This is a genomic window from Mesorhizobium sp. BH1-1-4 (assembly GCF_020165665.1).
GTDB lineage: Bacteria > Pseudomonadota > Alphaproteobacteria > Rhizobiales > Rhizobiaceae > Mesorhizobium.
This window is the reverse complement of record NZ_JAIUIN010000031.1, coordinates 1-56,183: the sequence shown is the minus strand read 5'-3', so window position 1 is coordinate 56,183 and position 56,183 is coordinate 1. Positions and strand designations below refer to the sequence as shown.

At 63.4% G+C, this 56,183-nt stretch carries 52 protein-coding genes and 2 tRNA genes; 31 read left to right on the top strand and 23 right to left on the bottom strand.

The window, feature by feature from the left end:
• Positions 1-63: 63 nt before the first annotated feature.
• The 3 genes from LB569_RS29590 to LB569_RS29580 form a co-directional block, all read right to left on the bottom strand.
• Positions 64-798, bottom strand: a complete 735-nt coding sequence (locus tag LB569_RS29590; RefSeq protein WP_224695092.1) for a hypothetical protein — start codon at positions 796-798, stop codon at positions 64-66.
• Between the two features lie 91 nt (positions 799-889).
• Positions 890-1,327, bottom strand: coding sequence for a hypothetical protein (locus LB569_RS29585; protein WP_224695091.1), 438 nt, complete (start codon positions 1,325-1,327; stop codon positions 890-892).
• A gap of 6 nt (positions 1,328-1,333) precedes the next feature.
• Entirely contained in the window at positions 1,334-3,523 is a 2,190-nt protein-coding gene (locus tag LB569_RS29580) for a TonB-dependent hemoglobin/transferrin/lactoferrin family receptor (RefSeq protein WP_224695090.1), read from the bottom strand.
• Positions 3,524-3,721: 198 nt separating this feature from the next.
• Here LB569_RS29580 and hemP point away from each other — a divergent pair, with 198 nt between their 5' ends.
• From hemP to LB569_RS29555, 5 genes are read left to right on the top strand one after another with little or no spacing between them, the layout of a single operon-like run.
• Positions 3,722-3,928 carry a hemin uptake protein HemP gene (gene hemP / locus LB569_RS29575; protein ID WP_140701659.1) on the top strand — a complete coding sequence of 69 codons (207 nt, stop codon included), beginning with the start codon at positions 3,722-3,724 and terminating at the stop codon, positions 3,926-3,928.
• A gap of 22 nt (positions 3,929-3,950) precedes the next feature.
• Positions 3,951-5,012 (top strand): hemin-degrading factor, encoded by a 1,062-nt coding sequence (locus LB569_RS29570; RefSeq protein WP_224695089.1) that lies wholly within the window; start codon positions 3,951-3,953, stop codon positions 5,010-5,012.
• A gap of 11 nt (positions 5,013-5,023) precedes the next feature.
• Positions 5,024-5,917, top strand: a complete 894-nt coding sequence (locus LB569_RS29565; RefSeq protein WP_224695088.1) for a hemin ABC transporter substrate-binding protein — start codon at positions 5,024-5,026, stop codon at positions 5,915-5,917.
• 5 nt (positions 5,918-5,922) lie between these two features.
• The gene (locus LB569_RS29560; RefSeq protein ID WP_224695087.1) at positions 5,923-7,023 is read left to right on the top strand and encodes a FecCD family ABC transporter permease; all 1,101 of its coding nucleotides are present in this window, start codon (positions 5,923-5,925) and stop codon (positions 7,021-7,023) included.
• Between the two features lie 39 nt (positions 7,024-7,062).
• The gene (locus LB569_RS29555) at positions 7,063-7,854 is read left to right on the top strand and encodes a heme ABC transporter ATP-binding protein (protein WP_224695086.1); all 792 of its coding nucleotides are present in this window, start codon (positions 7,063-7,065) and stop codon (positions 7,852-7,854) included.
• A gap of 21 nt (positions 7,855-7,875) precedes the next feature.
• Here LB569_RS29555 and rirA read toward each other — a convergent pair whose 3' ends face one another.
• Positions 7,876-8,340 (bottom strand): iron-responsive transcriptional regulator RirA, encoded by a 465-nt coding sequence (gene rirA, locus LB569_RS29550; protein ID WP_140701654.1) that lies wholly within the window; start codon positions 8,338-8,340, stop codon positions 7,876-7,878.
• A gap of 268 nt (positions 8,341-8,608) precedes the next feature.
• Here rirA and LB569_RS29545 point away from each other — a divergent pair, with 268 nt between their 5' ends.
• The 3 genes from LB569_RS29545 to LB569_RS29535 all read left to right on the top strand — a co-directional run bounded on the left by LB569_RS29545 (position 8,609) and on the right by LB569_RS29535 (position 11,193).
• A complete protein-coding gene (locus LB569_RS29545) occupies positions 8,609-9,904 on the top strand; it encodes a DUF445 domain-containing protein (protein ID WP_224695085.1) in 1,296 nt (431 codons plus the stop codon).
• A gap of 106 nt (positions 9,905-10,010) precedes the next feature.
• Positions 10,011-10,439: a phasin family protein gene (locus LB569_RS29540; protein ID WP_224695084.1), complete on the top strand. Its 429-nt coding sequence runs from the start codon at positions 10,011-10,013 to the stop codon at positions 10,437-10,439.
• Positions 10,440-10,695: 256 nt separating this feature from the next.
• Entirely contained in the window at positions 10,696-11,193 is a 498-nt protein-coding gene (locus LB569_RS29535) for a MaoC family dehydratase (RefSeq protein WP_140701651.1), read from the top strand.
• 35 nt (positions 11,194-11,228) lie between these two features.
• On the opposite strand, the gene cml is transcribed toward LB569_RS29535, so the two are convergent.
• Together cml and LB569_RS29525 are read right to left on the bottom strand one after the other, a co-directional pair.
• Positions 11,229-12,446, bottom strand: coding sequence for a CmlA/FloR family chloramphenicol efflux MFS transporter (gene cml, locus LB569_RS29530; protein WP_224695083.1), 1,218 nt, complete (start codon positions 12,444-12,446; stop codon positions 11,229-11,231).
• 244 nt (positions 12,447-12,690) lie between these two features.
• Positions 12,691-14,142: an MFS transporter gene (locus tag LB569_RS29525; RefSeq protein ID WP_224695082.1), complete on the bottom strand. Its 1,452-nt coding sequence runs from the start codon at positions 14,140-14,142 to the stop codon at positions 12,691-12,693.
• A 131-nt stretch (positions 14,143-14,273) separates the two neighbouring features.
• On the opposite strand from LB569_RS29525, the gene LB569_RS29520 reads away from it, so the two are divergent.
• Positions 14,274-15,164: a LysR family transcriptional regulator gene (locus tag LB569_RS29520; RefSeq protein ID WP_224695081.1), complete on the top strand. Its 891-nt coding sequence runs from the start codon at positions 14,274-14,276 to the stop codon at positions 15,162-15,164.
• 4 nt (positions 15,165-15,168) lie between these two features.
• On the opposite strand, the gene LB569_RS29515 is transcribed toward LB569_RS29520, so the two are convergent.
• Complete coding sequence (locus tag LB569_RS29515) at positions 15,169-16,518, bottom strand: PLP-dependent aminotransferase family protein (protein WP_411970262.1); 1,350 nt, start codon at positions 16,516-16,518, stop codon at positions 15,169-15,171.
• Between the two features lie 150 nt (positions 16,519-16,668).
• On the opposite strand from LB569_RS29515, the gene LB569_RS29510 reads away from it, so the two are divergent.
• Positions 16,669-17,559, top strand: coding sequence for a DMT family transporter (locus tag LB569_RS29510; RefSeq protein ID WP_224695079.1), 891 nt, complete (start codon positions 16,669-16,671; stop codon positions 17,557-17,559).
• A 6-nt stretch (positions 17,560-17,565) separates the two neighbouring features.
• On the opposite strand, the gene LB569_RS29505 is transcribed toward LB569_RS29510, so the two are convergent.
• The 3 genes from LB569_RS29505 to LB569_RS29495 form a co-directional block, all read right to left on the bottom strand.
• Positions 17,566-18,606, bottom strand: coding sequence for a zinc-dependent alcohol dehydrogenase family protein (locus LB569_RS29505; protein WP_224695078.1), 1,041 nt, complete (start codon positions 18,604-18,606; stop codon positions 17,566-17,568).
• Between the two features lie 201 nt (positions 18,607-18,807).
• Positions 18,808-19,458: a maleylacetoacetate isomerase gene (gene maiA / locus LB569_RS29500; RefSeq protein WP_224695077.1), complete on the bottom strand. Its 651-nt coding sequence runs from the start codon at positions 19,456-19,458 to the stop codon at positions 18,808-18,810.
• Positions 19,458-20,153 (bottom strand): fumarylacetoacetate hydrolase family protein, encoded by a 696-nt coding sequence (locus LB569_RS29495; protein ID WP_224695076.1) that lies wholly within the window; start codon positions 20,151-20,153, stop codon positions 19,458-19,460. Before LB569_RS29495 ends, maiA begins: the two co-directional genes overlap by 1 nt.
• 227 nt (positions 20,154-20,380) lie before the next feature.
• Here LB569_RS29495 and LB569_RS29490 point away from each other — a divergent pair, with 227 nt between their 5' ends.
• Positions 20,381-21,064, top strand: coding sequence for a response regulator (locus LB569_RS29490; RefSeq protein WP_140701642.1), 684 nt, complete (start codon positions 20,381-20,383; stop codon positions 21,062-21,064).
• Positions 21,065-21,088: 24 nt separating this feature from the next.
• On the opposite strand, the gene LB569_RS29485 is transcribed toward LB569_RS29490, so the two are convergent.
• Positions 21,089-22,429: a hybrid sensor histidine kinase/response regulator gene (locus tag LB569_RS29485; RefSeq protein ID WP_224535185.1), complete on the bottom strand. Its 1,341-nt coding sequence runs from the start codon at positions 22,427-22,429 to the stop codon at positions 21,089-21,091.
• Between the two features lie 13 nt (positions 22,430-22,442).
• The gene (locus tag LB569_RS29480; RefSeq protein WP_224535183.1) at positions 22,443-23,579 is read right to left on the bottom strand and encodes an FIST signal transduction protein; all 1,137 of its coding nucleotides are present in this window, start codon (positions 23,577-23,579) and stop codon (positions 22,443-22,445) included.
• Between the two features lie 297 nt (positions 23,580-23,876).
• Here LB569_RS29480 and LB569_RS29475 point away from each other — a divergent pair, with 297 nt between their 5' ends.
• The 4 genes from LB569_RS29475 (at position 23,877) to LB569_RS29460 (ending at position 29,016) form a co-directional block, all read left to right on the top strand.
• Positions 23,877-24,377 (top strand): (2Fe-2S)-binding protein, encoded by a 501-nt coding sequence (locus LB569_RS29475; RefSeq protein WP_224535181.1) that lies wholly within the window; start codon positions 23,877-23,879, stop codon positions 24,375-24,377.
• A 113-nt stretch (positions 24,378-24,490) separates the two neighbouring features.
• Complete coding sequence (locus LB569_RS29470; RefSeq protein WP_224695075.1) at positions 24,491-26,836, top strand: xanthine dehydrogenase family protein molybdopterin-binding subunit; 2,346 nt, start codon at positions 24,491-24,493, stop codon at positions 26,834-26,836.
• Positions 26,837-26,952: 116 nt separating this feature from the next.
• Positions 26,953-27,750 (top strand): FAD binding domain-containing protein, encoded by a 798-nt coding sequence (locus tag LB569_RS29465; protein WP_224535176.1) that lies wholly within the window; start codon positions 26,953-26,955, stop codon positions 27,748-27,750.
• 243 nt (positions 27,751-27,993) lie between these two features.
• The gene (locus LB569_RS29460; RefSeq protein WP_224695074.1) at positions 27,994-29,016 is read left to right on the top strand and encodes an acyltransferase family protein; all 1,023 of its coding nucleotides are present in this window, start codon (positions 27,994-27,996) and stop codon (positions 29,014-29,016) included.
• A 31-nt stretch (positions 29,017-29,047) separates the two neighbouring features.
• Here the strand turns inward: LB569_RS29460 and LB569_RS29455 are convergent, their stop codons facing one another.
• The 3 genes from LB569_RS29455 to LB569_RS29445 form a co-directional block, all read right to left on the bottom strand.
• The gene (locus LB569_RS29455; RefSeq protein WP_224695073.1) at positions 29,048-29,536 is read right to left on the bottom strand and encodes a GNAT family N-acetyltransferase; all 489 of its coding nucleotides are present in this window, start codon (positions 29,534-29,536) and stop codon (positions 29,048-29,050) included.
• Positions 29,533-30,291: a copper homeostasis protein CutC gene (locus LB569_RS29450; protein ID WP_224695072.1), complete on the bottom strand. Its 759-nt coding sequence runs from the start codon at positions 30,289-30,291 to the stop codon at positions 29,533-29,535. The genes LB569_RS29455 and LB569_RS29450 overlap by 4 nt, the downstream gene beginning before the upstream one ends.
• 176 nt (positions 30,292-30,467) lie before the next feature.
• Positions 30,468-30,899 carry a cupin domain-containing protein gene (locus LB569_RS29445; RefSeq protein ID WP_140701633.1) on the bottom strand — a complete coding sequence of 144 codons (432 nt, stop codon included), beginning with the start codon at positions 30,897-30,899 and terminating at the stop codon, positions 30,468-30,470.
• A gap of 253 nt (positions 30,900-31,152) precedes the next feature.
• Between LB569_RS29445 and LB569_RS29440 the strand changes: the two genes are divergently transcribed.
• The 3 genes from LB569_RS29440 (at position 31,153) to LB569_RS29430 (ending at position 32,500) form a co-directional block, all read left to right on the top strand.
• A complete protein-coding gene (locus LB569_RS29440; protein ID WP_224695071.1) occupies positions 31,153-31,635 on the top strand; it encodes an Hsp20 family protein in 483 nt (160 codons plus the stop codon).
• 66 nt (positions 31,636-31,701) lie between these two features.
• Complete coding sequence (locus LB569_RS29435) at positions 31,702-32,154, top strand: hypothetical protein (protein WP_224535158.1); 453 nt, start codon at positions 31,702-31,704, stop codon at positions 32,152-32,154.
• A gap of 46 nt (positions 32,155-32,200) precedes the next feature.
• Positions 32,201-32,500 carry a DUF982 domain-containing protein gene (locus LB569_RS29430; RefSeq protein WP_224695094.1) on the top strand — a complete coding sequence of 100 codons (300 nt, stop codon included), beginning with the start codon at positions 32,201-32,203 and terminating at the stop codon, positions 32,498-32,500.
• A gap of 122 nt (positions 32,501-32,622) precedes the next feature.
• Here the strand turns inward: LB569_RS29430 and LB569_RS29425 are convergent, their stop codons facing one another.
• The 3 genes from LB569_RS29425 to LB569_RS29415 all read right to left on the bottom strand — a co-directional run bounded on the left by LB569_RS29425 (position 32,623) and on the right by LB569_RS29415 (position 33,759).
• A complete protein-coding gene (locus tag LB569_RS29425) occupies positions 32,623-33,033 on the bottom strand; it encodes a DUF427 domain-containing protein (protein ID WP_224695093.1) in 411 nt (136 codons plus the stop codon).
• Between the two features lie 313 nt (positions 33,034-33,346).
• Positions 33,347-33,421: transfer RNA gene (locus LB569_RS29420), tRNA-Asn, on the bottom strand.
• A 29-nt stretch (positions 33,422-33,450) separates the two neighbouring features.
• Positions 33,451-33,759: a hypothetical protein gene (locus tag LB569_RS29415; protein ID WP_224695095.1), complete on the bottom strand. Its 309-nt coding sequence runs from the start codon at positions 33,757-33,759 to the stop codon at positions 33,451-33,453.
• On the opposite strand from LB569_RS29415, the gene LB569_RS29410 reads away from it, so the two are divergent.
• The 5 genes from LB569_RS29410 (at position 33,644) to LB569_RS29390 (ending at position 37,626) form a co-directional block, all read left to right on the top strand.
• The gene (locus LB569_RS29410) at positions 33,644-33,904 is read left to right on the top strand and encodes a hypothetical protein (protein WP_140701630.1); all 261 of its coding nucleotides are present in this window, start codon (positions 33,644-33,646) and stop codon (positions 33,902-33,904) included. The two genes, LB569_RS29415 and LB569_RS29410, sit on opposite strands and share 116 nt — an antisense overlap.
• A gap of 211 nt (positions 33,905-34,115) precedes the next feature.
• Positions 34,116-34,189, top strand: a tRNA-Cys gene (locus tag LB569_RS29405).
• A gap of 88 nt (positions 34,190-34,277) precedes the next feature.
• The gene (locus LB569_RS29400; RefSeq protein ID WP_224695070.1) at positions 34,278-34,946 is read left to right on the top strand and encodes a protein-L-isoaspartate O-methyltransferase family protein; all 669 of its coding nucleotides are present in this window, start codon (positions 34,278-34,280) and stop codon (positions 34,944-34,946) included.
• 181 nt (positions 34,947-35,127) lie between these two features.
• The gene (locus tag LB569_RS29395; protein ID WP_224695069.1) at positions 35,128-36,513 is read left to right on the top strand and encodes a TolC family outer membrane protein; all 1,386 of its coding nucleotides are present in this window, start codon (positions 35,128-35,130) and stop codon (positions 36,511-36,513) included.
• A 258-nt stretch (positions 36,514-36,771) separates the two neighbouring features.
• Positions 36,772-37,626, top strand: a complete 855-nt coding sequence (locus LB569_RS29390) for a PopZ family protein (RefSeq protein ID WP_224695068.1) — start codon at positions 36,772-36,774, stop codon at positions 37,624-37,626.
• A gap of 59 nt (positions 37,627-37,685) precedes the next feature.
• On the opposite strand, the gene LB569_RS29385 is transcribed toward LB569_RS29390, so the two are convergent.
• A complete protein-coding gene (locus tag LB569_RS29385; RefSeq protein WP_224695067.1) occupies positions 37,686-38,318 on the bottom strand; it encodes a bleomycin resistance protein in 633 nt (210 codons plus the stop codon).
• Between the two features lie 265 nt (positions 38,319-38,583).
• Between LB569_RS29385 and LB569_RS29380 the strand changes: the two genes are divergently transcribed.
• From LB569_RS29380 to LB569_RS29360, 5 genes are all read left to right on the top strand, one after another.
• Positions 38,584-41,367, top strand: coding sequence for a valine--tRNA ligase (locus LB569_RS29380; RefSeq protein WP_224695066.1), 2,784 nt, complete (start codon positions 38,584-38,586; stop codon positions 41,365-41,367).
• Positions 41,368-41,725: 358 nt separating this feature from the next.
• The gene (locus tag LB569_RS29375; protein WP_224695065.1) at positions 41,726-43,015 is read left to right on the top strand and encodes an outer membrane protein transport protein; all 1,290 of its coding nucleotides are present in this window, start codon (positions 41,726-41,728) and stop codon (positions 43,013-43,015) included.
• Between the two features lie 399 nt (positions 43,016-43,414).
• Positions 43,415-44,629 carry an OmpP1/FadL family transporter gene (locus LB569_RS29370; RefSeq protein WP_224695064.1) on the top strand — a complete coding sequence of 405 codons (1,215 nt, stop codon included), beginning with the start codon at positions 43,415-43,417 and terminating at the stop codon, positions 44,627-44,629.
• A gap of 291 nt (positions 44,630-44,920) precedes the next feature.
• Positions 44,921-46,645 carry a dihydroxy-acid dehydratase gene (gene ilvD, locus LB569_RS29365; protein ID WP_224695063.1) on the top strand — a complete coding sequence of 575 codons (1,725 nt, stop codon included), beginning with the start codon at positions 44,921-44,923 and terminating at the stop codon, positions 46,643-46,645.
• Positions 46,632-47,480: a tetratricopeptide repeat protein gene (locus LB569_RS29360; RefSeq protein WP_140701621.1), complete on the top strand. Its 849-nt coding sequence runs from the start codon at positions 46,632-46,634 to the stop codon at positions 47,478-47,480. The genes ilvD and LB569_RS29360 overlap by 14 nt, the downstream gene beginning before the upstream one ends.
• An 87-nt stretch (positions 47,481-47,567) precedes the next feature.
• On the opposite strand, the gene LB569_RS29355 is transcribed toward LB569_RS29360, so the two are convergent.
• The 4 genes from LB569_RS29355 to erpA form a co-directional block, all read right to left on the bottom strand.
• Positions 47,568-47,867 carry a hypothetical protein gene (locus LB569_RS29355; protein WP_224695062.1) on the bottom strand — a complete coding sequence of 100 codons (300 nt, stop codon included), beginning with the start codon at positions 47,865-47,867 and terminating at the stop codon, positions 47,568-47,570.
• A 91-nt stretch (positions 47,868-47,958) separates the two neighbouring features.
• Positions 47,959-48,753 carry an exodeoxyribonuclease III gene (gene xth, locus LB569_RS29350; protein WP_224695061.1) on the bottom strand — a complete coding sequence of 265 codons (795 nt, stop codon included), beginning with the start codon at positions 48,751-48,753 and terminating at the stop codon, positions 47,959-47,961.
• 10 nt (positions 48,754-48,763) lie between these two features.
• Positions 48,764-49,153 (bottom strand): VOC family protein, encoded by a 390-nt coding sequence (locus tag LB569_RS29345; protein ID WP_224695060.1) that lies wholly within the window; start codon positions 49,151-49,153, stop codon positions 48,764-48,766.
• Between the two features lie 10 nt (positions 49,154-49,163).
• Positions 49,164-49,511: an iron-sulfur cluster insertion protein ErpA gene (gene erpA / locus LB569_RS29340; protein WP_140701617.1), complete on the bottom strand. Its 348-nt coding sequence runs from the start codon at positions 49,509-49,511 to the stop codon at positions 49,164-49,166.
• Positions 49,512-49,587: 76 nt separating this feature from the next.
• Between erpA and LB569_RS29335 the strand changes: the two genes are divergently transcribed.
• The 3 genes from LB569_RS29335 to LB569_RS29325 all read left to right on the top strand — a co-directional run bounded on the left by LB569_RS29335 (position 49,588) and on the right by LB569_RS29325 (position 56,144).
• Entirely contained in the window at positions 49,588-50,802 is a 1,215-nt protein-coding gene (locus LB569_RS29335; protein ID WP_224695059.1) for a deoxyguanosinetriphosphate triphosphohydrolase, read from the top strand.
• A gap of 61 nt (positions 50,803-50,863) precedes the next feature.
• Positions 50,864-52,621, top strand: a complete 1,758-nt coding sequence (argS, locus tag LB569_RS29330) for an arginine--tRNA ligase (RefSeq protein ID WP_140701615.1) — start codon at positions 50,864-50,866, stop codon at positions 52,619-52,621.
• Positions 52,622-52,724: 103 nt separating this feature from the next.
• The gene (locus LB569_RS29325) at positions 52,725-56,144 is read left to right on the top strand and encodes an SPOR domain-containing protein (RefSeq protein ID WP_224695058.1); all 3,420 of its coding nucleotides are present in this window, start codon (positions 52,725-52,727) and stop codon (positions 56,142-56,144) included.
• Positions 56,145-56,183: the final 39 nt, after the last annotated feature.

The following is a 56,183-nucleotide window of genomic DNA, read 5'->3' as shown; positions in this document are numbered from 1 at the left end:
CCAGCAACAAGGTTGAATCAGATTTGCTCGCCTAAGGGAATCCGTCTTCGATTCAGCCTCAACTCATCCCGCTCTAGCCGTCCGCGCGGAACGGACTTGGCCGTCGGCCGTGCCGCGCTTGTCGTCCACTTCGCTTGCCGCGACGGCTGGCGGACTTGGCCTGGGGCTAGGCACAGGAGGTTGCGCGATGGCGGCGACTGTGTCCGGGGTTTCGGGTTGAACCTCCGGCTGTGCCGGCTCTTCGATTTTTGCCGCAACGCTCTGATTGTCATCGCGAGGGACGTCGGTCACCAGTATATCGGGCGTTGACGAGGCCTGCCTTGCCGGCTCGGGTGACGGTGGCCTGGCCGCTTCACGGACAGGTTGAGACGGCTCGAGCGGCTTCTCGGGCGAGGTCGTGGCTTGCCGGGCCGGTGGTGGTTGGGGCGACGAAGCGGGACGAGACGGTGCCGGTTTGGCCGGTTCTGGGTTGGGCACCAGTGTGACGTTCATCGCCTGCGATTCGCGGTCCAGCGCGCTGCCCGCCACCTTGTCGCCGGCCTGGTCGCTGCCTTGCGACTGCGCCGTATCCGGCAAGTCGGCAGCGCCTTTGGGCGAGATCAGGAAAGCCGCCACCACGCCGGCGTGAAGCAGGCAGGACGCGACGATCGCCGCCGGCCATCTGCCTTTGGCTGCGGGTGGCATCCAGCCGATCGGCTCTGCGGGCACGATGGCCAACTCGTCGCCGGCGTCGGGGAGGGGACTGATTTCCTGCATGTCGCGCGGCGGAAATTGCAGCGGCCGGCGCAGACTTGTCAAATCAAGATCGATTGCCCCGCTCCGAGACATCGAGACGCCGCCCAGCGGGCGGGCCGAGGTCTTTCTCAGGGATGCTGGATGCAGCCCCACCTCAGACGCCGAAAGCGATGCCGGTCTTGGTGTCCGTCTTCAGCTTGCGCATGCAGGCGGCCGGCTCGACGCCTGAGCCCACGCATTCGGTCGCGCTGTTGATCAGCACGCGGCTGACCTTGGCGCAGTCGGCGCCGGCAAGGTCAAAGCGCGTCACCTTTGTCTTGCCGGAAGGCAGATCCTTGAAGTCGAGCACGGTCAGCCGGTCGACGACCCCGGCCTCGTTGAACAACGCGATCTCGAACGCCGCCTTGGTGAGGTCGGCGCCGAGATTGTTGTTGACCAGGAAGGTCAGCCGGCAGCCCTTTTCGGAAGGCTGTGCGGCATTGAGTTCGAGGGTCAGGACCGGCGCGGACTGCTCAGCCCACGCCGGAACCGTCGCAAGCGACATCGCCAGCGTCGAGGTCAGCAGACGAAGGGATGTCGTCAAGCTCATCATGGCAGATCAGCCTCCAAAGCGCATGGTTGCCGCCAGTTTCAGCGTGATGCCGGGTTCATAGACCGCAACTGTCGTGCTGCCGTTGAGCGGGTTGGCGTATTTGACGTCGAACAGATTGTCGGCGCGGAAATCGACCTTCAGATTGTCGGTCGCCTGATAGCTGGCGAAGGCGTTGACCAGCGTGTAGTCCGTGGCCACCGCATTGCCCTTCGGCTTGCCATTGTACTGCACTTCACCGCCAACGGTCAGCTTGTCCTCGAGGAAGCGCAGGCCCAACTGAGCGGTGACCTGAGAGGAGGGGATGGTGGCGAGGTCGGCTTCCACGCCCTTGTAGGAAACGGTGTGACCGTTGGTGATCGAGGCGGAAAGCCCGGCATAGCCCCATGCCGCGTCGTAGACGCCTTCCAACTCGAAGCCGTCGATCTTGGCCTTGGCGAAATTCTGATATTGGAAGCAGATCGGGATGCCAGGGCCGAACGGGCAGCCGCTGCCTGGAGCGAACGGTGACAGGGTCACGCCGTCGATATAGTCGTCGACATCGTTGCTGAAATAGGCTGCCTTCAGGCGCAGGGCGTCGCCCGGCTCGAAAATATCGTTCTGCCTGTAATTGACGCCGAATTCGGTTGTCTTGCCCGTTTCAGGCCGCAGATTTGGATTGGGCAGGAACGGGAAGCTGACGCCGGCGGGATGATTGCCGCTGATCAGCGTCTCCGTGATCGACGGCGAGCGGTAACCTTCCGCGTAGGTGCCGTAGAATTGCAGGCCCGCAAGCCCGGCGCTCTCGAACGGCGAGACGCCGACCGTGACGCGCGGCGATAGCCTGTCGCCGGAAATATCGTGCGTGTCGTCCTTCAGGCTGTAGCTGTCGTAACGCAGGCCGGCGATGACCTCGAGCCATTCCCAGGTGAGTTTGTCCTGGACGTAGGCGCCGGAGACGTTCCGCTTGCCCGATGGGGTGTAGAAACTGTCGCCGCCGGCCGCGCCGCCGGTCTCGACGTTGTCGCCGACCCAGTCGCCGCCATAGGTCAGTTCATGCGCGACGCCGCTCGTTTCGAACCGTGACGTGTTCCAGATGTCGATGCCGGTCGTGCCGACATCGAATGTCGACCGCGACCCTGCCGGCAGCACCACGGGAAGACCGGTCACCGGATCGAAGCGGTTCTGCGGGACAAGACTGGTCAGATCGAGATTGGTCTTGTTGTAGGAGGTGTTGATGTGGAGATCGAGCCAGCTCTTGTCATCGTCCGTGATGTTGTAGCGGGCCGTGAAGGTGTTCGACTTCAGGTCGACATCATTCACAGGCACGCCGCCGCTGGTCTCGTCCCAGCCGTCGCTCGAGCCGACCCAGCCAAGCTTCAGCTCACTGTTCTCGGTCGGCCGGATGGTGGTCTTGAGCAGGCCGCTCAGCACGTCGAAACCAGTGCCGTTGACAGTGTCGCCGTCGCCATCCTTGTAGTTGTCGTAGTCGCGGTAGACGATGTTGCCCAACACGTCCCAGTTCTCATTGATGCGGTAGGCACCGGTGGCACTGGTGGTCCAACCCTTGCCGTTGCTCTCATAGCGTCCGGTGACGGAACCGGCCCAGGTCTCGTCGGGCTTGAGGAAGTCCTGGGCATCCTTGGTGTCGAAGAACACGACACCGCCAATGGCGCCCGAACCATAGGTGTTGGCGACCGGGCCACGGATCACGTCGACGGATTTGACGAGCTCGGGATCGATGTAGAAGGTCGACTGCGTGCCGTGGTCGGAGCGCTGGAAATTCTGGCGCGCGCCATCGACGATGACAGCGACGCGGCCGAAATCCTGCAGGCCGCGGATGTTGATGCTGGTGCTGACACGCCTGGCATCGGCCTGCGTGGCGACACCCGGCACACCGAGCAGCATCTCGTTTGGCGTCGTGGCCATGCGCCGATCGAGCTGTTCCTGATCGACATGGCTTGCCGAGGCCAGCGATTGGATCGCGGTCTCGCCGGTGCGGCTCAGCACCAGGATCTTGTCGAGCAGCGTCGCGCCGGCGGGGGCTGCTTTTTCCTGGTCAGTCTTCTTCGATTGATCGGCCTGCTCGCCCGCCGGCCGCGTCGCCTGTTGCGCGTGCGCGAACGGCGCGGACAGGGCGACCACCGCCACGCTTGCGAGCAAAGCCGCCGCACCGTTCGCTGCCGAGCGGCCGCGCCGTTCCCAAATCATCAACCCCATGCCCCAACTCCAAATCCCAGGTTCCATGCTGGCTGGCCGGGGCTTGCTGGCATTTTTGCTCGTATCCGGCATCTTAAATGTTGACTCATTTAGTCCGGTATTGCACTGACTAGTAAACATGATTATTCAAGTCAAGAAATGAATCGGCAATTTCGCAACGCCTAGCCGGATGCCCGGCACAGGAAGGGATCGACCCAGATGAACACGCACAATCCCAACGATTTTCGCTATCGCGTCCGCCGCTCCGACGAGGCCTCGGCGCGTTTCGATCGGATTCCGCTCGCGGTGCGAACGCTGTCCAGCAACACGCTGTTCCAGGGCGAGCACGAGATCGGCATCGAGCATCATGGCGCGCTCTACCGGTTGAAGATCACCCGGCAGGGCAAGCTCATTCTCAACAAGTAAGACAAGGCGACAGGGGTAAGACATGGATCAGCGCGTAAAACCCGCCCCGCATGAAATCCGGCGGGCACGGACGGAGAATCCGAAAACGCGCGAGCGTGACCTGGCCGGCCAGCTCGGCATCTCGGAGGCCGAGCTGGTGGCCGCGCATTGCGGCGATGGCGTCGTGCGCGTCGAACCCCGCGTCAACGACCTTCTGACCGGCCTCGAGGCCGTTGGCGAGGTGATGGCGCTGACCCGCAACGAAAGTGCCGTGCACGAGAAGATCGGCGTCTACGACAAGGTCGTCACCGGCAACCACAATGCCATGGTGCTCGGCGAGAACATCGACCTGCGCATCTTCCCGAAAGTCTGGGCACACGGTTTTGCCGTGGAAAAGCGCGACGGCGACGACATCCGCCGCAGCCTGCAGTTCTTCGATGCGGCGGGCGAGGCGGTGCACAAGGTGCATCTGCGACCGGCGTCCAGTCTGTATGCTTACCAGAAGCTGGTCGCCTCGCTGGAATCACCGAACCAGGAGCCGACTATCGACATTTCAGGGTCCGTTCTCGATGAGGAAAGCGAGACCGCGACATCGACCGCGAGCCTGGACGATCTGCGCGACCGCTGGAGCCGGCTGACGGACGTGCACCAGTTCTTCGGCATGCTGAAGACGTTGAAGCTCAGCCGCCGCCAGGCGGTGCGCATGGTCGGCCAGGACTATGCCTGGCTGCTCGACAATGACGCGGTGCGCGCCATGTTCCACCACGCCGCCGAAGGCGAGATGCCGATCATGTGTTTTGTGGGCAACCGCGGCTGCATCCAGATCCATTCCGGTCCGGTCAAATCGATCAAGCCGATGGGGCCTTGGATCAACGTGCTCGACGAGACCTTCCATCTGCATCTGCGCACCGACCACATCCATGAGGTCTGGGCGGTGCGCAAGCCGACCAAGGACGGCCATGTCACATCGCTCGAGGTCTATGGCGCCAATGGCGAGATGATCATCCAGTTCTTCGGCAAGCGCCATGAGGGCGAAAGCGAGCGCGACGACTGGCGTTTCCTGGCCGAGCACCTGCCGCGCCTTCCAAACCCGACGGCAGCCTGAGGAAGAACCCAATGCATGTTGTTTTCAGTTTACGCACCGCGCTGGCGCCGATGGTTGGCGCCTTGCTTGCTTTGACGGCCTTGCCCGTCGGCGCCAACGAAGGCGCAACGGTCTTTTCCGACACGTCGCGGATCGCCTCCATCGGCGGTTCGATCACCGAAATCGTCTATGCGCTCGGCGAGGAGGGCCGCCTGGTTGCACGCGATTCGACGAGTTCTTATCCCGAGGAAGCATCGAAGCTTCCCGATGTCGGCTATATGCGCCAGCTGTCGGCCGAGGGCGTTCTGTCGGTCAATCCGTCCGGCATTCTGGCGCTCCATGGCAGCGGCCCGCAGGAAGCGATCGACGTGCTCAAGAAGTCGAGGGTGGCTTACATAGAGGTGCCCGAGCATTTCACCCACGAAGGGATTCTGGAGAAGATCCGGGTCGTGGGTAAGGCGCTGGGTGTCGACGCCAAGGCCGACAGGCTGGTCGCTGAGACGGATGCGAAGCTCTCGGCCGCCGAAAAACAGGCAGCCTCGATCAAGGAGCGCAAGCGCGTCCTGTTCGTGCTCTCGACGCAAGGCGGCAAGATTCTTGCCGCGGGCAGCGACACCGCCGCCGAGGGCATCATCAAGCTCGCCGGCGCGGTCAACGCGGTCGAGGGCTTCTCCGGCTACAAGCCGGTGTCCGACGAGGCGATCGTGACCGCCAGGCCCGACGTCATCCTGACGATGAAGGGTGGTGGACCGCCAATCTCCGAAGAGGAGTTGTTTGCCAACCCCGCCATTGCTTCGACCCCGGCGGGCACCGGCCGCAAGTTGATCAGCATGTGGGGCGGCTACCTGCTCGGCTTCGGGCCGCGCACGGCCGACGCCATCCACGATCTCACGGTTTCGCTCTACGGCGCGCAGAGCACGGACTGAGCATCATGGTCGATCAATCGATCGCCGGTACGGTCAAGGTGACGGGTGTGTCCGAAGGCGATCGTTCGGCGCGCGCCCGCGCGGTCATCCTTTTGCTGTGCCTCGGCCTGGCAATCGCCGTCTTGCTTTCGCTCACGGCAGGGGCGTCGGACGCATCCGCCGTGAACGTCATGAGGGATTGGCTCCTTGGCGCCGTCCCCAGCGATGCGGCACTCAACGCCCGTAACGAGCTGATCGTCTACGACATCCGGCTGCCGCGCGTTATCCTGGGCATGCTGGTGGGGGCAGCTCTCGCTGTCTGTGGCGCCGTCATGCAGGGGCTGTTCCGCAATCCGCTCGCCGACCCCGGCCTGATCGGGGTTTCAGCTGGTTCCAGCCTCGGCGCGGTGGCGATCATCGTGCTGGGCGGGACCATTTTGGCGCCGGTGACCGCATTGCTCGGAACGCTTGCGTTGCCGCTCGCGGCATTCTTCGGCGGTCTTGCAACGACATTGGTGCTTTATCAGGTCGCCACGCGACGCGGGCAAACCTCGGTCGCCACCATGCTGCTCGCGGGCATCGCCCTGGCGGCGCTTGCCATGGCGCTGACCGGAATCCTGATATTCATGGCCGACGATCGCCAGTTGCGCGATCTGACGTTCTGGTCACTGGGATCGCTCGGCGGTGCGACATGGGCCAAGATCGCTTCCGTCGGGCCCATCATCGTCCTGGCGCTCGCGGCGATGCCGTTCCTGGCCCGGGGTCTCAATGCGCTGGCCTTGGGCGAAGCGACCGCCGGCCATCTCGGCATTCCGGTGCAGCGGCTGAAATACACGGCCATTGTCGGTGTTTCGGCGGCAGTCGGCGCGTCGGTGGCCGTCAGCGGCGGCATCGGCTTCGTCGGCATCGTGGTGCCGCACCTGCTGCGCCTGCTGATTGGCCCCGACAATCGCTATCTGCTGCCGGCCTCGGCGCTGCTCGGCGCCTCGTTGCTGCTGCTTGCCGACGCGGTCGCCCGCACCATCGTGGCGCCGGCCGAATTGCCGATCGGCATCGTCACGGCAATCGCTGGCGCGCCGTTCTTCCTGTGGATTCTGCTGCGCAAGCGCGGCGTGGTCGATTTGTGAGACTTGGTATTTGTGAGGCTTGGGATTTGTGAGGTTGGGATGATCGAGGCAAGGGACGTTTCGGTCGATATTGCCGGCAAGCGTATCGTCGCCAATGTCGATTTCGACGCCCGCCCGGGCGAAATCGCGGCCATCGTGGGTCCGAATGGTTCGGGCAAGACGACCTTCCTCAAGGCACTGTCGGGCGAACTCGCCTATGCCGGAACCGTCCTCCTCAACGGCCGCGACCTCTCGGCGATGAAGCCCGTGGAGGTTGCCGTCCAGCGGGCCGTGCTGCCGCAGGCGACGGTGCTGTCGTTTCCGTTCACGGTGCGGGAAGTCGTCAGGCTTGGCCTTGTCGGCGGCCGCTCGGGTGTGTTGCCGGGCGAGGACACGCGACTGCCCGAGCGCGCGCTGGCGCGGGTCGACCTCGATGGTTTTGCCGGGCGTTTCTACCAGGAGCTTTCAGGCGGCGAGCAGCAGCGCGTTCAGCTCGCGCGCGTGCTGTGCCAGGTCTGGGCGCCGGTGCTCGACGGCAGGCCGCGTTATCTCTTCCTCGACGAGCCGGTGTCCAGCCTCGACATCAAGCACCAGCTGATCATCATGACCATCGCCCGCGACTTCGCCAGAAGAGGCGGCGGCGTGGTCGCTATCCTGCATGATCTCAATCTGACGGCGATGTTCGCCGACCGGATTTTCGTCATGCATCGCGGCCGGCTGGCCGCGACCGGTTCGCCGCGCGACGTGCTGAGTGACGATCTGATCGAGAAGGTGTTCGATTGCCGGCTCAAGGTCGGCGTGCTGCCGGCCGGCAACATGCCGTTCGTGCTGCCGCAATCGGCGGTCGGTTGATTTCAGGCAGCGCGATGGGGATCAAGCAGCCGGGGCGCGGCGTTCCACCAGCATGTCGATGCCGAGCAGATTGCGGACATTCGGCCGTGCCGCGACCAGATCGGCGATGGTGTAACGGGCAAGCACGGCGAAGAAGGCGTTGAGCGCCTCGCGAAGCGCCGAGTTCAAGGCGCAGCTGTCGACCAGCGGGCATTCGGCGGCGTCGTTCTCGAAGCACTCCGCCATGGCAAAGCTTTCCTCGGTCACGCGCACGACGTCGAACAGGCTGATCGCTTCGGCCGCACGGCCGAGCCGTACTCCGCCATTCCTGCCGCGCACCGTCTCGACCAGGCCGTTCTCGACCAGGGGCTGCAGGATCTTGAACAGGAACAGTTCCGACACCGAATAGGCGGTCGCGATCTCCGGGATGCGGCTCAACCGGTCATTGTTGGCGGCACAATACATCAGGATGCGCATGGCATAGTTGGTTTGGCGGGTAAGCCGCATTTCATCCTCACAAAGCGCTGGCTTGGTGAAACCATGCCAGGGTCTAGAACTTTGCCGGCGCGGCTTCACCCGGATTTTCGGAGTCGCTCTACTGGCCTCGGCGGAATATGGCCTATACCTTGGAATAATTCCAGACTGGCTTCGCATTATAGCTGAATTTTCTCGTCAACTTTATGTGCGTGCCGGGCAAAACCCGGGGAATCGCCGTCACGGGCATTCTGGCGGTCGAATCCCTAAATAGGCTGAGATCGACGAGGAGCGGCCGTCCATGGCTCAATCGACCCAGTCCCTGGCCCCAGTGCGGTTCGATGCCGACGCGGGCGCCAAGCTTTCCGCGCTGTGGCGGACAAAGTTCGTCGCCACGGCGGCACTGGCGCTCTGCGTGCTGGTCTTTGCCTTGGCCAAGTCCTTCCAGGGCAGCTATCCGTGGCTCGGCTTCGTCGCCGCCTTCGCCGAGGCGGCGACCATTGGCGGCCTTGCCGACTGGTATGCGGTGGTGGCGCTGTTCAAGCGGCCGCTTGGGCTGCCGATCCCGCACACCGCCATCATTCCGGAAAACCAGGACCGTATCGCCGACAATCTCGGGCGTTTCATCGAGGTCAATTTCCTGGCGCCGGAACCGGTGCGCGAAAAACTCGCCGAGGTCGATTTTTCGGCGCTCGTCGCCGACTGGCTGGCCGATGCCGAGCGCGCCGCCGGCCTGTCGCGCTTCGTCGTGCGGCTGGTGCCGCGGACACTTGCGGCCGTCGAACAATCGGGCCTGCGCGGGTTTGTCACCAGCCGGATGCTCGAACAGATCGAAAAGGTGCCGCTGGCGCCGCTGGCCGCCGAACTCCTGTCGGCGCTCACCGACGATCGCCGCCACCAGAAACTGTTCGACGAGTTCATCAAGGTCATCGGCCGCTTCCTCAACGACGAACAGGCGCTGGCGACGATGCGCGACAAGATCCGCGAGGAACTGCCGTCGCTGTTCAACCTGTTCCGCGCCGACGCCTATCTGCTGAAGAAGATCGTCGCCTCGGCGGGCTCCTTGCTGGACGAGGTGCGGGCCGATCCTGACCATCCGATGCGGGCCGAATTCGATCGTTTCGCGCAAGGCTTCGTCGAGCGGCTGCGGACCTCGAAGCAGTATGCCAAGCGCGCGGAAAAGATGAAGCGCGATTTCCTAGCCAGGCCCGAGGTCAAAGCGCTGGCCGGCGATATGTGGGAGAGCCTCAGCCTGTTCATCGAGCAGGACGCCAAGGCGCCGAATTCCCTGATCCGGGAGCATCTCGCCAACATGTTCGTAGAGGTCGGCCGCCATCTTGCCGGCGATGCGCAGATCCGGGCCGATATGAACCAAGGGTTCGTGGTGGCGCTGGCGTCCTTCGTGGAAAGCCAGAAGAGCGGGGTGTCGAAGTTCATCGCCGACCAGGTCAAGCGCTGGGATCTGGCGCAACTGACGCGGCTGATCGAGATGAACATCGGCAGGGACCTGCAATATATCAGGTTCAACGGCATGATCATCGGCGGGCTGGCGGGCATAGTGCTCTACACGATCGAACTGCTGCTCCCGGTCAATTGATCCGTATCGATCGCGCAGGCCCGTGTTCGAAATGGACATGAGGCGTTCGAGTGCTATTCTCCCCGACGAGGGCGTCCGCGACCGCGGCAAAGGGGAGAAGACAATCATGGCCCGACAATCGGAATCCGATTCCTTCATGGAAATGTTCGGCAGGTTCGGCCGTGACCTGAAGCTGCCCAACGTCGATGTCGAGGCGATCCTCGGGCATCACCGCAAGAACCTTGAGGCGCTGGAGAAATCGGCGCGGGCAAGCGCCGCCGGGGCGACCTCGCTGCTGTCGAGGCAACGCGAAATGCTGCAGGATACGCTGCGCGAGATCGCCGACATGGCGCAGAGCTACCGGGCACCGGGCAATCCGCAGGAATTCATGGCCAAGCAGACGGAGTTTGCCAGGAAATCCTTCGAGGCCGCGCTCAAGAACGCCGGTGAAGTGGCTGAACTGGCGAGGAAATCGGGTACCGAATCGATCGACATCCTGCGCGCGCGCATCAAGGAGGCGATGGAAGAGGTCCGCTCCGGTTACGAAAAGAAGTAGGTTGTTTGCACCTATCGCTTCGTCTTCCGGCAGACGCCAGGTTCGCAATTCCGCGACCTTGCACATAGTTGCATTAGCGCCACGCCATAAGCTCCCGCAGCCCCAGAAGGTTGGAAAATCCGAATTCGGCCTGCCATCGCATGCTAAGCCATGGCACGAGTGAGCTCGAATCCGCCGGAACGGATTCAGGCAGGGCGAATTGACAGAGGCCGCCGGTCGTGATCCGGAAGCTTCGGAAGCGATCGGGAAAGCAGGAATGACGGAAGCACGGCCTAAAACGCCGCCAACCTATGAGCAGTTGAGAACGATGTCCGGACAGGAGCTCGGCGTCTCGGAATGGACCACGGTCGACCAGAACCGTATCAACCAATTCGCCGAATGCACCGGCGACCATCAATGGATCCACGTCGATCCTGAACGGGCGCGGCGGCAAAGCCCGTTTCGCACGACGATCGCGCATGGTTATCTGACATTGTCGATCATCGGCGCGCTGGCCCTTGAAATGGGGATCGTGCCCGAAAATACGCAGGCCGCCTTCAACTACGGCTTCGACAAGGTGCGTTTCCTGGCGCCGGTCAGGGTCGGCGCACGCATCCGCCTGCGCACGACGCTGCTTTCCATGGAAGACCGGGGCCCCGGACAGTATCTGATGAAGGCCGCCAACACGGTCGAGATCGAAGGCGAGGAAAAACCGGCGCTGATGGCTGAAACACTCGTCATGCTTTACGAACGCCGCAAACGGGCAGGGGCCTGAACGGCGGTCCATCAGGCCCCGTTGCGTCATTTCCTTCAGCTGTTGCTGTCCTGCCTTGCCTGCATGCTCCGCAAAAGCTCGAGCGCAAGCAGCGTTATCACCGCGAAAATGGCTGCATAGCAGGCCAGGGGCCACGCCGTGTCGCCGCCAAGCAGGAGCACGAACAACGTTCCGGCGATGCCGACGATCAGGCTCTGGACGCAGAAATAGAGCGCCACGGCAGCGCCCGCGACATCGCCGAAGGCTTCAAGCGCGCCATTGGCCGTGACCGATCCGGCAAAGACGATGCCCACGGCCATCACCCACATGGGCAGGACGAAGGTCGTGAAGGAAGGGGCAGCGAAGATCTGGCCCAGTGCCAGCATCGCGGCGCCGAGAAACAACATCGCCATGCCGCGGGCGAGGCTGCCGGGCACGCCCCAGCGGGCGACGAACGACCTGGCAAATCGCGTCGTTGCGATCATCACCAGTGCCGCCGTGGCAAAGGCGACGCTGAAGGCGATCTGCGAGAAGCCGGCGCGATCGATCAGCACCCTGGGCGCCGTCGAGAAGAACACGAAGAACGTGCCCATCGCCGTGGCGAAGCCGAGCGTGTAGGTCCAGAAGGCGAAGCTGCCCAGGATCGTGCCGAATGCAGGACGTGGACCCGAGCTGTTCGAGGGCCGCGTCTCATGCCATCGCAGCCACGCGTTGAGCGTGGCCGCCGCGGCCAGGATGCCGAGCGTGAGGAAGATGGCGCGCCAGCCGAACGCCCGGGCGATCAGGGCGCCGGCGACCGGTCCCAATGCCGGCACGAATGCCAGCATGGAACTGAACAGTCCATAGATGACGGTGCCCTCCGGCCGTCCGGCATAGACATCCCGGACCGTGGCGAAGGTTGCGACCAGAACAGCCGATGCGCCCATGGCCTGCACGACGCGCAGCACGACAAAGGGCGTGGCGTGCGACGTTACGGCAAGCAGGATGGAAGCGCCCGCGAACAGCAGCCCGCCGCCGATCAGCACCGGGCGCCTGCCGATGCGGTCGGAGACCGGGCCGAACACGACCTGGCCGAGGCCGAGGGTCACCATATAGAGGCTGAGGGTCAGCTGAATGATGGCGGGCAATGTGCCGAGAGCCTCCGGCATCGCCGGAACCACCGGCAAATAGATATCCATGGCCAGCGAGGCAAGGATGTCGAATGGCGCCATCAGCAAGAGCGCCGAGGGCAAGGCATAAGCCCATGTCGGGGAGGGTCGTTTTTGAAAAAGCATGATTGAGCATCCGCACAAATGGTGAGATTTGGCGGCGATCTGCCGTTTCATGAATGGTCTGATCTGACGGGGCAGAAGGCCGCAACAACGAGGTGTTGTCGCGGCTTACTTGTCTGCTGACTTGGTGGTTCCCATAACGCTGTCCCGAATTGACGTCGCGGACATGAGTCCGCAGGGCGTCAGTACCAGCCTGGGCCCGGCTCGGCAACCTTCGCGGCTCCATGAGCCTTCGGACGGTCGCGGCTCAAGGCAGGTTGGGTTTTCGCCCGGCGCGGACGGAGAGCAGGGCGATCACCAGCGCGGCCAGCGCCAGGGCCGTGGCTGTCCGAAAGGTGACCTGCATGCCTCGGGCCGCGGCCGCGGAACTGGAGAGCTGTTGCCCGATCCCATGCCGGGCGTCACTCGACGCCATCGCGAATATGGCGCCCATCAGCGATGCGCCGGTGATGAGGCCGAGATTGCGCGATAGGTTGAGCAGGCCGGAAACGAGGCCACGTTCGTTTGCGCTGATGCCGCTCATGACGGCTGCGTTGTTGGCGGTCTGGAAGAGGGCGTAGCCGAAGCAGGTGACGGCGATTGGAACGACATAGCCGGCAATGCCGAGGCGCGTCAGGGCAAGCGACAACAGGAGCGTCCCCGTGGCGAGGATCGCCAAGCCGGTGGCCGCCGTCCCGTGGGCTCCGAAGCGATCGGTCAGGCGTCCAGCCAGCAGCGCCGACAGGGTCGAGACAAGCGGTCCGGTCGACAGCACCATGCCGACCATCGCGGCATCCAATCCGAGCGCGCGCGTCAGGTAGAACGGAGCAACCACCAGGGTTGCCATCATCACCGTGGCGACGATCAAGCTCGTGGCGAGGCCGGCACTCAGCCGCGGGTCGCGCAGCCTCGCTGGTTGGACAAGAGGCATCTTCGCTTTTGCCTGCGCGATGGCGAATAAGATGACGCCGACACCGGCCGCGACCAGCAGGCCCAGATTGAGCACGCCGAAATTGCCTCGGCCAAGCGTCAATGCCAGGGCATAGGCGCCCAAGGTAAGGGCCAGCAGGGCGGTGCCGATCACGTCAAACGTGCCTCGACCGGCCTCCATTGTTCCGCCGCGTGCCGGCAAGCCACGCCAGGCGAGAGCGAAGGTCAGGAGGCCCAGCGGGACATTGACGAGAAAGATCGCCCGCCAGCCGAGGCCGGCGATCAACAAGCCGCCAAGCGACGGCCCGAGCGTCGTGCCGACGGCTGACATGGCACCGAGCAGGCCCATGGCACTGCCGGTTCGTTCCTTGCTCACGGTTTGCGCAACGAAGGCCAGCGTCAGCGCCATCATCAGCGCGGCGCCAAGCCCCTGCACGGCCCGCGCCGCGATCAGCAGCCAGAGCGTCGGCGCCAGGCCGCAGACGACCGATGCCAGCGTGAACAGCGCGATCCCGCCAAGCAGCAATGGCCGGCGCCCGAACATGTCGGCCAGCCGGCCAGCGCCGACGATCAGCGTGGTGATGGCGAGCAGATAGGCGAGAACCACCCATTGCACGGACTGGAACGATGCATCGAAGGCCTGCATCAGCGAGGGCAGGCCGACGCTGGCTATGCTGGTTCCCAATGACGACAGCAGCGTGGCGAGCGACAGGCTCACCAGCGCCAGGCCGACGGACCGGGCCGGTTGCGGCGCCGATATCAGTTCCCGATTTTGCTCAACGACTGCCAAGGCGATCTCCTTTCTGTCTGCTCCGGAACCGGAGCTGTCGGAGATCTAGTCCTGTGTCTGATGCGGCGGAAGATGCAGCATTTGCATCATATTCGTGCGCCAGACGCCATCTCATATGCTATGATCGATCCATGACATCGCCCGATCTCAATCTGCTGTTTGCTCTCGACGTCCTGCTGGCCGAAGGCAGCGTGGCGCGCGCGGCGCGCCGGCTGCGGCTCAGCCCCTCGGCGATGAGCCGGACGCTGGCGCGGCTGCGCGAGGCAACGGGCGATCCTCTGCTGGTGCGCGCCGGGCGCGGCCTGGTGGCGACGCCGCGTGCGGAAGAGTTGCGGCGACAGGTCGGCCGCGTCGTCCAGGACGCGGAAGGGTTGCTGCGCCCCGCCGAATTGCTTGATCCCCGGAGCCTGGACCGGATCTTCACGTTGCGCACCAACGAGAGTTTCGTCGAGGAGTTCGGGCCTCGCCTCGTCACCCGCATCGAGGCCGATGCGCCAGCGGTGCGGCTGCGGTTCGCGCTGAAGTCCGACAAGGATGCGATGTCGCTGCGCGAAGCGGCGATCGATCTGGAAATCGGCGTTGCCGGCGAGACCGGACCGGAAGTGCGCATCCAGGCGTTGTTTCGCGACCGCTTCGTCGGCGCCGTGCGAGCCGGGCATCCCCTGGCCGAGAGTAAGGTGACGCCCGAGCGCTATGCGGCGGGGCGTCACATCAGCGTCTCGCGGCGCGGCCGCGAGACGGGGCCAATCGACGAGGCCTTGCGCGGACTTGGCTTGCAGCGGACGGTCGTGTGCATGGTCTCCGGGTTCTCGGCGGCACTTGCCATGGCGCGGGCCTCTGATCTTATCGCCAGCGTGCCCGAGCGCCATACGACAGGAGCGCGCGCCGGCATGCACAGTTTTGCGCTGCCGGTCACGACCCTGGACGTCACCATCTCCCTGCTCTGGCATCCGCGTCTCGATGCGGATCCGGCGCAGCGCTGGTTGCGGGACTGCGTGCGGGAAGTCTGTGCGGGTCGCTGAGCGATCAGCGCGACATCGCCGTTTCGAGCACCTTGAAAATCCGCTCGTCCGTGCACTGGGCGACGTTGAAGCGCAGGAAGCGGCTGGCGGATTGCGACAGGCTGAATGCATTGCCGGGTGCCAGCACGATGTTGTCGGCCAAGGCGCGGCGGGCGACGTCGGCCGCATCCACCCCGTCCGGCAGGCTACACCACAGAAAGAGCCCGGCCGGCTGCTCGATCCAGGGCGTGATGCCGATCGCCTTCAACCGGGCGCTCGTCTCACCCATGGCGCGCGCGAGCCTTGCGCGCAGTAAATCCATATGCTTGCGGTAGCTGCCGTCCCTGAGCAAGGTGAACACCAGTTCGGCCGCCAGCCGTCCGCCGCCGAAGGTCGTGGCGATCTTGAGGTCGGTCAGGCCTTCGATCCAGTCGCGGGGCGCGGCGATGAAGCCGCAGCGGACGGAGGCGGACAACGTCTTTGAGAAACTGCCGATATGGACGACGCGGCTGAGGCCATCGAATGCCGCAAGCCTCGGGGCAGGGCTGTGTTCGAAATCGGCGAAGATGTCATCCTCGACGATGGTCAGGTCGGCCTGGTCGGCAAGCTTGAGCAAGCGGTGCGCCGTCACCGGAGACAGGATCGCGCCGGTCGGGTTGTGGATAGCGGAGTTGGTGATGTAGAGGCGCGGCCGATGCTCCGCCAGCGCGTGCGCGAACAGCTCGATATCAGGCCCCGACGGCGTGTAGGGAACGCTGACGACCTTGGCCTGATGGGCGCGCAGCAGGGCGTGGAAATTGAAATAGCAGGGATCGTCGACCAGCACGGTGTCGCCGGGCTTGATCAGGAACCGGCAGAGCAGGTCGATCGCCTGGGTGCCCGATTCCGTCAGCATGATCTGTTCGGGCGAAGCTTCGATGCCGTGCCCGGCCATGCGGCGCGCCAGCAATTGCCGCAGTGACGGCAGGCCGAGCGGCGTGCCGTAATCGGCGAGCGCGATATCGTCGGCCCGCGCGACCGTGCGCAATGCCCGGCGCAGCCCAGCCTGTGGCATCCATGAAGCCGGCATCCAGCCGCAGCCGGGCTTCAGCACCTCCTCGCCAGCCTCCAGCGACTGGCGCGAAACCCATAGCGGATCGACGGCGCGATCGAGCCGGGGGCCGATCTCGGCCAGCGACAACGGTGCCAGCGAGCCGGCGGCGTAGAAACCGGAGCCGGGCCGCGGCCGGATCGCGCCTTCGGCCGCTAGGCGCTCATAGGCCTCGACCACCGTGGATTTCGAAACCTGCATGGATTTGGCGAAGGCGCGGATAGAGGGCAGCCTTGCCCCAGGCGTCAGGCTGCGCGCGGCGATCCGCTGGCGGATGGTGGCCATGACGCCTTCGACGAGGGTTCCGACACTGTCGAGCTTTGCGTCCAACTGTACCTCCCAGAAAACCATTACAGTTTTGTCGAATTGTACTGCATTGTCTCTGGTGGCGCCATAGCCACGGGCCGATAGAGGGCGAAACAAACGGAGCCTGCAATGGACAAGACGGCGAGTGGCTGGTTGAACGGATTCGTGGGCGTGCTGATCTTCTCAGGCTCGCTGCCGGCGACGCGGGTGGCGGTGATGGATCTCGACCCGACCTTCGTGACCTCGGCCCGCGCTGTCATAGCCGGTCTGCTCGGTCTCGTGCTGCTGCTCGTGTTCCGCGAGAAGCGCCCGCAGCGTCATGACATCCTGTCCCTCATCATCGTTGCGCTGGGGGTTGTGGTCGGCTTTCCCTTGCTGACGGCATTGGCGCTCAAACACGTCACCGCGGCCCACTCCATCATCTTCGTTGGCCTGCTGCCGCTGGCGACGGCGATCTTCGGCGTGCTGCGTGGAGGCGAAAGGCCGAGGCCGGCCTTCTGGCTGTTCTCATGCCTCGGCAGTGCGCTGGTGGCGGGCTTCGCGCTTGCGCAAGGCGTGACGGCCTCGCCGGTCGGCGATGGGCTGATGCTTGCGGCCATCATCGTCTGCGGCCTGGGCTACGCGGAAGGTGCCGCACTGTCACGCAGGCTCGGCGGCTGGCAGGTGATCTGCTGGGCGCTGGTGCTGTCACTACCGGTCATGCTGGTGCTGACCCTCGTCACCTTGCCGCCGTCCTTCGCCGCGGTCGGGACGAGCGCCTGGATCGGCCTTGCCTATGTCTCGCTGTTCAGCATGCTGATCGGCTTCGTCTTCTGGTATCGCGGCCTTGTCCAGGGCGGCATCGCCGCGGTCGGCCAGCTGCAACTGCTGCAGCCGTTTTTCGGGCTCGCATTGGCGGCGACGCTGCTGCACGAGCAGGTCAGTCCGCTGATGATTGTCGTCACGCTCGGCGTGGTGGCCTGTGTGTTTGGGGCGAAGAAATTCGCCAGGCAGGATCTGCCAAGGCGCGCTGCCGCGTAGAGAGCCCTAGAACTTCGTCACCACGCCGATACCGATGCCTTCGAAGCCGCCCATCGCCATCAGCGCGGCGGGCGCCTCGTCGAGGCTGATCTTCTTGCCGACCAGCAGTTCGGGCTTCAGCTTGCCGTTGCGGATCATGTCCATCATCGCCTGGTAGCGGTAGGCCTGCATGCCGTGGCTGCCGAGGATTTCGAGCTCGAAAGCGATCACCTTGTCCATCGGCACCTGGGGACGGGCATGCTCGCCTAGCATCAGGCCGACCTGCACATGACGTCCACGCCGGCGCAGGTTGGATATCGAGTTGAACGACGTCGTGGGATGGCCGAGCGCGTCCATCGATATGTGGGCGCCGCCATTGGTGATCTGTTTGACGGCCTTGACGACGTTCGGCGTCGTGGTCGCGTTGATGGTCGCCACGGCACCAATCTTTTTAGCGAAGTCCAGTTTCTCGTCGGTGAGGTCGATGGCGATGACATTGGCGCCCATCGAGCTGGCGATCATGATCGCCGACAGGCCGACGCCGCCGCAGCCATGCACCGCCACCCATTCGCCCGGCTTCACCCGGCCCTGGTCGACGATGGCGCGGAACGAGGTGACGAAACGGCAGCCGAGGCTGGCGGCGGTGGCGAATTCCATCTCCTCGGGCAAGCGCACGAGATTGGTGTCGGCATGTTCGATGGCGACATATTCGGCGAACGAGCCCCAGCCGGTGAAGCCGGGTTGCGTCTGATGCTCGCAAACCTGGTGATTGCCGGAGGTGCATTCGAAGCAGCGGCCGCAACCCACGGCGAACGGCACGGTAACGCGCTCGCCCGCTTTCCATCGGGTGACCTGCTTGCCGGCCGCGACGACGACGCCGGCCAGTTCGTGGCCCGGCACGTGGGGCAAGGTGATGCTGTCATCATGGCCCATCCAGCCGTGCCAGTCGCTGCGGCACAGCCCTGTCGCCTCGACCTTGATGACGACGCCGTCGGCCGCCGGCTTCGGATCGGGCACGGTCTGGATGGTCGGCGCTTCGCCGAATTTTTCGAAGACGACGGCTTTCATCGGTCACTCCACCCTTGAGACGGCATGCGTCACCGGGAAGATAGCCGATTCCTTGCCTGGTCAAGCGGAAATCGATTCCACCAGGCGGCCAGTCCGCCGAACCAGGAAGGGCGTTTACCTGTTTTCCCGGCCGCGGCACCCGGCATCGGCTTGCTGGCGCTGCTGTCCTGGGTACTGATGCCGCGCGCCGGCCGGTGAACCTTACTCGGCGTCGATCTGATTTATTGGCGCGGCGTTCTGGAAGGCGGGTAGCGCCATGCAGGCGGCATTGATGCGCGCGATTGTCGGGTAGGGTGTCACATCGACGCCAAAGCGGGCGTTGCTGGTGACCTGCGCGACAAGGCAGATGTCGGCCAGCCCCGGCGTGTCGCCGTGACAGAATGTGCCGGTTTCGGGCGAAGCCGTCAGCAATGTCTCGAGTGGCCTAAAACCCTCATTGACCCAATGCCGGAACCAGTTGGCGACATCCTGGTCGCCGGCGCCGAACAGGGTGCGCAGCGAGGTCAGCACGCGCAGATTGTTCACCGGGTGGATATCGCAAGCGATAATCTGCGCCAGCATCCTGACGCGGGCGCGTCCCAGCGCATCCCCAGGCAGCAGCGGCGGCGCGGGCCGGATCTCGTCGAGATATTCGATGATGGCCAGCGACTGCGTCAGAAGCGTGCCGTCGTCGAGCACCAATGCCGGCACCAGCCCCTGCGGATTGACCGCGAGATAGGCCGCTTCCAGATGCTCGCCATGGCGCAGATGATGCGGGACATAGTCATAGCTCAGCCCCTTCATCTCCAGGGCGATCCGCACCCGGTAGGAGGTGGAGGAGCGAAAGTAGTTGTGCAGGACGAGGTCGCTCATCACTTCGGCCGGCTGATGGTCACTTCGATCGTGCCGATGCCGTCGACACCGCCTGATATCGTCTCGCCCGGCTTGACCGCGCCGACGCCGGCCGGCGTGCCGGTGAAGATCAGGTCGCCGGCCTGAAGTTCCACGCCCTCGCTGCAGATCGAGACGATGTCGGCCACCGGCCAGATCAGTTCGGCAAGGTCGGCGTCCTGTTTCACCGCCCCGTCGACGGCGAGCCAGATACGCCCCTTGGCCGGGTGCCAAGATTTTTGCGCGGCAACCAACGGGCCGCAAGGCGCGGAACGGTCGAAGGCCTTCGACCAGTCCCAGGGCCGCGCCGCCTTCTTGGCGACATCCTGCAAATCGCGGCGGGTGAGGTCGATGCCGACGCCGTAGCCCCAGACATGGTCCAGCGCCTTGTCGCGGGAAATGCGAAAGCCTGATGTACCGATCGCCACCACCAGCTCGATCTCGAAGTGGAGGTTTTCGGTCAGCGGCGGGTAGGGAATCTGCGTGCCGGAGTCGACCACCGCGTCTGCCGGCTTGGTGAAGAAGAAGGGCGGATCGCGCTCGTCATTGCCGAACTCGCGCGCATGCGCGGCATAGTTGCGGCCGACGCAGAAAATACGCCGCACGGCAAAGCGTTCGTCCGAACCCGCAATGGCGACGGAAGGCGTTGGCGGGGCGGGAAGGACAAAGGCGGTCATGGCGGTCTCTGTGTTTTGGGGAGCTGGCGGGCACATTCGGCCGAATTCGGGGGGCGGGCAAGGCGTCGCTTTTCATAAAGCATCGGCTGCGCCACGGCTGTATAAGGAATTCAGGCTTCCCATCATTTTTGCAGCGATAAATCCTGTTCAATCGGCGATAGACTAATTGCCAATAATCCGGCCATGGTCAGGAGACTATGGTGTGGCCGGTAAACCGGAACGAGCCCATGACAGCCGCTACCGATCGCGCCCGGTTCCTCATCATCGACGACCATCCGCTGTTTCGCGAGGCGCTGCACAGCGCCGTGCAGATGGCTTATCCGGAAGTCGATACGGTCGAGGCGCGCTCGATCACCGAAGCGCTGGATCTGCTGGCAGACGCAAAGCCTTTCGACCTGGCGCTTCTCGACCTCAGCATGCCCGACGTGCATGGCTTCGACGGGCTGCTGCAGCTCAGGACCCGCTATCCGCGCCTGCCGGTGGTGATCGTGTCGGGCTATGAGGAGCCGAGGATCATTTCGGAAGCGCTGTCCTATGGTGCGGCCGGCTTCATCCCGAAATCGGCGCGCAAGAGCGATCTCGCCGCCGCCATACGCTCGGTGATGGACGGCGCGATCTACGTACCGGAAACCTATGAAGGCCTGCCGCCGGGCGCCGACAGCACCGACCGCGCCGACATGCTGCAGCGGCTTTCCAAACTGACGCCGCAGCAATTGCGTGTCCTGCAGATGCTGCGCCAGGGCCTGCTCAACAAACAGATCGCTTACGAGTTGCAGGTCGGCGAGACGACGGTGAAGGCGCATGTCTCGGAGATATTGCGCAAGCTCAACGTCTATAGCCGCACACAGGCGGTGATCGAGGTGTCGAAGCTGGATAGCGCCGAGCTGTTTCGGGACCAGGTGGGGTTTTGAGCCACTACCATCCCGTAGGGGAACCTAAGCCAGCAAATGCGCCAGCAATGCCCTTAGTTGCGCGGGCTTCACCGGCTTGCGCATCAGCTCGATGCCGCCGGCGCGGGCCGCCTTGGCGACGGCTTCGGAACTGTCGGCGGTGACGATCAGCGCCGGCACGGCGCGGCCGAGATAGTCGCGGACCTCCGATATGGTGGCGGTGCCGAGATCGCCGCCGTCGAGATGCTGGTCGGCGATGACGATGTCGGGCACCCAGTCGGTGTCGCCGAGCAGGTCCAGCGCAGCATCGGTCGAGGTCGCGGCGCGCACCAGGCACTGCCAGCGTTCGAGCAGGAAGGTCATGGCTTCCAGCACCTCGGCGTCGTTCTCGACCAGCAGCACCTTGGTGCCGAACAGGCCGTAGCCGCGCGACCGCTCAAGGCTGGTGGCGCTGGCGATGGCGTCGGCCGGCGCGCCGATGCCGACGGGGACATCGATGTGGAAGATCGTGCCGCGCCCAACCTTCGATGAGAAGGTCACGGGGTGGCCAAGCGCGCCGGCCATGCGGCGCACGATGGCAAGCCCCAGCCCGAGACCGCCGCCGTCGAGCTCGGCATTGGCAGGCAAGGTGCCGCGATGGAACTCCTCGAACACCGCCTCGCGCTGGTCCTCGGGAATGCCGCAGCCGGTATCGGCGACATCGATGCGGATCGTGTCGCCGCGATGTCTGGTGCCGACAAGGACGCCGCCCGAGCGTGTATACCCCAGCGCGTTGGAGAGGATGTTCTGCAGGATGCGGCGCAGCAGCGTCCGGTCCGAGCGGACCACGGCATTGACCGGCCGGAATTTCAGCGACAGCCGCTTCATTTCCGCCACCGGCTGGAAATCCGAACGCAGCGACGAAAACAGCGCCTCCAGGCTGACGTCGCCGATATCTGGCTGCACCACGCCGGCATCGAGCTTGGAAATGTCGAGCAAGGTGCGCAGCAGGTCCTCCATCGTTTCCAACGAACGCTCGACCTGGCGCACCAGCTTCCTGCCTTCGTCGCTGGTCTGTACCTCGGCAAGCGCCGAGACGGAGAGGTGGGCCGCGTTCAGCGGCTGCAGCACGTCATGGCTGGCGGCGGCGAGGAACCTTGTCTTGGACAGGTTCGCCAGCTCGGCGTTTTCCTTGGCGGCGCTGAGGTCGATGTTCGACTGCTCCAGCCTGCGCAAGGTCGAATGCAGTTCCTCGGTGCGCGTGCGCACCCGGTTTTCCAGCGAGATCGCGGTCTGGAACAGCGAGAAGGCGTTGCCTTGCTGGTCCATCGAGCGCTCGACGCGGCTCACCAGCGCGGCGTTGATCTTCTTCAGCCTGTCGAGATCGTTTATGTCCCTGAGCGGCATGCTGTTTCGCCGCCTATTCAGCCGCCTGGCGATCACCGAAGGCGATGCCGGTGAAAGTCTGGTTCAGGTGCATCGACCGGTATTGTTCGCCATAGGTGCCGAAGCCGACGACATTGTTGACCCGGTAGAGCTCCGAAATATCGCGAAAGACCTGCCGGTTGCGCGCATCCAGCCGGCGCAGCACGCAGTCGAAGCCAAGGATCATATCGATGCCGCCCAGCCTTTCCTCGACCTCGCGCAAGGCCGCGCGCGTCGATTCGACCATGTCCTTGGGCTGGGCGATCGACAGCACGACGCCGTCGTCGATGGCGCAGAAAAACGACAGCGAGCCATCCGCGTGCATCCGCTGGATCGAGCGGCAGTAATATTCCCCGCCCACCTTCACCACCACGGGATGCGAGGCGAAGCTGAGCGGCGTCAGGGTCTGCGGGAGGATGCCGACCGAAGCGGCATATTCCTCCGCGGCATTGGTGGCGTTGAACTCCCGCACGATGCGGTGATCGGGATCGGAGGCGGTCACCACCAGCTTTTCGTCGGTGGGAATGAAATTGTCGGTCTTGAAGACGTGGAACGGAATTTCCGTGGCGACCAGCACGATGATGGCGCTGTCGGACGAGACCTTGCCGTTGGAGATCAGGCGAGTCGTCTCGAACTTCAAATCGTCACCGGCCGAGCCGCCGAGCAGCGGTATGTCGTCAAGACCCCAGTGGATGGCCGAGCTCACCGCTTCCTCGGCATAGGACAGCCCGTCGATAAAGCAGAGCGCGAAGGTGTTCCTGGTCCGCTCGCCGCCGAGCCGGGCGCGCAGCGTGCGCCGCAGGGCCTCGACCTCTTCGGTGATCCTGTCCATGCCCGAAGTCGACAAATTCTCGACCATGGTGCTGACCGCCGTGAAGGATGCCGAGGGCAGCAGCATCGCCAGCATGTGGCCTTCCTCGAGCCCCTGCGGCGTGATCTCGCCGGCGGTGGAACAGCCGGCATGACGGAGACACGGGGCGTGGACCGAGAGTGCCCGAGACAGGGCGCCGGCCTCGACGAGGCTCTGGGAAAAGAACACAAGGGCAAAGCCCGCATTGATTGCGGCAGCTTCCGCCGCCATCGCGCGTGCAAAAACATCCGGATCGGGCTCGTCCGTCGTCAGCGCCGACAAGCCGCATGCGTAGCGCGTCAGTGAACTGGTCAGCGGCGTTCTCCCGCATTTCCTCCGACGCTGTTTTTATGCGCTTCAGGATGCGCGGGCGTCGAGGGATATTGTTGCTTCCAATCGGCGTTTTGGCAATGGGCGAGGGGAATGCATCGCTGGCCTTGCCATGACCGAAAGTACAATGATCCGCCTTTTCCGTCGTGCTGTTTTTTGTGCATTGTGCGGTGTACGAATAACGCGTGGCCGAAGTGCCAACGGCTCGTCGGCGGCGTTATGACCAAGGTTGACACCCAGGGAGGGGCTATGTCGGACGTTTCGTTGTTGGTGAACGGCAAGCGGGTTGGCGGTGCCGTCGAGGATCGAACGCTGCTCGTCCATTTCCTGCGGGAGAATCTCGGTCTCACCGGCACCCATGTCGGTTGCGACACCTCGCAATGCGGCGCCTGCGTCGTCCATGTGGATGGCAAGGCGGTCAAGGCCTGCACCATGCTTGCTGTCCAGACGTCCGGATCGACCGTGGTCACGATCGAAGGTCTCGCCGACGGCGCCGACCTGCATCCCATCCAGGCGGCGTTCAAGGAACATCACGGTCTGCAATGCGGCTTCTGCACGCCGGGCATGATCATGACGGCTACCGACATGATCAACCGCCATCCCGAAGGCCTCGACGAAGCGACGGTGCGCGCCGAGCTGGAAGGCAATATCTGCCGCTGCACCGGCTACCACAACATCGTCAAGGCGATCCTGGCCGCATCGAAGACGATGGCTAAGGGAGCCAAGAGCAAGGCGAGGCAAGCTGCGTGAGGGACATGAGTGAGTAGTCAGTAGTCGGTAGTGAGTAGTTCGGCCTGAATTGGTCCCCTTTCACTACTCACTACTTTCCTACTCACTATGTCGGCAATTCGGGAGGACTTCTGATGGGTATCGAAGGTGTTGGCGCTCGGGTGGCGCGCAAGGAAGACAAAAGGTTCATCACCGGCGCCGGCCGCTATGTCGACGACATGGTGGTGCCCGGCATGAAGCACGCGGTCTTCGTGCGCAGCCCGCACGCGCATGCGCAAATCAAGAAGATCGACGTGAAGGCGGCGCAAGCCATGCCGGGCGTCATCGGCGTGCTGACCGGCAAGGAACTCAAGGCCGACGGCATCGGCAACCTGATCTGCGGCTGGATGATCCATTCCAAGGACGGCTCGCCGATGAAGATGGGCGCATGGTCGCCGCTGGCGGTCGACAAGGTCCGTTATGTCGGCGATGCCATCGTGGTGGTGGTGGCCGAAACCAAGGGCCAGGCACGCGATGCGGCCGAGGCCGTGGAGATCACCTACAAGGAATTGAAGGCCGTCGTCGATGCGACCAAGGCACTCGAGAAGGGCGCGCCGCAGGTGCATGCCGAGGCCGAGAACAATCTGATCTTCGATTGGGAGATCGGCGACGCCAAGACGACCGATGCCGCCATCAAGGCGGCGGCGCACGTCACCCGCATGAAGATCGTCAACAACCGGCTGGTGCCGAACGCCATGGAGCCGCGCGCCGCACTTGGCCATTACGACAAGGCCGAGGATCATTACACCTGCTGGACGACATCGCAGAACCCGCATGTCGCGCGGCTGGTGATGAGCGCCTTCTACAATGTCGCGCCCGAAAACAAGCTGCGCGTCATCGCGCCGGATGTCGGCGGCGGCTTCGGCTCCAAGATCTACATCTACCCGGAAGAAATCGTCTGTCTGTGGGCCTCGAAGAAGACCGGCGTGCCGGTCAAATGGGTCGCCGACCGTACCGAAAGTTTCCTCACCGACGCGCATGGCCGCGACCATGTCTCGACGGTGGAGATGGCCTTCGACAAGAACAACAGGATCACGGGTTTCAAGGTCGACACGATCGCCAATCTCGGCGCCTACATGTCGCTGTTCTCGTCCTGCGTGCCGACCTATCTCTATGCGACGCTCTTGTCGGGGCAGTACGACATTCCCGCCATCCATGCCAATGTGCGCACCGTCTACACCAACACGGCGCCCGTCGATGCCTATCGCGGGGCAGGGCGGCCGGAAGCCACCTATCTGCTGGAACGCACCATGGAGGCCGCGGCACGCGAACTCGGCGTCTCCCCGGCGGATCTCAGGCGCAAGAACTTCATCACCACGTTTCCGCACCAGACACCGGTGATCATGAACTATGACGCCGGCGACTATGCGGCCTCGCTCGACGCGGCGATGAAAACCGCCGACTATGCCGGCTTTGCCAAACGTAAGGCCGCGGCGGCGAAACAAGGCAGACTGCGCGGCATCGGCATGAGCTGCTACATCGAGGCTTGCGGCATCGCGCCGTCGGCGGCGGTCGGCTCGCTCGGCGCCGGCGTCGGCCTGTGGGAATCGGCCGAGGTAAGGGTCAACGCCGTCGGCACCATCGAGGTGCTGACCGGCTCGCACAGCCATGGCCAGGGGCACGAGACGACCTTCGCGCAACTGGTCAACCAGCGTTTTGGCGTGCCGATCGATTCGGTGTCGATCGTCCACGGCGACACCGACAAGGTGCAGATGGGCATGGGCACCTACGGCTCGCGCTCGGGCGCCGTCGGCATGTCGGCGATATCAAAGGCGCTCGACAAGGTCGAGGCCAAGGCCAAGAAGATCGCGGCCCACCTGCTCGAGGCCGACGAGGGCGACATCGTCATCGAGAATGGCGAGGTCAAGGTCGCCGGCACCGACAAGAGCCTGCCGTGGTTTCAGGTGGCTTTGGCTGCCTATACCGCGCACAATCTGCCTGCCGGCATGGAGCCGGGACTGAAGGAAACGGCGTTCTACGACCCGGCGAACTTCACCTTCCCGGCGGGCTGCTACATCTGCGAGGTCGAGATCGATCCGGAAACCGGAACGACAGAGATCGTCCAGTTCGTGGCGGCGGACGATTTCGGCAACATCATCAATCCGATGATCGTCGAGGGCCAGGTGCATGGCGGCATTGCCCAGGGCGTCGGCCAGGCGCTGCTGGAAGGCGCTTACTACGACGACAGCGGACAATTGCTGACGGCAAGCTACATGGATTATACGATGCCGCGTGCGGGCGACCTGCCGTCGTTCAAGGTCTCGACCTCGAACACCCCATGTCCGAGCAACCCGCTCGGCATCAAGGGTTGCGGCGAGGCCGGTGCCATCGGCTCGCCGCCGGCGGTGATCAATGCCATCACCGACGCCATCGGGATCACCGACATCGCCATGCCGGCCTCGCCGTCCACCGTGTGGGCCGCGATCCGCGCCGCGAAATGAGTGAGTAGGGAGTAGTGAGTAACGAATAGGACAGCGTGCCACCTCCGGCGGCCACTCCCTGCTCCCTACCGACTACTGACTACTCACTACTGCCTGACCACTTAGGGGAGGATCCCATGTACGCAGTCAATTATCACCGTGCCGCCTCGGTCGCAGAAGCCGCCAAGCTCGTGAAGAATGGGGACGCCAAGCTGCTGTCGGGCGGCATGACCTTGATTCCCGCCATGAAGACGCGGCTGGCGGCACCTTCCGATCTGGTCGACCTGTCGCGCATCAAGGACCTGCAAGGCGTCAAGGTGTCGGGCAAGACGGTCACGATCGGCGCCGCCACCACGCATTTCGACGTTGCCAAGGACGAGAAGCTGCGCAAGGCCTGCCCGGCGCTTGCCCATCTGGCGTCGCTGATCGGCGATCCGGCGGTGCGCCACAAGGGCACGATCGGCGGCTCGATCGCCAACAACGATCCGGCGGCGGACTATCCGGCCGCGCTCCTGGCGCTGGGCGCCACCATCCTCACCAACAAGCGCGAGATACCGGCCGACAAGTTCTTCAAGGGGCTGTTCGAAACCGCCTTGAAGGAGGGCGAGATCGTCACGGCGGTCTCCTTCACCGCGCCGGCAAAGGCTGCCTACGAGAAATTCCGCAACCCGGCCTCGCGTTATGCGATCGTCGGCGTGTTCGTGGCCAAGGGCAAGGACGGGGTCAGCGTTGCCGTCACCGGCGCCGGCGACGACGGCGTCTTCCGCTCGAAGGAGATCGAGGCAGCGCTTGCCAAGAGCTTCGACGCTGCTTCGCTCAGCGGCGTGAAAGTGCCGGCGAAGACCCTGATGAGCGACATTCACGCCTCCGCCGACTACCGCGCCAATCTGATCGCGGTCATGGCCAAGCGCGCGGTGGCGGCAGCCAACGCCTGACGCGAGATCAATTGCGAACGAGCAAAGGGGCTGTCACGGCCCCTTTTTCGTTGTTGTTGCCTGTGGCTGCCCAGTCCGGTGCAAGCTCGGCCGAGGCCCATACCGCCCAGAAATCGCATCGGCGATCATCTCGCACTTGCACAAACTTATATTGCACTGCAGTATGGGTTGGGGCGGGAATGCGAGCCGGGTTCGGACTGTGTACCGCCGTGCCCTTTCGCATGCCAATGCGAAGGGATCGGCATGTCCGAAATTTCCGCGACAGATATGGTTCCGTCCCGAGCGACCGCCGACCGATCGGCCAGGACACGGCTCGCCTATCTCGATGGCTGGCGCGGCCTGTCGATCGCGCTCGTGCTGATCGGGCATTTTTTCCCCGTTCCCGGCATCAATCTGGGTGTGCTGGGTGTCGAATTCTTCTTCGTTCTCAGCGGCCGGCTGATGGCCGAGATCCTGTTCATCGAACGCTATCCGCTGAAGAAATTCTTCAAGCGCCGCTTCTCGCGCATCTATCCGGCGCTGCTGGTCTTCGTCGTCGTCGCCATGGTCGCGCTCTCCGGCACGTTCATCGCCTTCAAATGGAAGGCGGCCCTGACCGCGCTGACATTCACCTACAATTATGCCGGAATTCTCCTGAACCGGGCCGGCGCGCTCGACCACATCTGGTCGCTCTGCATCGAAGAGCATGCCTACATCATCCTGGCGGCGATCAGCGCGGTCGTTGCCAGCCGCGACCGTGTCGTACCGCTGCTGCTGGTCCTGGCTGCGCTGGCCATGACCAATGGGGCAGTTTCCTACTGGTTCCTGCACATGGACTATGAAACCACGTACTGGCGCACCGATGTGCACATCGCCTCGATCCTGCTGTCGGCGGCGATCTGCTTGCTCAAGGCCGATGGCAAGCTGCCGTCCTTGTTGAAGGGACCCTATGTCGCCTTGGCAGCGGCCGCCGGCGCGGTCCTCCTGTTCATGGACCAGGTCCCAACCCCGATCCACTACCTGCTCGCGGTGCCGTTGCTGGCGCTCGCCGTCAACGCGCTGGATTTCAGCACGCGGCTGTTTTCCGGATGGCTGTCATCCCTGCCGATGACGACGCTGGGCCTGTGGTCGTATTCGCTCTATCTGTGGCAGCAGCCCTTCTACAAATTCGTCTACGAGCAGGGCAGCAACCCATGGCCGATGCTGGCCGGCGTCTTTGCCTGCGCGCTCTGCAGCTATTACCTCATCGAACGACCAGCGCGCGAATGGCTCAACCGCAATTGGTGAATGAGCGCCGCCGATGGCGGTCGCCACCGGATCAGGTGGCGATCTGCCTGACATAATAACGCACCGCTTTCTTGCCGCCATGGATCACCGCGTCGCCGACTTCGGCGAAGCCGAGGACGGCGTGGAAGGCGTCCGAGGCCGGGTTGGGCGGATCGGTGTTGACCTCGCAGGTGACCAGCGTGTGGCCGGCGCTCTGCGCATGGTCGAACAGGTCCTGATAGAGCCGGCGCGCATGGCCGCGGCCCCTTGCATGCGCCGCGACGACGACGCGGTCGACATAGACGAAGCGTTCGTAACGCTCGCGGAACCAGACGAAATTCGGGCTGTCGTAGTTCGCATCCTGGTCGAAGGTCATGATGAAGGCCTCGAGATCGCCGATGCGGCGCGCATAAAATGCCTCGCCGAGCAGGAAGGACAGCCGTTCGGCTTCGAGCCACGACAATTCGGCGGCGTGCTCGTTGTTGAGCGCCAGAATGGCGGCTTCATCGTCCTGCGCTATGTGGTCTATGGGAGAGGTCATGCCTTGGCCGCCGTGATCGTCGCCGCCACCAGCGGCGTATCGGTCAGCGTGTTGCGATATTCACGGTCGAGATCGGAGCCGCCCATGCCGACCTTCGGATTGCGGTAGCGCATGGCGCTCGGCACGTCCTTGAGGGCGGCGAAATGCATTTCGACGAGGCCTGTCTTGGCGCGCACCTCGGCGATGTTGCCGAGATCGAGGCCGCCGCAGCCAAGGATGATGATGCGTCCGCCGGCCTGGCGCACCAGGTCCGCCAGCAACGGCAAGCCTTCGATCGCGGTGTCGCGCTGGCCGCTGGTCAGCACACGGCCGACCTTGCAGCGGATCAGCGCTTCCAGCGCCTCGGCGGGATCGCTCGTCATGTCGAAGGCGCGGTGGCAAGTGACGTTCAGGGAGCCGGCAGCCTCGGTCAGTTCGCCCATGCGCTGCTCGTCGATGGTGCCATCGGCATTCAGGCAGCCGAACACCACGCCGGGCACGCCTAGCTCGCTGAGCGCGGCAACGTCGGCAAGCATCGAGCGATATTCACCCTCGCTGTAGAGAAAATCGCCGCCACGCGGCCGCACCATGACGTGGAACGGCACGGTTGCCTGATCGAGCGCGGCGCGCACCGTGCCGAGGCTGGGCGTGATGCCGCCCTCGACGAGGCTGGCGCAGAGTTCGACCCGGTCGGCGCCGGCGGCTTGCGCGGCGAGCAGGCCGTCGATGCCTTCGACACAGATTTCGATCAGCGGCGGGCGGGTTTGCGTGGTCAAGGGTCGATCCAGTTCATGATGCCGTGGAGAGCCCTAGCACCGGGACGGCTGACGCGAAAGCGTGAACCCCACGCCGCCATTTGGACCAGGCGAGATTTCCCTGCTTGCCCGTCCTGCACGTGGGACAACGCGGGAAGGCGGCTGACGTTCTTGCCTTCGGGATATAGTCTTGGCGGCTACTGGCGCAATTCCGTGTTCTTGGCGCCTTCCTCGACCTGATCGATCACCAGGAGCTTGACCGGCCCGTCACCAATGTTGGTGGCCTGGTGCCACTGGCCGATCATCTCGATGATGAAATCGCCTGTCTTGTAGGTGTTGGCGTTCCCGGTCTCGACATTGGTGACCTTCAGCGTTCCGGCCTCGACATAGGCGTAGCGCGGGAAGGGGTGGCGATGGACCGGCAAGGTCGCGCCGGGCGCGATGTCATAGGTCGAGACCAGCACCTGCACGTTCTTTTGCGGCAGCGTGATCGGCTGGCCGGATGCCGTGGTGGTGCGTGATGCGAGCGGTGTCACGACGACCGGGGTTCCACTGCTGTCGAACGCCAGGGCACAATTTGCATAAAGCGCGGCCGCAGCCAGCAACGCCGATGCCAGGATTTTCCGCATGATGTCCTCCCTTTAACGCAGCATCTATCGCGCGACGGCGGGAACGTGCAAGGGAAGGCTGTCGCCGCGAAGGCCTGATACATGCCCGATCACGAATGGCCGTGACGCGGCTCCTAAAAAATTTTCGGGCGACCTCTTGAACAGAAAAACCGTGATTCCCAGATCGTTTTCCGTCGAGGCTTCGGCTCGACAGACCGCGTCGCGGCGACGCCGCGGCGACCCCAAACCATGTTGCTTTACGGAGGATATGGCTATGAGAAGCTTTGATTATTCCCCTCTTTACCGCACCACGGTCGGCTTCGACCGGCTGTTCGACATGCTCGAAAACAGCGTGCGCTCCGAGTGGCCGCCCTACAACATCGAGAAGAATGGCGACAACGACTATCGCATCACAATGGCCGTCGCCGGTTTCGGTCCTGATGAAGTGGAGCTTGTGCAGAACGGCCCTGAATTGTTGGTAATCGGGCAGAGGAAGCCCGATCAGCAAAATCGGGAAATCCTCCACCGTGGCCTGGCGATAGGCAACTTCAAACAGGCGTTCAAACTCGCGGACCACGTCAAGGTCAAGGCGGCCAATATCCATAATGGTCTGCTGTCGGTGGAGCTGGTCCGCGAAGTGCCCGAGGAACTCAAGCCTCGGCGCATCGCGATCGGCTCCGAAGCCAGAGCGGTACCGCTTCAGGATGGCGGCAACAAGCAGTCCGTGGATGCAGAGCCGCAACGCAAGGCAGCCTGACAGTGAACCTCAGTCTGTGGTCCGCCTCCCGGCTTGGCCGGGAGGCACAGATCGCGGAGAATGGAGATGAGATCCCAAGCATACAGTTTTCACGAATCCAAACCGACAGATCACGCTGCGGAATTCGCTGCGATTCGTAGGCCCGAGGACGTCCTGAACGAGGACATGGCGATCGGCGAAAAGCGGGCTCTGCTCGCCTTCTGGGCTTCAGACGCCCATGCGGTTCCTGACAATCCCACCCTACGCCAATTGGACAACGGTGCGATTGCGCGGGTCAGCGAGATTCTTGGCGCGCTCCACGCCCTGGACGGGATTGGGCGCAAGCCGCCGGTCGGGGCATCGTTTGACCGCCGTCCGTCTTCAGGCCGGCGTCGCAACGAAACCAGGCGCCACTGGCTGCGATACCCCTGGCGAGATGACGATGATGATGATCCACCGCCGGTTCCGGCATTTGCCGGCGTCCCGCCCAGACGTGGGGATGGCGGCATGTTCGCGGAGCCTGAGCATGCCGTCGCGTGAAAAGCCGAACCAGCAAATCAAATCGTTCAACCGAATGGAGGACCATATGGGCGACAGGACATTCGATGGACCGGTGTTGGTCAAGAATGGCCAGTTCATTCAAGAATTAGGCAGCCTCGAGGATGCATTCGACTTCCTGGACGAGTGGCCCCGGGAGCGGCGGGGGCCAATCTTCGAAACGGCCTTCCGGGCCTGCCAGCGTGCTTACGACGGCCAGATTCCACTCTCGGTCGCGCGCGATGCCGTCGCTGGATTTGCGAGATCCGTCAAGATTCTGCACGAGCCGCTTGCACCGCTGCCCTGGATGGACGGCACCAAATCCGGCCGCGGCGGGGTGGCCGTCTAACCGCGACAACGGCAGCGGCACTGACGGCATCCGCTTTTTTACCAAGAACGGCTTCGATTGGACCTCATCGGCGAGACAATATCGCCGATGAGGTCGGGCATTCGGATGGTGGAGACATCGTCCTACTCCATCACATGTGGAGTATGCCGCTTGTCCTCCTTGGGATCGACGTCAATACGGGCCCTTTTCGGATCAAAGGCGCCATGACGCGCGATGGCCAGGGCCGCGGTATCCGGCGTCTCATACGCCCACATGAAGTCGTCGGCCGAGCCGCCGACAGCATGAACACGCCAATAGCTCGCGGTGCCCTTCAGCGCGCACTCGCTGGTGGTGTTGGTCTTTTCGAAAAGGTCGAAATAGATATCCTCGAAGGGGATATAGAATACCGGCTCATGACCTTCCTCCCGAAGAATTTTCGCTCGGTCGGTGGCGGCGACTATGGCGTCGGAAAACCGGACCGTCACCGTGCCGAGGAATGGTTCTATGCTCATGCCGCCGATAGGGCGCCTGGAAATCGCTTCTGAACCTTGCATCTGAATTCTCCTTGGCCAGCGACTTGATGGTCGGATGACATTGTCTTCCACGGATGAAGTCGAAATGCGCAGCAGTGGATTGAGGTTCCGGTCTCTCCGGAAATCCTGCCGCCTTGCACGACCAAACTGGATCGACCGGGGCGAAGAAAGCTGCGACCACGGGCAATGCGATGCATGCACCGTGCTCGTCGTGGAAAACGGGTCCCTCTCCCGCCTGAGCTTCGCGGCAACGGCCGGGGCAGTTGGCTGATCGCATCGTGTGGACCGCCAGGAAGGCCTGAAAACGTGAAAAATGAGGGCTTCGTATGGAAGGTGGCTCCCCGGGCCGGATTCGAACCAGCGACCAACCGGTTAACAGCCGGTTGCTCTACCACTGAGCTACCGGGGAACGGAGGCTCTTTGAGCAAGTGGCGCAGCCTATAGCAAACCCGTTTCGGCTTTGCAAAGAAGCATTTCGCATTTTTCCGAGACTTTTTCGCGCAGCGGTTTCTCGCAATAGGCCTTGCTCGCCCTCATATTAGCCGTCTTGACGATGGCGCGGAACCGAAAGGGCGGTCGCGGCTTTCGTAAAATGACATTGTCGAGCCCCAGGACAGGCCAGCCATTCACGATGACCGCAGCGGACGAAAACCGGGCACCAGCACGAAAGATCTCGGTTTTCGGGCGGCAATTCACCATGCCGCGGTCGCGCGGGCTGAGAATCGCCATCGGCGTGCTTTTGACCATTGGCGGCATTCTCGGCTTCCTGCCGATTCTCGGTTTCTGGATGGTGCCGCTCGGATTGCTGGTACTCTCCTATGAATTTGCCATGGTGCGGCGCCACCGCCGCCGTTTTGTCGTCTGGTGGGAGCGGCGGCGCCGGCCTGATTGAGCGGGCAGGCAACGCCTGCAAGCGCGTGGCGTCTCTCGTGATTTCCCATTACACATAATGATCTGCTAATGTTCGTCGTCGCCGTAGTGCGCGACGCTTCTATGCGGAGGGTCAGATTCATGCCGAGGAAACCGCGCGGAATGCGTGGTGGCCGCTTGACGCCATTTTCGCCGCAACCTATTGGAACCGGGTGGAACGCCGGGAGCAACGAGGCCTCGTGGCGGAGTGGTTACGCAGAGGACTGCAAATCCTTGCACCCCGGTTCGATTCCGGGCGAGGCCTCCAATGCCCCAGGCTCCCGCGCGCCAGCGCCGGAGCCTGAAGTTCCTATCCAATGGGCCGCGATCGTGCCGCGGAAAGCGAGGCTTGGAACATGAGCGCTGAATTTTCCGAACTTCGCGTCAAGATGGTCGACGGTCAGGTTCGCACCACCGACGTGACCAGCGCGCCGCTGCTGGAAGCCATGCTTGTCGTGCCGCGCGAGGTTTTCGTCGGCGAGCGCCAGCGCGATCTCGCCTATATCGACGAGGACATCCGCGTCGCCGACAGCGCGGACGGCGCGCGCTACCTGATGGAAGCCTCGCCGCTGGCCAAGCTGATGCAACTGGCCGAGATCAACCCGACCGATTCGGCGCTCGATGTCGGTTGCGGGACCGGCTATGCCTCGGCGATCCTGTCGCGCCTGGCGCGGTCCGTCGTGGCGCTCGAAAGCGATTCGGCCTTGGCGCAAACCGCCGCGTCGACCCTTTCCGGCCTTGGCTGCGGCAATGTGACCGTGGTCCAGGGCGCGCTGGCGCAAGGCCATGCGGCCAAGGCGCCTTACGATGTCATCTTCGTCGGCGGCAGTGTCGGCAAAGTGCCGGCTCCGCTGCTTGACCAACTCGCCGAAGGCGGCCGCCTGGTCGCGGTCGAAGGCCAGGGAAATTCGGGCGTGGCGCGACTTTTTTTCAAGGCCGGGGGGGTTGTAACCGGGAGAAGGGCATTTAATGCGGCAATTAAGCCACTACCCGGATTCGAACGTGAGCATGCTTTTGAATTCTGAATGATTTGGCCTTGCAGCAAAGGCTTTGTCATGGTCGCTTGGATTTGAACGATCGTCGCTAATCCCAGACTGGGGGCACTTTGGGCTGCGCGACAGGGAACATGAAACACGCCGTTCGGGCTGCTCAAAGGGAGAAGCTGGCGCGGCGCGGTTCCCATGGAAAACGAATGAGGGTTAAACCGTGCCGTCAGTACGCAAGTCACTTTTCACCGCCGTCCTCGTTTCGGCGACCGCGCTATCCCCGCTCGGCGCTTCGGCCGAGACCATCACCGGTGCTCTTGCAAAAGCCTACCAGTACAATTCCACGCTGAATGCATCGCGTGCCGGTGTGCGTGTCACCGACGAGAGCGTGGCCATCGCCAAGTCGGGCTGGCGCCCGACGGTTACGGGTTCCGCCAATATCGACTACACGAACACGCGCCAGGCAAATGGCGGCGGCAATTCGAAGCTGACAAGCGGCAGCTACGGCATCCAGATCAACCAGTCGCTGTTCGACGGCTTCCAGACGAGAAACAACGTCGCGGCCGCCGAATCCCAGGTCAAGGCGTCGGTGGAAAGCCTGCGCAACACCGAGGAGAACACGCTGTTCAACGCGGCCACGGCCTACATGGACGTGATTCGCGACCGGCAGATCGCGGTGCTGACCGAGCAGAACCTGCAGTTCCTGACCGAGCAGGCGCGCGCGGCGCGCTCGCGCTTCGAGGTCGGCGAAGGCACGCGCACCGACGTCGCGCAGGCCGATGCCTCGCGCGCTTCCGCAGTGGCGTCGCTGAGCGCTGCTCGCGCGCAGGCGCTGGCAAGTGCAGCAACCTATCACCAGGTCGTCGGTGACGAGCCAGGCAAGCTCAAGGCCGCTTCGCCCTTGGGCCGGCTGCTGCCGTCGAGCCTCGGCGCCGCGATCGCCATCGGCTCGGCCGAACACCCGGCCATCCTTGCCACCCAGCATCTGGTCGACGCCGCGGCGTTTTCGGTGAAATCGTCGGAGGGCGCGCTGTTGCCGCAATTGTCGGCTTCGGCCGGCGTTTCGGAGAACTACCGCAACTCCATCCCCGAGGTGACGGGTTCCAACGGCAATTCGACCTCGGCCAATATCGGCGCGACGCTGACCATCCCGATCTATTCCGGCGGCCGGACCTCGGCGATCGTGCGGCAGGGCAAGGAGTCGCTCGGCCAGGCGCGTATCCAGGTCGACGTCAGCCGCGACCAGGTTCGCCAGGCCATCGCCACGGCATGGTCGCAATACACCGCCGCGCAGCAAAGCGTATCCGCCAACAGGCAGGTGATCGACGCGGCGCAATTGGCGCTGAACGGCGTCATCGAGGAGCGCAATGTCGGCCAGCGCACCACGCTCGACGTGCTCAACGCGCAGGCCACCGTGATCACCGCCAAGATCAACCAGGCCAATTCCGAACACGATGTGGTCGTGGCGAGCTATGCCATCCTCTCGGCAGTCGGCCGCCTGTCGGTCGACCGGCTAGGCTTGGCGGTGACGAAGTACAGGCCCGAAGAGCACTACAACGCCGTCAAGGACAAGTGGATCGGCCTGCGCACGCCGGATGGCCGCTAGGCCTCTTCGTTCGAACGGCGTTTCCAGGCTGGGCAGTTCAATCGGGCACGCCCGGCTGACGCTGGCCTTGTCTCGAGTGCTGACGGGGAGCCGTCATACGACTTTGGCGGAATCGCTCTAATCTGTTGAAATCCCACATGTCCCCAGATTGGGGATTCTCGTGCGGCGATCCGTCGGTTACGCTGCCGTCATGATTCGAATCCGGCTCTTGCCGGAGCGGAAAACCTGCAACGGGTCACAAGGGCGGCGGATGTGACGATGGCAACGGCAAGCAGCGCGCAGCGCGAACCTTCCATGGAAGAGATACTGGCTTCCATCAGGAGGATTATCGAAGACAGCGACAGCGGCCGCAAGCAGCCCGGCGACGCCGAAGAGTCGCGGGCCGATGAGTTGCGGCAGGACCTGGAACCCGTACCGAGTGCTGTTGCCGCCGCCGACATCGATGCCTTCCGCGCCGAACTGCATGCCGCCCCCGAGGTCGGGAAATCGGCGGTGATGGCTGAAGTCCAGGCGCCGGCCGTACGGCCGGAGATCGCACGCATGGAAGTGCCGCCGCGTGCCGATCCGGCTTTGGGCAGGACGCCGACAACGCTGGCCGAGGTCAGCGCCCGGGTCGCCGCGGAGCCAGCGCCTGCCGCCAGCCGCGACGCGCCGGCGGCTGCCGCGGAGGTTGCGACAAGCGAAGCCGTCGTCGCCGACTGGCGTCGCGAGATCGCGGCCGTTGGCGAGCAAGCCAAGGCGATGCCGGATCGGAGCATCCGCAAGCCAGTGCCCCAGCCGGAGGTGTCGGCGAGCGAGCCGGCGGCGGAACCCGCGATCGAGCGGTCTTCGTCAAGCGATGCTCCAACGGGCACGGCCCAGGCGCGTGCGGCGGCAAACGAAGCGCACGCGGTGCGTCCCGCGATTGTTTCCGAACATACCGGCCGGCAGGTCGCGGCTGCCTTCGGCGAACTGTCCGACGCGTTTGCCAGCCGCAGCAAGAAGACATTCGACGAGATGGCCGAAGAAATGCTGCGGCCGATGCTGCAGGATTGGCTGGATAACAATCTGCCGACGCTGGTCGAAAGGCTGGTGCGCGAGGAAATCGAGCGCGTGGCGCGCGGGGCGCAGTAATCTCCGCCAACGACCACTCTCGAAACGCCGCCCATGAGGCGGCGTTTTTGTCGATGAGATCAGCCCGCGCTGGTCGCGAAGCAGATGAGGTTGCCGTCGGGATCCATCACGATGAACGTGCGGGCGCCCCAGGGTTCGGTCCGCAATGTCTGGTGGAACGGGGCCGTGGCCGCCTGATATTCCAGAAACAGGGCTTTAATGTTGTCGACAACGATCGTTGCCGCCAGCAGGTCATCGGCCGGACTGGCGGCGAGTGGAGGCTTGTCGACGTGACGCAGGTTGAGCCGTGCGCCGTCGCGGATGATTTGGGCGTAGAAGGGCGGCTCACCATAGGTGAAGCGCGTCTCGAAGCCGAGCTTTTGCCGGTAGAAATTACAGGCCGTTACGATGTCGCGGACAAAGAGCTGCGGCTCGGCAAAGGCAAGATGCGGTTTTTCGGCGTCTGTTGCCACATGATCTGTCACGGCTTGAAGGCCTCCCTTCAACGCCTCCCAGCTTTCGAACCCTGACTTCCTGGCGACAAGTTCCTGGGCATCGGCAAGCTTGAAGCCGTGATCGAGGATTTGGCTGTCGCTGAGATCGTGAAAACGCGGCAAGAGCCATCCGATCACGGCGGCGACGGGATAGTACCGCTCGCGGTGCCATTTCAGATAGAGCTTGGCCTGTTTCTTGTGGTGTTCGAGGGTCTGCATGGGCGCATTTGTGGGGTTGAGGTGGCGTAGGCGGGCAATGCCCCTCCGGCCGGAAGCCGATGCGCCCTACAGCAGCGCCTGTACGGTATGGCTATGACGCCCGGCGGTCAAGCTGCGAGTGCCTCGCGCCAGGACATTCGTTGAAATGAGAGCCGGCACGCCTATTTGCTTCTCATGATCCAGGCTGCCCTCGCGGTTGACTTGGCCAAGACCTTCCGATTTACACCGAACCAGCAAAATTCCCGACAGCGCGGACCGTTTTCCCATGCTTGAAAAGACCTACGACGCAAAAACCGTCGAGCCGAAGATCGCCAAGGTGTGGGAGGAAGCCGACGCGTTTCGCGCCGGCGCCGGCGCTGAAGAGGGGGCCGAGGCCTTCACCATCGTCATTCCGCCGCCCAACGTCACCGGGTCGCTGCATATGGGCCATGCGCTCAACAACACGCTGCAGGACATTCTGGTTCGCTTCGAGCGTATGTGTGGCAAGAACGTGCTGTGGCAGCCCGGCATGGACCATGCCGGCATTGCCACGCAGATGGTGGTCGAACGCCGGCTGATGGAAAAGCAGATCCATCGCCGCGACCTCACGCGCGAGGAATTCATCGAGAAGGTGTGGGAGTGGAAGGCTGAATCGGGTGGGTTGATCTTCAACCAGCTGAAGCGCCTCGGCGCCTCCGCCGACTGGTCGCGTGAACGCTTCACCATGGACGAGGGCCTGTCCAAGGCCGTGCTGGAAGTATTCGTCACGCTCTACAAGCAAGGGCTGATCTACAAGGACAAGCGCCTTGTGAACTGGGACCCGAAACTGTTGACCGCGATCTCCGACCTCGAGGTCGAGCAGCAGGAGGTCAACGGCAATCTCTGGCATTTCCGCTATCCGATCGAAGGCGCGGCCTTCGATCCGGAAAACCCGAAGACCTTCATCATCGTGGCGACGACGCGCCCCGAGACGATGCTTGGCGATACGGCTGTCGCTGTTCATCCCGGCGACGAGCGGTTCCAGCATCTCATCGGCAAGAATGTCGTCCTGCCGATCGTCGGGCGCAAGATCCCCGTCGTGGCGGACGAGTATTCCGATCCCGAAAAGGGGTCGGGCGCGGTCAAGATCACGCCGGCGCATGATTTCAACGACTTCGAGGTCGGCAAGCGCCACAAGCTGCCGGCGATCAACATCCTGACCGTCGAAGCCGCCATCAAGCTCCGGGATAATGAGGACTTCCTCGCCGGTCTCGATGTGACGCCGGAGCGTCAGGCTGTCTGGGACGAGCTCGACGGCCTCGATCGTTTCGTCGTGCGCAAGAAGATCGTCGAGCTGATGGAGGCGGGCGGCTTCCTCGACAAGGTCGAGCCGCATCGCCATGCCGTGCCGCATGGCGACCGCGGCGGTGTGCCGATCGAGCCGTACCTGACAGAGCAGTGGTACGCCAACGCGGCGGAACTGGCCAAGCCGGCGATCGCCTCGGTGCGTGAGGGGCGCACCAATTTCGTGCCTAAGAACTGGGAGAAGACCTATTTCGACTGGATGGAGAATATCCAGCCCTGGTGTATTTCGCGCCAGCTGTGGTGGGGGCATCAGATCCCGGCCTGGTACGGACCGGACGGGCGCGTCTTTGTCGAGAAGTCCGAGGAAGAGGCGCTGGGCGCGGCGATCGAATATTATCTGGCGCTCGAAGGCCCCTGGAAGGCCTGGGTCGAGGACAAGCTGGAGAATTTCAAGCCGGGCGAGATCCTGACGCGCGACGAAGACGTGCTCGACACCTGGTTCTCGTCGGCGCTTTGGCCGTTCTCGACGCTCGGCTGGCCGGACCAGACGCCGGAACTGAAGACCTACTACCAGACCGACGTGCTGGTGACCGGCTTCGACATCATCTTCTTCTGGGTCGCCCGCATGATGATGATGGGCCTGCACTTCATGGACGAGGAGCCGTTCCATACCGTCTATGTGCATGCGCTGGTGCGCGACAAGAACGGCGCCAAGATGTCGAAGTCGAAGGGCAACGTCATCGACCCGCTCGACCTGATCGACGAATATGGCGCCGATGCGCTGCGCTTCACGCTGACCGTGATGGCGGCGCAGGGACGCGACGTGAAACTCGACCCGGCGCGCATCGCCGGCTATCGCAATTTTGGCACCAAGCTGTGGAACGCCACGCGCTTCGCCGAGATGAACGAAGTCGCGCGCAATGACGATTTCTGGCTGAACGACGCAAAGCTCGCGGTCAATCGCTGGATCCTGACCGAGCTGACCCGGGCCGCGCGCGAGGTCACCGACGGCATCACCTCATACCGCTTCAACGAGGCGGCGGGAGCCGCCTATCGCTTTGTCTGGAACCTGTTCTGCGACTGGTATCTGGAATTGCTGAAGCCGGTGTTCATGGGCACGGACGAGGCGGCCAAGGCCGAGAGCCGCGCCTGCGTCGCTTTCGTGCTCGACGAGATCTACAAGCTGTTGCATCCGATGATGCCGTTCATGACCGAGGAGCTGTGGGCGCAGACGGCGGGTGAGGGCAGGGAACGCGCCTCGCTGCTGTGCCATGCCACCTGGCCCTCGCCGGATTTCGAGGACGCCGAGGCGGCCGCCGACATCAACTGGCTGGTCGACCTCGTCTCAGGCATCCGCTCGGTGCGCTCGGAGATGAATGTGCCGCCGGCGGCAATAGCGCCGCTGGTCGTGGTCGGGGCCAACGCGGTGACGCGCGAACGGCTGGCTCGCGAGGACTCGGCGATCAAGCGGCTGGCGCGTGTCGGCGACGTCTCGCTCGCCGATGCGGCACCCAAGGGTTCTGCGCAGATCGTGCTCAACGAGGCGACGATCTGCCTGCCGCTTGGCAGCCTGATCGACCTCACCGCGGAGGCCGCGCGGCTGCAGAAGGAACTGGTCAAGGTGACCGAGGAAATCGCGCGCCTGCACAAGAAGCTGTCCAACGAACGGTTCGTCGCCAGTGCGCCGGCCGAGATCGTCGAGGCCGAACGCGAAAAGCTGGCCGAGTATCGCGACGCCCAGGACAAGCTTTCGGTGGCATTGACCAGGGTACGTGACGCCGGCTGAAGGGCAGATTCGCGAGACTTTAGCACCCTCTAAAATGGGCGGTCTTTCGCCTCGAAATCGGCATTCCGTTGCGTTAATTTTGACGTAAACGGAAGTTTTTGCCCCATTGTTGCCATAATGTAACAATGGGGCCTGTTTCCCCTAAAACCGCTGTTTTGGAGCCTTTTCTGGCCTTTTTTGTATATTTTTTCGCTCGGCTGAGTGGGCGTCAGGCCCTTTTTGAGCTTGGGCCCGTCCCTCTGCATTTTGTCGAAAATGCGTTTAGCGGGCATGTACGTGTACGCCCTGGAATTCGTTGTTGCGCCGTTAACCTGAATTGGTTCTAGCTTGATCCACTAGTTATTCGGGGAGGACATCCATGAACAATTTGCGTCTGAAAGCACTGCTGGGGGCAGGGTGCTTTTCGGTGGCCTTGATGGGTTCGGCACACGCTGGCGGCTTCTCGCGCGGCAATGCCGATACGGATATTATTTTCGAGGACGGCAATTTCAACATGCGCGCTGGCGTGACGTATGTTTCGCCGCATCGTGAGTTCACGAAGAACCCAAACCCGGCGCTCGTAGGTACCGAATATACGGACGACTACGTCATCCCGTCTGCGGCTGTGAAGTTCAACCTGACCGACAATTTGCGTTGCGCAGGGACGATGGTGGACAACAATGGTGGTTCGACCACTTACGACTTCCCGAAGGTCAGTGGAAAGCTCGCCGAGGACTTCACGACCAATGAAAAAGCGCTGACATGCGGCGTTAAATTCAGTGTTGGACGCGGTAATCTTTGGCTCCTCGGCGGCGGGTTCACGGAAAATCTCGACTACAACCGCGTCAATGCGCTGGGGACGCTTCCTCCATTCAATGTTGCACTCCCAAATGCAAACCTTCAGTTGTCGGGACAGGACTTTGGTTACCGCGTCGGAGTGGCGTACGAGATTCCTGAAATAGCTCTCCGCGCTCAGGTAATGTATCGGTCTGGAACCAGCTATGGCGCAGACGGCAGCCTCACGGTGCCGACAGCGGCTTTGCTGGGAGCGCAGGCTAAACAACTCCAGGCCGCCGCCATAGCTGCGTTCGGAAGTGGCAATCCTGTGCTTGGTGCCGCGCTGGCCCAGCAAGCAGCTGCGGCGCTAACGCAGGCCAACCTTGCTGCCGCCAATGGCTTGGAAACCACTGCGCCCGCCACCGGGACAGGCAATCTGCCGCAGAGTGTCGAAATGAAACTTCAGTCCGGCATCGCGCCCGGCTGGCTGGCTTTCGGCTCAGCCAAATGGACGGATTGGAGTGTCCAAAAGGCGCTCATTGTGAACTCCCCCATAACCAACACCATAGACACCTATAACTGGAAGGACGGCTGGACGATCACGGGCGGCGTAGGACATGCCTTCACCGACCGGCTATCCGGTCTTGTCAGCCTGACATGGGATCAGGGCGTTGGAACTGGTTGGGATCTCACGAGCGATACCTATACGCTTGGCATCGGCGGGTCCTATAAGGACGGTATGGGCGGCGAACTGCGCGGCGGCGTTGGTTTCAGCTACCTGACGTCGGCAACCGAGACGCAGTATGCAGAAGTACCAGGGGTGTCCGGCAATCAGGCGGTCAAAGCCGGCTACGCCGTTGCAGTCAATCTTGGGTACGCCATCAAGTGGTAATTTCTGTGATTTCGAAAACAAAGAGGCCGGGCATTGCCCGGCCTCTTTGTTTGGCTGGGCCTTGCTGCATTCCGGAAAATCCGCCCGCTCATTCACATTAGCTTCAATGCGGATATTGTCGTTGACGTAAACGGAAGTTTTTGCCGCGATGTTGCCATAATGTAACATCGGGCGAAACGTGACCCAAAATGACATTTTTATACAGGCCCTGGTTGGTTTTCCTGCGTTTTTCGCGAAGGGCGCTTTCAAAATCGCTGATTTGCGTGGTTCACGCTGCTCGGCGCGTGATTGGGAACCGCTTTCGGGAAATATGTACATGTACACCACTTGAAATCGTTGTTGCGTCTCCCCAGCGAATTGGTTCTTGCTTGGGTTGTGCTCGAATTCGGGGAGGGACTCATGGACAAGCTGAAGGCACTGCTGGGGGCGGGGTGCTTTTCACTGGCATTGATTGGCACAGCGGTGAATGCGGCGCATGCCGGCGGCCTGGAGCGTGGCGGCTACGACATCGACCTTTTGTTTGATCCGGCACCGTTCGCGTCGGATGTGGGGGCGACTTATGTGATGCCACAACGCGACGTCAAGAACGCGGTGGACACATCGGGCGGCGGCCTGACGGGCAAGAGCACTGCTCGCAACACCGAGGGGTACTGGGTGCCTTACGTCGGGGTCAAGGCAGCGCTTGGCCATGGCGTCGACTGTATGCTGGACTATTCGCAGCCCTGGGGCGCAAGTTCAAACCCGGGTATCTGGAACGGCTCCTATTCCAACACCAACACTCAGATCAAAAGCAACAACTATGCAGGAACCTGCTCCTACAAGATGGATGCTGGCAAAGGACAGCTTCGTTTCATCGGCGGTGTCTTCTACCAGGAGGTCTACGGCTTCAAGGAAAGCTACGCTAGCCCACTTCTTGGCACCACGCTTGGTCGTGTGGATCTGACCAGCAGCGGTTGGGGCTGGCGAGCCGGCATCGCCTACGAGATCCCCGATATCGCGTTGCGCGCCAGCCTTGTCTACAACTCACAGGTCAAGCTCGATAATATTTCGGGCACTCTGAACATCGGCGGCAGCGTGGCGGACATCTATGGCCCAACCCAGTCGATGCCGGATTCATTGGAATTGAAACTGCAGTCCGGCATCGCGCCGGGCTGGCTAGCTTTCGGTTCGGTCAAATGGGTCAATTGGAGTGTGCTGCAGAGTGTTCCGATTTGCTCGTCGGAGACCAAGGCCTTCGGATGCACGACGGTTTCTCCATACCCAGTCAGGCTCACCTCGCTCGACCTGATGTATCGTGATGGCTGGACGGTCACCGGCGGCATTGGCCATCAGTTCAACGAGCAGTGGAGCGGTGCCGCGCAAATCTCCTGGGATCGTGGCACGTCGCACGGCTATGGCGACCAGACCGATACATGGACCTTGGGCGGGGGTGTCGCCTATACGCCGCGACCCAACATCGAACTCCGTCTGGCGGGAGCAATCGGGGTGCTGACCAGCGGCCACTCTGGCGTGGTAGTTGATGCCAATGGTTATCCAGCCGGCACCGATGTCAGCTACGACTTTGGCAACGATCTGGTCACGGCGATTTCCGGCGGTCTCAAGATCAAATTCTAAGACTGTGAAAATGCTTCGAAAAAGGCCGGGCAATGCCCGGCCTTTTTCGTTTAGGCGGGGACTGCCGGCGAGCCCCTCATCCGACCTGCGAAGCCTATACGTCGGGCCGGTTGCGCCTTCTGCGAATGTGACGTTTTGGCAACACTTTCTGAACAACCCCCGCGCTAGAAGTCAGGCCGGGGAAATTGCCCATTTCCCGCCATAAACCCGGCGCACCTCGAACTTGTCTCGGGACACGCGCCAAAAGGCTCGGCGATGGGGCAGGCCGCACCGCCCGCGGCAAGGAAGAGAATGGACGCCAAGGTCGTTTCAAAGGCTAAGCTCCCTAGCCGCCATGTGACTGTCGGTCCGGCACGTGCGCCGCACCGGTCCTATCTCTATGCCATGGGCCTGTCGGCGGCCGAAATCGCGCAGCCGCTGGTCGGCGTCGCCTCCTGCTGGAACGAAGCAGCACCCTGCAACATATCGCTGATGCGCCAGGCGCAGGTGGTCAAGAAGGGCGTGGCAGCCGCCAACGGCACGCCGCGCGAATTCTGCACCATCACCGTCACCGACGGCATCGCCATGGGCCACCAGGGCATGAAGTCCTCGCTGGTATCGCGCGAGGTCATCGCCGATTCGGTCGAGCTCACCATGCGCGGCCATTGCTACGACGCGCTGGTCGGCCTCGCCGGCTGCGACAAGTCGCTGCCCGGCATGATGATGGCCATGGTGAGGCTCAACGTGCCGTCGATCTTCATCTATGGCGGTTCGATCCTGCCCGGCAGCTATCGCGGCCGCCAGATCACCGTGCAGGATGTGTTCGAGGCGGTCGGCCAGCACTCTGTCGGCACGATCGGTGATGCCGAATTGCTCGAAATCGAGCAGGCGGCCTGTCCCTCGGCCGGTTCGTGCGGTGCCCAGTTCACCGCCAATACCATGGCCACCGTCGCCGAGGCGATCGGCTTGGCTCTGCCCTATTCCTGCGGCGCGCCGGCGCCTTACGAAATGCGCGACCGTTTCAATTTCGCCTCTGGCGAAAAGATCATGGAGCTGATCGCGAAGAACATCCGGCCGCGCGACATCGTCACGCTGAAGGCGCTGGAGAATGCGGCAACCGTGGTTTCTGCCACCGGCGGCTCGACCAATGCCGCGCTGCATCTGCCGGCGATCGCCCATGAGGCGGGGATCAAGTTCGACCTGTTCGACGTCGCGCGCATCTTCGAGAAGACGCCTTACATCGCCGACCTCAAGCCAGGCGGCAAATATGTCGCCAAAGATATGTTCGAGGCCGGCGGCATTCCGCTGCTGATGAAGACGCTGCTCGACCATGGTTATCTGCATGGCGATTGCCTGACGGTCACTGGCCGTACTTTGGCCGAAAACATGCAGCACGTTGCGTGGAATGAGCATCAAGACGTGGTCCGCCCGGCCAACAGACCCATTACCCAAACCGGCGGTGTCGTGGGGTTGAAGGGAAACCTTGCCCCAGAAGGCGCGATCGTGAAGGTCGCGGGCATGGCGGAGTTGAAATTCTCCGGCCCGGCGCGCTGCTTCGATTCGGAAGAGGAATGTTTCGAGGCGGTGACGAACCGCGCCTATCGGGAAGGCGAGGTTCTGGTCATCCGCTATGAAGGGCCGCGCGGCGGTCCTGGCATGCGCGAGATGCTGTCGACCACGGCGGCACTCTACGGCCAGGGCATGGGAGGCAAGGTGGCGCTGATCACCGACGGCCGTTTCTCCGGCGCGACGCGCGGCTTCTGCATCGGCCATGTCGGCCCGGAAGCAGCGGTTGGCGGCCCGATCGGTCTCCTCCGGGATGGCGACGTGATCACGATCGACGCAGTGAACGGCACGATCGAGGTGGCGCTGTCGCAGAGCGAGCTCTCGGCGCGGGCCAAGACATGGAAGGCGCGCACGACCGACTATCAGTCGGGCGCGATATGGAAATACGCACAGACGGTAGGGTCCGCCAGGGATGGCGCGGTTACCCATCCGGGCGGTGCGCAAGAAACACACTGCTATGCGGATATCTGAGTTGTTGAGGTCAACACCAGAGTTGTTGAGGTCATCTGTCCTGCCGGCACTGGTCGCGGTCGCGATCTTTGGCGCCGTGGGCCAGGCCATGGCCTTCGACGACAAGGTGTTCGACGACAAGACCGGGGTGAAGCCGCAGTCGAGCCCCTGGGCGGTGTTCCAGTTCGGGTTCTCCGCCTACAAGAGCGGCCATAAGGAGCAGGCCGCCGAGGCCTACAAATATGCCGCCGAGAACGGCCAGATCGGCGCCACCTGGAAGCTTGCCCGCATGTATGCCGAGGGCGACGGCGTGGCCCGCGACGACTATGAGGCGTTCAAGTTCTTCTCGGAGATCGTCGACCAGGACGTCGAGCCCGGCTCGCCGGAAGAAAGCTATGTCTCCGACGCGCTGGTGGCGCTGGGCGACTATCTGCGCACGGGCATTCCCGGCAGTCCGGTCACGGAGAACGAGGTGGCGGCGCAGGAATACTACATGCGCGCGGCGGCCAACTACCGCAACCCGAACGCCCAGTTCGAGATGGGGCAGATGTTCCTGAAGGGCGAGGGCGGCGTGAAGGCCAGCGTCAAGCAGGCCGGGCGCTGGTTCCAGCTCGCCGCCGAGAAGGGCCATGCCGGCGCGCAGGCGACGCTTGGCCATTTGCTGTTCCAGAGCGGCAAGATCGTGCGCGGCCTGGCGATGATGACCGCGGCCCTCGAGCGCGCGTCGCCGGCCGATCAGCCCTGGATTCGCGGCATGCAGGAAGAGGCTTTCGCCGCCGCCGGCGAGGCCGACCGCCGCACCGCTATCTCGCTCGCCGACGATATCCTGACCAAGGGCAACAACGCCGATCAGTAGGGCTGAACGGCCGGGAGAAATTCCCGGCGGGGCAGCGGGCGTTCCAGGTCTCGTCTGTTGCTTGCCGACGAGACGATCTCAGGAAAATCAGTTTTCGGTCGGCTCCGTCGGCACCATGCTTGGCGCTGGTGTCGAGATCGGCGTGACATGCAGGTGCGGCGCCGTGGTGTTTGACGGGCAGCTATCCCCAACCTTCGTCCAGGACGTGTTGTTGAGCACCATGTCGCAGCGCGCCAGATGACTTTGGTCGGCAACCGTCAGACAGGCGACCTGGCCGACCGGATAGGATTTTCCATTGGCAAGGCATTCCGGCGCGGCGAAGGCCGGCACGATCGCGGCCGTGGCGAATGCCAGGCCGATCGGATAAAGCGCAAAACGAATGGTCATGGGAACCCCGGCCGCCGCCATGATGATTTCCCATCATGCGCCCGATTGTGGCGACACGAGGTCCGGTGATTCGGCGGCAGAAGGGGCTGCGTCAGGCCGGCTGCAGGGCAAGGTCGATCGCCACCGGAACGTGATCGGACGGTTTTTCCCAGGCGCGCACATGTTTTTCGATCGAGGCCGACGAGAACCGGTTCGCGGCTTCCGGCGACAGCAGCAGGTGGTCGATGCGGATGCCGTTGTTCTTTTGCCAGGCACCGGCCTGGTAGTCCCAGAACGTGTAGGTATCGGGCGCATCGGTGACCGCGCGCACGGCTTCGGTGAAGCCGAGATTGAGCAGCCGCCGGAAGGCCTGCCGTGTTTGCGGCTGGAAGAGCGCATCGCCCAACCAGTTCTCCGGGAACCGCGCGTCGATCGGCTCGGGAATGACATTGTAGTCCCCGGCCAGCACCAGCGCCTCTTCCAGCCTCAGGCGCTCCTGCGCCCAGCGCTCCAGCCGCGCCATCCAGGACAGCTTGTAGGGAAACTTCTTCTCGTCATCGATCGGGTTGCCGTTTGGCAGATAGAGCGAGGCGACGCGCAGCGCACCCTTGTCGGTCGAGAACACGCCTTCGATGAAACGTGCCTGTTCGTCGGTGTCGTCGCCCGGCAGGCCTCTGATGACCTCGTCGAAAGGAAGCTTCGACAGCAGCGCGACACCGTTGAAACCTTTCTGACCATGGGTCTCGACATTGTAGCCAAGCGCCTCGATCTCGGCGCGCGGGAACTGTTCGTCGACCGTCTTGATCTCCTGCAGGCAGACGATGTCGGGCGCGCTTTCGGTCAGCCAATGGGTGAGGTTGCCGATGCGGGCGCGCACGCCGTTGATGTTCCAAGTGACGATTTTCATGACGCTCTCATTATTCCTGCGGCGGGAGACGTTCGACGAGGCCGATCGTATTGCCTGCCGGGTCCTTTAGAAAGGCCATCCATTCGCTTTCCCCCGCCGGACCGAACTGGCCTTCGGTGTCGCGATGGACGAGAGCAGGTGGTGCGGTGAACGGAACGCCCGCGGCTTTTGCCTTGGCGTGGAAGGCTTCGAGGCCCGCTATGTCGAGATAGACGATGCCGGCCGGGATGCCGTCGGTGAACAGCAGCCTGACATCGCCAGCCATCATGAAGGCTATGCCGGGCGGATCGTAGCGGGCGTGTACACTCATGCCGAACACATCGCGCCAGAAGGCGAGGGTGATGTCGAGATCGCGCCCGGCCGACAGCGCGACCTGACGGACCGCGCCGATTATGGCCATAACGATATCGCTAGATGGAAAAACTGGTGCCGCAGCCGCAGGAGGCAACCGCGTTCGGGTTCCTGATCTGGAAGGACTGGCCCATCAGATCGTCGACGAAGTCGATCACCGAGCCGCCCATATAGACCAGGGACAGATCGTCGATCAGCACCGTGGCGCCGTCCTTCTCGATGGCGACGTCGTCGTCATTGCGCGCATCGACCAGATCGAATTTGTAGGAGAATCCGGAGCAGCCGCCGCCTTCGACGGAAACGCGTAGCGCCGTCTTGCCGGCTTCGGCCGAAACAATCCTGGCGATCCGCTTGGCGGCGGCCTCGGTCATCTCGACTTTCATGGCGGTCTTGGCATCAGCGCCCATGGGCGTCACCTTGCTTTCGGTTTCACATGATAGGTATGAAGCGCGACGGGGCAAGTCAACTGCGGCGGCATCAGCCATGACAAATGAGCTTGGCGACATCGGATTCGGCTATCGGCCGCGCGCGGCCTACGCCACCGATCCGCCGCGCTCGCGCGGCCGGCTGTTCGACGAGGTCGAAAGTCCGACCCGCACGCCGTTCCAGCGCGACCGCGACCGGATCATCCATTCGACGGCGTTTCGGCGGCTGAAGCACAAGACGCAGGTCTTCATCGCCCATGAAGGCGACCACTACCGCACCAGGCTCACCCATTCGATCGAAGTGGCGCAGATCGCGCGTGCATTGGCGCGGGCGCTGCGCGGCGACGAGGATCTCGCCGAGGCGGTGGCGCTGGTGCATGATTTCGGCCACACGCCCTTTGGCCACACAGGCGAGGACGCGCTGAACGAGAAGATGGCGGCGTGGGGCGGCTTCGACCACAACGCACAATCGCTGCGCATCGTGACGCGCCTGGAGGCGCGCTACGCCGAGTTCGATGGGCTCAATCTGAGCTGGGAGACGCTGGAAGGCCTGGTCAAGCATAATGGTCCGCTCACCGACGGCAATGGCAAGGGCCTGAAGGGGCCGGTCCCGCAGGCGATCCGCGACTATTCGCAATTGCAGGATCTCGAGCTCGATCGGTTCGCCGGCATCGAGGCGCAGTGCGCGGCGATCGCCGACGATATCGCCTACAACACGCATGACATCGACGATGGGCTGCGGGCAGGGCTGCTGACGCTGGACATGCTGAAGGCCGTTTCGCTGCCTGGAACGATCCTGAATGGGGTGCGCGAGCGCTATCCCAGGCTCGACGACGTGCGCACCGGCCACGAACTGATGCGGCGCCAGATCACGGCCATGGTCGAGGATGTGATCAAGTCGACGACCGCCAATCTGGAGCGTGTCAACCCAGGAAGCGCCGACGCGGTGAGGGCGGCGGGCGAGACGATGGTGACCTTTTCGGCCGAGATGGCGCAAGCCGAGAAGGAACTGAAGGCCTTTCTTTACAAGCATCTCTACCGGCACCAGGAGGTGATGCGGGTACGTGCGGACGCCGAGCAGATCGTCAGGGACCTGTTCGACGCCTATTTCGCCGACCCGCGCGCCATGCCGGACGGCTGGCGCGAAGGGTTGGACCGGGCGGAGGATCGCATCAAGGCGCGCAGCGTCGCCGATTTTCTGGCCGGCATGACCGACACCTATGCCCTCAAGGAACACAGGCGTTTGTTTGACCGCACCCCGGATTTGAGCTAGGGCGGGCTCGATTTGCCGGCCAAAGGGCTGGATTCGTCGTAAAGCCGCCAGAGCATACACCATGAACATCTTCGCCGATTTCACCGCGCGAGTCGTAAAGGCTGTCGAAGCGCTCGACCTGAAAGACAAGGACGGCGTTTCGCCTGATCTGTCGCGCATCGCGGTCGAGCCGCCGCGCGACGCCAGCCATGGCGACCTCGCGACCAATGCGGCAATGGTGCTGGCCAAGCCAACCGGCCAGAACCCGCGTGCGCTGGCCGAGAAATTGGCGGAAGCGCTGCGGACCGACAAGGATGTCGCCGCCGCCGAGGTGGCCGGTCCCGGCTTCGTCAATCTCCGACTCCAGGACGGCTTCTGGCAGGCGCACCTGTCGGCGCTTCTGGGCGAGGGGCGCAACTACGGCCGCTCGACGATCGGCGCCGGCCGCAAGACCAATGTTGAATATGTCTCGGCCAATCCGACCGGGCCGATGCATGTCGGCCATTGCCGGGGCGCCGTCGTCGGCGACGCGCTCGCCAATCTGATGGCGTTCGCCGGTTACGACGTGACCAAGGAATATGTCATCAACGACGCCGGCTCCCAGATCGACGTGCTTGGGCGCTCGGCGATGCTGCGCTACCGCGAAGCGCTTGGAGAAGATATCGGCGAGATTCCGGCGGGGCTTTATCCCGGTGACTATCTTGTCTCCGTCGGCGAGGCCCTGGTCAGGGAGTTCGGTCGTTCCTTGCTGCAGATGCCGGACGACGAGGCTCTGGCCATCGTCAAGGACCGGACCATCGATGCGATGATGGCGATGATCCGCGAGGATCTGGCGTTGCTCAACGTGCACCACGACGTCTTCTTCTCCGAACGCACGCTGCACGCCGACAATGCCAGGAAGATCCGCTCGGCGATCAACGACCTGACGCTGAAGGGCCATATTTACAAGGGCAAGCTACCGCCGCCCAAGGGCGAGAAGCCTGACGACTGGGAAGACCGCGAACAGACGCTGTTCCGCTCGACCGCCGTGGGCGACGACATGGACCGGGCGCTGGTCAAGTCCGATGGCGCGTTCACCTATTTCGCCGCCGATGTGGCGTATCTGAAGGACAAGGTCGATCGCGGCTTTGTCGACCTGATCTATGTGCTTGGCGCCGACCATGGCGGCTACGTCAAGCGCCTGGAAGCCTTGGCCCGGGCGATTGCCGGCGACGAGGTCAAGCTCACCGTTTTGCTGTGCAACCTGGTGAAGCTGTTTCGCGAAGGCGAGCCGGTGCGCATGTCGAAGCGGTCCGGCGATTTCGTGACGCTGCGCGAAGTGGTGGAAGAAGTCGGACGCGATGCGATCCGCTTCATGATGCTTTACCGCAAGAGCGATGCGCCACTCGACTTCGACTTCGCCAAGGTGACCGAGCAGTCCAAGGACAATCCGGTGTTTTACGTGCAGTACGCCTCGGCGCGCTGCCATTCGGTGTTCCGGCAGGCGAGCGAACAGTTGGGGGAGGCGAATTTCGACCGCAACAGCCTGGCGGCCGCGGCAAGGTCGCTGACCGATGAGGGTGAAATCGGGCTGATCAGGAAGCTTGCGGAATATCCGCGCCTGATCGAGTCCGCGGCCCTTGCGCTCGAGCCGCATCGGCTGGCATTTTATCTCTATGATCTGGCTTCCAGTTTCCATGGGCACTGGAACCGTGGCACGGATAATCCGGACTTACGTTTTGTTAAGGTTAACGACCGACAATTGACGCATGCCAGACTAGGGCTGGTGCAGGCTGTTTCGGACGTGTTGACGTCCGGCCTGACGTTGATCGGAGCCGCCGCGCCCACCGAAATGCGTTAGGTTTGACTAAAAAACCTGTCACCTTTTGCCCACATTGCGCTGGTAAGGGCCAACCCTGCGCGACGTCCATGGCGTCCGAATGAGTGCGAGTTCGGGAACAATAATGGCAGACAGAACCCAGCTGAGAGTAGCCGACAACAACGACATCGCCGACGATGATCCGTTCGCGGAACTGACCAGGATCATGGGATTCGACCCACGCCAGCCGGTCAAGGCGCCGGCCCAGCCGAAAGCCGATGTCACCGGTCCATCCGCGGCAGAGGGCGATTTCGACATCGACCTCGAAAAGGAACTGATGGGCGAATTCGACGCTGCCGACAGCGTGGCTGCTCCGCTTGTCGAAGCTCATGAGCCGGCATTCGAGCCTGTGGCCGTCGATGTTGCGGACGACGATCTTGCGCTGTCGCTCGACGATGATTTCCACCTGGACTTGACTGATGTCGACGACCATGCGGCCGTTGCCAGCCATGGCAACGCCGGCGCGGCGCAAGCCGTGCCATCCGTTGAGCCCGCCTTCGACGGCGATTTCGACAATGCCGTCGCCAGTTCGCTCGAGGACGTGTCGCCTTTTGACGACGATCTGCCAATGGAGGACGAGCTCGCCGCCTCGCTCGACCGGGATTTCCGTATCGAGGACGAGGCCGCCGAGACCCGGCACGCCGTTGCCGAGGCTGCGGTTGTCGAGGCGCCGCCTGCCGTCGGGCCGGCCTCCGATGATGAATTTGACGACGCCGTCGCGATCTCACTCGAAGACGAGTTGATGCTCGACGACCATTCCATTGATCAGCGCCATGCGGCCGCTGTCGAATATGCTGAACCGGTGCAGGCCGCCGCGAATGAAACCCAGGTGATCTCCGATGAGGATTTCGTCGGCCACTTCGACGATGCCATGGCCGACGTCGACATGGATTTTGACGTTCGAGCGGATGAACCGGTCGCTTTCGATGAGGAGCCGGCGCACGAGTTGCTCGCCGATGCCGTCGAGACGCAGGACGAAATTCCAGGCGCCGAAGCCGTTTCGGATGACGCTTTCGACCTGAATCTGGACGACGCGTTTGCCGTGCCTGCCGAAGAGCCCGTTGCCGAGATCGCCGCGGCCCCCGCGCAGCCGGCAGCGCCCGTGGCAAGCATTGCGCCGCCGGCGCAAGCCCCCGTTGCGGACGAACGAAGCCTCGAAGACGAGTTGAACGCGCTTCTCGGCGCCATGACCGCACGCACGCTGCCATCGGCCAAGGAGCCAGCGATGGCTCAGCCCGTAGCGGCCCAGCCGGCCGCGGCGCTCGTTCAACCGCCTCTCGCCGCGACTGCAAAGACCACGGATGAGCCCGCCGATCTTGTCGGTGAGCTCGACTGGGACCTCGAAGAGCCCGTATCCGAGGATGTGCATCACTCCGATCCTATCCGTGCCGCCGGCGCCGACCTCGACGACCTGCTGCTCGATGAGCTTCAGGATCGGGATTTCGGCTCGGATGCCGCTGAACAAGGCAATGTCGATTTCGACAATGATGCGTTCGACGCCGCGATGGCCAAGGATATCGATCCGCGTGACGAAACGGCGTCCCGCCAGGATCAACCCGATTCGCTCGATTGGCTGGCGGATCGATCCGCACCGTCGGAGCCGGCCCGTTCCTGGAGCCGCGTGACACCCGTTCCGCAACAGCCGTCATTTGCCGCGCAACCTGTCGCCTCGATGGCGGCCAGGACGGCGGTACCGGAAGTGGCGACCGTGCCCTCCTACCGTTCGGCCGAGCCGGTTGCGGCTGCCCCCTATATGGCTCCCGCTTCGGCACCGCAGGCGCGGCAGCCCTCGTCCTATGAAGAGATGCCCGATGTCGAGACGGTCGATGTGCCGGAGCGCGTCGTGGCGCTGGCTGACGATCTCGACATTCCGGAATTGCATTTCGAGGAAGATGAGCCGGCGGCAGCCGGTTATGACGATCTCGACGCCGAATTCGCCAGCCTTTTGACCGAGATGAATTCGGTCGAGGTCGCGCCTGCGCCTGCCGGCAACGCCGCCTATGCCGACGAATCCTACAATGCCGGGTTCAATTCGGGATATGGCCAGGCCAATCCGGGATATGGCGCGGCCAATCCGGGATATGGCGGGGCCAATCCGGGATATGAGGACAATCGGGCATACGAAGAGCCCAGGCCGACCTATCAGCCGGAAGCGCGTACCTATGCGGCACGGCCGGCGGAAACGCCTGCCCGCGCGTCGGCCTCGGGCTATGCCGACGCCGCCGAAGGTTTCGATCTCGACAACCTGCCCGGCAGCCAGCCGGTTTCGCAAGCGGACGATTTTGCCGTCGACGAACTCGACTACGATCCCGAACTGGACGAGGCGATGTCGGTTCCAGGCCTGGGCGAGCGGGAAGCCGCAAGGCCGTCGGGCCGGCGCGGCCTGTTCATTGCCGCGATCGTTGGTGCCGTGGCGGTCGCTGGCGGCCTTGGTGCCTTTGCGCTGTCTTTCGGCGGCAAGGGCGGCAGCGAAGCTCCGGTGATCGTCAAGGCCGACAATTCGCCGATCAAGGTCAAGCCGGAAAACCCGGGCGGCACCGTCGTGCCGAACCAGGACAACAAGGTTTATGACGCGGTGGTCAAGGGCGCGAAGCCGGCCGAGCCGGTCCAGCAGAAGCTCGTCACCAACACCGAGGAACCGGTGGACGTGCAGGCGAAGGACCCGGCGCGCGCCGTCGATCTTTCCGCCGACCAGAACGCCGCCGCCGGTACGGATGGCGGTGGGGATGCTTCGACCGCAGGCGCGGCCCCGGCCGACACCGCGGCGCCAGCGCCGAAGTCGGAGGATCGCATCGCGCAGGTCCTGCAGGACGCCGACAAGGGCAACAACAACGATGTCGTTGCCGTTGCGCCGCGCAAGGTCAGGACCATGGTGGTCAAGTCCGACGGCTCGCTGGTGGCCCGCGAGGATCCGGCCCCGGCGGCACCGCAGGTGGCTGCGGCCGAGCCGACCGATCCGGCGCCACAGCATGTCGCGCCTGCCGGAGCCGACCAGATTGGCGCCGACCAGACTGGAGTCGACCAGACTGGCACCGACCAGACTGGCACCGTGGCGCCCCCCGCCGCGCAGGCCGGCGACGAGCCGGCCCTGAAGCCCGCCGCCAAGCCCGCCAAGGCTGAAGCCAAGGCGCAGTCGGCCAACACGCCGGCCAAGGTTGCGATCGCGCCGCAGCGTCCGTCCGACCAGCCGGTCGACGTGGTCGGCGAAGTCAAGCCCGATCAGGTCGCGTCCATCGATCCGGCCTCGACCGCGACCGGCAACGGTTCGTGGTCGATACAGATCGCTTCGCAGCCAACGGTGGATAGCGCCCAGTCGACCTATCAGGATCTGCAGCGCCGCTATGGCAGCGTGCTTTCCGGCCGCACGGCCAACATCGTCAAGGCCGAGATTGCCGGCAAGGGCACGTTCTACCGAGTCCGCGTTCCCGCCCAGTCGCGCAACGATGCCATCAATTTGTGCACCAGCTACAAGGCGGCGGGCGGCAACTGCTTCGTATCGCGCTAGACCTCGATCGACTTCTTCAAAGCCGGCGCGGCCCAAGGC

Coding starts and splice junctions, on each gene's coding strand:
- LB569_RS29510 (WP_224695079.1), top strand. CDS start 16,669: ATGGACAAGACGGCGAGTGGCTGGTTGAACGGATTCGTGGGCGTGCTG.
- LB569_RS29355 (WP_224695062.1), bottom strand. CDS start 47,867: ATGACCATTCGTTTTGCGCTTTATCCGATCGGCCTGGCATTCGCCACG.
- LB569_RS29585 (WP_224695091.1), bottom strand. CDS start 1,327: ATGATGAGCTTGACGACATCCCTTCGTCTGCTGACCTCGACGCTGGCG.
- LB569_RS29515 (WP_411970262.1), bottom strand. CDS start 16,518: ATGGCCACCATCCGCCAGCGGATCGCCGCGCGCAGCCTGACGCCTGGG.
- LB569_RS29535 (WP_140701651.1), top strand. CDS start 10,696: ATGACGGAAGCACGGCCTAAAACGCCGCCAACCTATGAGCAGTTGAGA.
- LB569_RS29475 (WP_224535181.1), top strand. CDS start 23,877: ATGTCGGACGTTTCGTTGTTGGTGAACGGCAAGCGGGTTGGCGGTGCC.
- LB569_RS29570 (WP_224695089.1), top strand. CDS start 3,951: ATGGATCAGCGCGTAAAACCCGCCCCGCATGAAATCCGGCGGGCACGG.
- LB569_RS29435 (WP_224535158.1), top strand. CDS start 31,702: ATGAGATCCCAAGCATACAGTTTTCACGAATCCAAACCGACAGATCAC.
- LB569_RS29565 (WP_224695088.1), top strand. CDS start 5,024: ATGCATGTTGTTTTCAGTTTACGCACCGCGCTGGCGCCGATGGTTGGC.
- LB569_RS29445 (WP_140701633.1), bottom strand. CDS start 30,899: ATGCGGAAAATCCTGGCATCGGCGTTGCTGGCTGCGGCCGCGCTTTAT.
- LB569_RS29440 (WP_224695071.1), top strand. CDS start 31,153: ATGAGAAGCTTTGATTATTCCCCTCTTTACCGCACCACGGTCGGCTTC.
- LB569_RS29370 (WP_224695064.1), top strand. CDS start 43,415: ATGGACAAGCTGAAGGCACTGCTGGGGGCGGGGTGCTTTTCACTGGCA.
- LB569_RS29490 (WP_140701642.1), top strand. CDS start 20,381: ATGACAGCCGCTACCGATCGCGCCCGGTTCCTCATCATCGACGACCAT.
- LB569_RS29455 (WP_224695073.1), bottom strand. CDS start 29,536: ATGACCTCTCCCATAGACCACATAGCGCAGGACGATGAAGCCGCCATT.
- LB569_RS29495 (WP_224695076.1), bottom strand. CDS start 20,153: ATGACCGCCTTTGTCCTTCCCGCCCCGCCAACGCCTTCCGTCGCCATT.
- rirA (WP_140701654.1), bottom strand. CDS start 8,340: ATGCGGCTTACCCGCCAAACCAACTATGCCATGCGCATCCTGATGTAT.
- LB569_RS29505 (WP_224695078.1), bottom strand. CDS start 18,606: ATGAAAGCCGTCGTCTTCGAAAAATTCGGCGAAGCGCCGACCATCCAG.
- LB569_RS29430 (WP_224695094.1), top strand. CDS start 32,201: ATGGGCGACAGGACATTCGATGGACCGGTGTTGGTCAAGAATGGCCAG.
- LB569_RS29390 (WP_224695068.1), top strand. CDS start 36,772: ATGGCAACGGCAAGCAGCGCGCAGCGCGAACCTTCCATGGAAGAGATA.
- LB569_RS29485 (WP_224535185.1), bottom strand. CDS start 22,429: ATGCCGCTCAGGGACATAAACGATCTCGACAGGCTGAAGAAGATCAAC.
- LB569_RS29410 (WP_140701630.1), top strand. CDS start 33,644: ATGACCGCAGCGGACGAAAACCGGGCACCAGCACGAAAGATCTCGGTT.
- LB569_RS29425 (WP_224695093.1), bottom strand. CDS start 33,033: ATGCAAGGTTCAGAAGCGATTTCCAGGCGCCCTATCGGCGGCATGAGC.
- LB569_RS29325 (WP_224695058.1), top strand. CDS start 52,725: ATGGCAGACAGAACCCAGCTGAGAGTAGCCGACAACAACGACATCGCC.
- LB569_RS29415 (WP_224695095.1), bottom strand. CDS start 33,759: ATGGTCAAAAGCACGCCGATGGCGATTCTCAGCCCGCGCGACCGCGGC.
- ilvD (WP_224695063.1), top strand. CDS start 44,921: ATGGACGCCAAGGTCGTTTCAAAGGCTAAGCTCCCTAGCCGCCATGTG.
- LB569_RS29470 (WP_224695075.1), top strand. CDS start 24,491: ATGGGTATCGAAGGTGTTGGCGCTCGGGTGGCGCGCAAGGAAGACAAA.
- LB569_RS29345 (WP_224695060.1), bottom strand. CDS start 49,153: ATGGCCATAATCGGCGCGGTCCGTCAGGTCGCGCTGTCGGCCGGGCGC.
- LB569_RS29380 (WP_224695066.1), top strand. CDS start 38,584: ATGCTTGAAAAGACCTACGACGCAAAAACCGTCGAGCCGAAGATCGCC.
- maiA (WP_224695077.1), bottom strand. CDS start 19,458: ATGAGCGACCTCGTCCTGCACAACTACTTTCGCTCCTCCACCTCCTAC.
- LB569_RS29545 (WP_224695085.1), top strand. CDS start 8,609: ATGGCTCAATCGACCCAGTCCCTGGCCCCAGTGCGGTTCGATGCCGAC.
- LB569_RS29555 (WP_224695086.1), top strand. CDS start 7,063: ATGATCGAGGCAAGGGACGTTTCGGTCGATATTGCCGGCAAGCGTATC.
- hemP (WP_140701659.1), top strand. CDS start 3,722: ATGAACACGCACAATCCCAACGATTTTCGCTATCGCGTCCGCCGCTCC.
- LB569_RS29375 (WP_224695065.1), top strand. CDS start 41,726: ATGAACAATTTGCGTCTGAAAGCACTGCTGGGGGCAGGGTGCTTTTCG.
- cml (WP_224695083.1), bottom strand. CDS start 12,446: ATGCTTTTTCAAAAACGACCCTCCCCGACATGGGCTTATGCCTTGCCC.
- LB569_RS29460 (WP_224695074.1), top strand. CDS start 27,994: ATGTCCGAAATTTCCGCGACAGATATGGTTCCGTCCCGAGCGACCGCC.
- argS (WP_140701615.1), top strand. CDS start 50,864: ATGAACATCTTCGCCGATTTCACCGCGCGAGTCGTAAAGGCTGTCGAA.
- LB569_RS29465 (WP_224535176.1), top strand. CDS start 26,953: ATGTACGCAGTCAATTATCACCGTGCCGCCTCGGTCGCAGAAGCCGCC.
- LB569_RS29385 (WP_224695067.1), bottom strand. CDS start 38,318: ATGCAGACCCTCGAACACCACAAGAAACAGGCCAAGCTCTATCTGAAA.
- LB569_RS29360 (WP_140701621.1), top strand. CDS start 46,632: ATGCGGATATCTGAGTTGTTGAGGTCAACACCAGAGTTGTTGAGGTCA.
- LB569_RS29580 (WP_224695090.1), bottom strand. CDS start 3,523: ATGGGGTTGATGATTTGGGAACGGCGCGGCCGCTCGGCAGCGAACGGT.
- LB569_RS29540 (WP_224695084.1), top strand. CDS start 10,011: ATGGCCCGACAATCGGAATCCGATTCCTTCATGGAAATGTTCGGCAGG.
- LB569_RS29400 (WP_224695070.1), top strand. CDS start 34,278: ATGAGCGCTGAATTTTCCGAACTTCGCGTCAAGATGGTCGACGGTCAG.
- LB569_RS29335 (WP_224695059.1), top strand. CDS start 49,588: ATGACAAATGAGCTTGGCGACATCGGATTCGGCTATCGGCCGCGCGCG.
- erpA (WP_140701617.1), bottom strand. CDS start 49,511: ATGGGCGCTGATGCCAAGACCGCCATGAAAGTCGAGATGACCGAGGCC.
- xth (WP_224695061.1), bottom strand. CDS start 48,753: ATGAAAATCGTCACTTGGAACATCAACGGCGTGCGCGCCCGCATCGGC.
- LB569_RS29560 (WP_224695087.1), top strand. CDS start 5,923: ATGGTCGATCAATCGATCGCCGGTACGGTCAAGGTGACGGGTGTGTCC.
- LB569_RS29520 (WP_224695081.1), top strand. CDS start 14,274: ATGACATCGCCCGATCTCAATCTGCTGTTTGCTCTCGACGTCCTGCTG.